The organism is Rhodothalassium salexigens DSM 2132 (genome assembly GCF_004341375.1).
GTDB lineage: Bacteria > Pseudomonadota > Alphaproteobacteria > Sphingomonadales > Rhodothalassiaceae > Rhodothalassium > Rhodothalassium salexigens.
The window spans coordinates 226,842-284,512 of the sequence record NZ_SLXO01000004.1 but is presented as its reverse complement, the minus strand read 5'-3'; the positions used below and the strand labels follow the sequence as shown (position 1 = coordinate 284,512).

Genomic DNA, 57,671 nt, shown 5'->3' with positions numbered 1-57,671 from the left:
GATGATCTCGGCGTCGATCTGGTGGAATTGCCGATAGCGGCCCTTTTGCGGGCGCTCGTGGCGGAACATCGGGCCGTGGCCATAGAGCCGCACGGTGCCTTGGGCGGCCATGCCGTTGGACAGATAGGCGCGCGCCACCCCGGCGGTCATCTCCGGGCGCAGGGTGATCTCGTCGCCCGAGCGGTCCTCGAAGGTGTACATCTCCTTGGTGACCACGTCGGAGGTGTCGCCAAGGGTGCGCTTGAACACCTCGGTGAACTCGAACACCGGGGTCGCGATCTCGTCGAAGCCGTAGGTTTCGGCGACGCGAGCGAAGGTGCGGCGCACATGGGCCATGCGCCGGGCGTCTTCGCCGAAGATGTCCCGGGTGCCGCGCACGGGTTGCAGTTTGGACATGGGCCTACTCGGATACGGGAGAAACGGTCGGGGCTGTGCTAACCGATCCGCCCGGCGGTGTCGAGACGAGGGACGCCCCGATGCAAAGGCCACCCGCCGATCAGAATTCGAGCCGGAAGGTGATGCCCGAGGTATGGGCGGTGAAGTCGTCGGCATATTCGATGTCATAGTCGATCGACAGCGAGCCGTAGCCCGACTGGAACACCACGCTGGCCCCGCCGAGCAGGGTGGTCTCGTCACCGATCCGGCCTTCGAGCGTGAACGGGTCGCCGCCATTGAAGCGCGCCACCGTGCGCACCGGGTCGTCTTCCAACTCGGTCAGGATACCGCCGCGCAGCACCGGGATCACCTTGGTGGTGCGCGACCATTGGAACTCGGCATCGAGCACCGCCCGCGCGCCGACCCGGAACGAGGTGGTGTCGCGCCCGTCGACGGTCAACACGGTGAGATTGTCGGGGTCGTTGTCGTTGCCGTCGACGCTCAGGCGCTCGGTATAGCCGTCCTCGTCGAGCTTGGTGTAGAAGGCGTCGCCGCTCAGGGTCAGGCCGAACCGGCCCAGTTGCGCGCGGTAGCCGATGCGGCCGCTGCCGAGCAACTGGGTGGCGTTCCAGTCGCTGTCATAGACCCGGTTGAGGTTGCCCGCGGTCACCTCGCGGCTGTTCTCATAGTCGTTGAGGCCGATGCCGCCCATGGCGTCGATGAAGAAGCCGCCGAGCGAATAGCTGCCATAGAGGGTGAACTGGCTGCTCGACCCGAACAGGTCGCCGTCGGCGGTCACGTCCTCCTTGGTCTCGGAGAAGATCTGCGTGAAGCTGACCCCCAACGCGTCGAGGCCGAAGAACGGGAAGTCGACGCCGACCGCGAAACCCAGGGCATAGCCGTCATAGCCCGGCCGGTTGTCGAGCCCGTCGCGGTCCATCAATTGCAGCAATTGCTGGCCCCACAGGCCGAAGCGTCGCTCGCGGTCGCGGCGCAGCACGCGCTCGTCGGCGGACATCGGCTGGTCGGTGTCGAACTGCGCGGCGGCGTAGCGGTCGAAACCGCGCACCGCATCCAACCGGCGGGCCACCGCGCCATAGCCCATGGCCTGGCCCATCAGCGCCGCCGTCCGCACCGCGCCGGTGTATTGCGGCGACAGCTGGTCGAGCGCGGTGCCCAGCCCGGCGGCGTCCTCGATCCCGCCGATAGCGAGCCCCAAGGCCGCGTCGTCGGCGGTCGCCGGCAACACCGCGTCCAGCACCAGCCCTTGGGAGGGATTGATATCCAGATCGGCGTTGCTGCGCCGGTTGACCGAGACCAACAACGCGTCGCGCGTACCTTCGGCCAGGGACAGGCTGGTCTCGAACAACAGGTCGGTGACGTTGGAACTGAAATCGACCGCGGCCAGATCGCCGGTGAAATCGATGGTGTCGGCGGTGGACAGCACATACTGCGCGCCGTCGACGGGCAGATTGTCGAACGCCACCGACACGTCGAGCGCGTCGCTGGTGGTCAACCGGCGCCCGGCATCAAGCGTCGCGGCGGTGCCGTCCTCGGTGAACACGGCCACCGACAGGCGCGACTCGCCCAACAATTGCGCCTCGGCCACCTGCGCGCCGGTGCGCCCGGTAAGCCCGAGCGATGCCCCGTCAACCAGCAGGGAGGTGTCGGTGCCGCCCACCAGCGTGCCGCTGAACACCGCGTCGTCGGTCAGGGCGACGCTGTTCTGGCCGCTGCCCAGGTCGACGCTTCCCAACAGGGTCGAACCGCTGACGCGCACCGTGTCGTTGCCGGCGCCGAAGGTGAACCGGCCGCTGGCCTGCGAGCCGCGCACCTCGCCCTCGGCGTCGCCGGTGCCGGCCAGGGTGGTCAGGGTGAAGCTGTTATCGCCAGCGCCGAAGTCGATCCGCCCAACGGACGTGGCGCCGGTAAAGGTCACCTCGTCGCCGCCCGAGCCCAGCACCACGTCGCCGCGGATCTGGGCGGCGCCGAAGGTGAACGCGCCATCTTCATCGTCGTCGTCGGTCCCGAAGAAGCGCCCGGTGTTGGCCACGGTCACGCCGGTGGTATTGGCCGACAGGTCGATGGCCACCGGGCGGGTGTCGCCGGCGCCGGTCAACTCGGCCCGGATCGTGCCGCGGTTGACCAGTTCGCTCAGCGTGCCGCTGCGGTCGACGATGGCGACCGCCTCGGTGGCCGCACCGGTGGCGGCGACCGCCAATTGGCCGTTGTTCTCCAGACGGGGCAGCACGCCGCCTTCCAGCACCTCGACGCCCACGGCACGGCCGGCCGTCTCGCCGCTATTGGCGATCTCGACCAGCATGTCGCCATTGTTGAGCAGTCGGTTCATGGCGCCATTGTCGTCGATCTGCACGGCGGTGGCGCTACCATCGGCCGCCGCCGCCGTGGTGCGGCCCACATTGGTATAGCCACGACCGAGGTCGGCGGCAGCGCGAACCGCGATGCTGCCGTCGCCCGACGCACTGACGGTGCCCTCGTTGCGGAATGCGCCGTCGATGTCGGCGGCCACATCGATGGCGACGCTGCCCGCCCCCGACACGGCAATGGTGCCGGCGCCGCCATTGGTCAGGTCGCCGGTGAACCCGCCGTCGCCGTGGATGGCGATGCCCCGGTTGGCGCCGCTGACCGGATTGTCCTGGGTGGCGACCACCCGGATCGTGCCGGTGTTCTTGATGCCGCTGGTGATGCCGTCAGCGCCGGTATCCACGTCGATCACCACCGCGTCGGGGAAGCCCGAGCTTTCGATGGTGCCGGCATTGCTGAGCAGATTGTCGGAATCCAGGAACACCGCCGTTGCCGTGTCCACGGTGATCCGACCGCTGCTGAGCACGCTCAAATCGCCCGGGCCGGTGCCGTCCAGGTCGGAGGTGCGCACCGGCTCTTCACGCGCGCCGTCGACCTCCAGGTCATCGGCGGCGGCGGGGTGCAAGGCGGCCCCGGCAGCGACACAAACGGCAAGAACGGAGACGGCGCGGCGGCGGGCGACACCGCAGCGAGAGAAGACGGCAGCCATGCGGCGGGTCCTTTCGCAGATCAAAACCGCCGTCTTCGCTAAACGATCCGAGCCCGCGGCGAAACCCCCAAAGCCATCGACCCCGGGGGCGCCGCCCAACGGGTTTCGCCACAGAATCCGGCGTCGGACCGAAAGACCCGGCCCCGGTTCGCGCTTGCGCCCGCGCCGGAACCCACCGGAGGCCGCGCGCTTGGGCCCGCACTTGAGCTGGCGCTTGCGCTGGTGCTTGCGCTTGAGCTGGTGCTTGGGCGCCGGGTCGAGAGTGCCGGTTACTCGGCCGCCTCGACGCCGCCCTGGGCTTCGGCGCGCGCCGCCTCGATCTCGGCGGCCTTTTTCTCGACCAAATCGACGATATGGTCGACCAGCTTGTCGTCCTTCACCTTATGGTCGGTGACGCCCGACAGATAAACCATATGGTTGCCGTTGCCGCCACCGGTCAGGCCGATATCGGTCTCGCGCGCTTCGCCCGGCCCGTTGACCACACAGCCGATGATCGACAGCGACATGGGCGTGGCGATGTGCGACAGCCGCTCTTCCAGCACCTCCACCGTCTGGATCACCGGGAATGCCTGGCGCGCGCAACTGGGGCACGAAACGATGCGCACGCCCCGGTGGCGCAGCCCCAGGGACTTGAGCATCGAATAGCCGACCTTGATCTCTTCGACCGGGTCGGCCGACAGCGACACCCGGATGGTGTCGCCGATGCCCGACCACAGCAGCATCCCGAGCCCGATCGACGACTTGACCGTGCCGTCGCGCAGCGCGCCCGCCTCGGTGATGCCCAGATGCAGGGGATAGTCGCAAGCATCGGCCAGTTGCGTATAAGCCGCCACGCCCAGGAACACGTCGGACGCCTTGCAACTGATCTTGGTCTCGAAGAAATCGGCGTCTTCCAGCACCTTGATATGTTCGAGCGCGCTTTCGACCATCGCTTCGGGGCACGGCTCGCCATACTTCTCCAGCAAGTGCCGCTCCAGCGACCCGGCGTTGACGCCGATGCGGATCGAACAGCCATTGGCCTTGGCCGCACGCACCACTTCCTGCACCCGGTCGTGGCTGCCGATATTGCCCGGATTGATGCGCAGGCACGCCGCACCATTGTCGGCGGCTTCCAGCGCGCGCTTGTAGTGGAAGTGGATGTCGGCGACGATCGGCACCTTGGCCTGGGCGGTGATCTCCTTGAGCGCGGCGGTCGACTCCTTGTCCGGGCACGACACCCGCACGATGTCGGCGCCGGCCTCTTCCAACCGCCGGATCTGCTCCATGGTCGCCTTGACGTCATGGGTCAGGGAGGTGGTCATCGACTGCACGGTGATCGGCGCATCGCCGCCGACGGGCACGTCGCCCACATAAATCTTGCGGCAGTCGCGGCGATGGATATCGCGATAGGGCCGAACCGACATGGTCTGATCAACTCCCGTATTCCAGACGAAGAAGGTCTCGATTACCACTCGCGGTAACACGCCACCATGACGGTTTCAAGAAGACCGTCCGGAGCTTGGGCACCGGCGAGCAGGCGGTGGGCGCACACATGAGCCGTTCGGCCCGGGCGGTCAAGCGCGCTGTTGCGAGCGCACCGCACCAACGGCCACACGGCGCGCCCGGTGCGAGCGCCCTTTGGTCATCGGTCCAGCCCTGGCCCATGACCGAGCCCACCCAAAAAACCCCACCCTTGCCAATGAGTTGCGAGAGGCTGACACTGGATTGATCGCCACAAGACCGCCGACCGAACCGCCCAACGCGCTGGCAAGCCCGCGACCCCCGACACCCCGGCCCGGCCGCTCAGCTTGCCGGCTCGCCGTGCCGAGAGCCGACACCATGGCGATGTGCGGTCGGTCAGCGCAGGGCGATCTGGGCCAATGATTGCAGGGAGTCGCGGTCGAGCGCCACGTCTTCAAGCACCTTGCCGTAGCCGCCGAGCTCCCGATAGACCTCGTCGCCGCGTCGCACGACCAACGCCTGAGCGTTGGATACGGTCAGCGCGCGGCCGTCCTCCACCGGCACAAGCCGGCGCTGGCCGGGCTTGAGAAGGCCGGAGAACAGATCGGCCTGTTCGGTGCCGGTCACCTGGACCCAGACCGCATCGGTCGCTTCGAGCAGCCAAACATCGTCGCCGGGCGTCAGGGACACAGCCGGACGATCCGCGGTCGCAGCCGACAACGGCCGGGCCGCCGACGCCGCGGCGCCGCGATCCGCACCCGACGCCCCCGGCGCGACGACCGCGCCCCGGTCAGCGCGCGCCGCCATGGCGCTGTCCCGGGTGAACGCCGAACGGGGCGGGGCGAGCACGCGCTGCACCGCCGGCGTCGCCATAGGCTCCGCCGCCGCAGTGGCGTGCGCCGGTTGCACGGTCGCCCGGTCGCGTCGTCCGGCGGTCTGGAGATCGGCCGGACGCGGCTCGACCGGACGGCGATCGACGGCGGGTTCGAAGCCGGCCGAGGACGCCACCGTCACCTCGCCGCCGCCGGCGGTGCGCGCCTGAGCGCCGTCGCCATCGTCCTTGACGACGCCGAAGTAAAGCATCACCGCGGCCGCCATGCTGCTGGCCAGCACCGCGAAGCCCGGCATCGGCCGGCGCGGTGCTTCCGGCTCTTTGAAGGTGAGTTGGGTCGGCATGGTCGCCATGGCCCGTTCCGCCTTGTACTGGTCGGCCAGGGCGGTCACGTCGAGGCCGAGCCAGCCGGCATAGGCGCGCACGAAGCCAAGCGCGAAGGCGGCGGCCGGCAAGTCGTCGCAGCGACCGTCTTCAAGGGCGGATAGCTGACCGCGGCGAATGTTCAGGGCCGCGGCCACCTGCTCAAGGCTTAGACCGGCCCCAAGCCGGGCGCGACGAAGCTGATCGCCCACGGACGGCATATCAGCGGCTGACGGCTGGCTTGTCCAATCCGATTGATCTTGTGTCATCCGTCTTGCACACCCTTCTGTTCCCGACAGTCAATGCCGATCCGCCCGATTTTATTGTTATCCAGCACAACCGCGACGTTCAGCATCGAACCCGATCTCGCGGTGTGTAGTTAAGCGGCAACTTCGCAACATTAACACCGGACACGAGCATTAGAAAGGAGAGATTATCCCACGAATTCGTTAACAATCCGGCACTAACCCGACTTGACCGGCCGGCTCTACAGTGTCGGCAACGCCACATCGTGGTCATGGGCGTAGGCGCGCAACACCGGGCGGAGACTATGGTCGGTGGTGTCGCCGAGACTGGCGAGGAAGGTACTCACCTGGCCCAGATCGACCGAGCGGATCATCCGCTTGATCGGCCCGATGGCCGCCGCCGACACCGACAAGCGCCGCACGCCGACGCCGAGCAGCGCCAGCGCTTCGAGCGGCCGCCCGCCCATCTCGCCGCACACGGTGACCGGCACGCCGACCGCGTCGCAAGCATGGACGATCTCGCGCAAGAAATTCAACACCGCCGGGCACAACAGATCGTAGCGATCGGCAAGTCGACCGTTGGACCGGTCGCAGGCGTAAAAGAACTGCAACAAATCATTGGTGCCGATGGAGATGAAATCGGTCTCGCGCAACAATGCCGGCAATTGCCAGGCGAGCGCCGGCACCTCCAGCATCGAGCCCACCTCCACGCGCACCGGCTGCGGCCGGCCGCGCGCTTCCAGGCGCCGCACTTCCTTGTCGACGATGGCGCGCGCGGCGCGAAACTCGGCCACGTCCGAGACCATCGGGAACATCAACCGCACCACCCGGCCCTCGCCGGCGGCAAGCAGCGCGCGCACCTGGTGGCGCAACAGCGCCGGCCGGTCGAGCGCGATGCGGATCGCGCGCCAGCCCATCACCGGGTTCTCTTCTTCGAAGCGCGGCAGGAACGGCACCGGCTTGTCGCCGCCGATGTCGAGGGTGCGGAACACCACCGGCCGGTCGCCGGCGGTGTCCAGCACCTTGGCATAGAGGTCGCGCTGGGCGGTGTGGCGCGGCAGCGTCGAGCCGACCATGAACTGAAACTCGGTGCGGAACAGGCCGATGCCGGCGGCGTTGGTCTCTTCCAGGTGCGGCAGGTCGATCAGCAGGCCGGCGTTCATCAGCAATTCGATCGGCACGCCGTCGCGGGTCACCGCCGGCAGGTCGCGCTCGGCGGTGTATTCGGCGAGCCGCCGGCGGCGGGTGTCGAGCGCCTGCTGGAAGGTCTCGCGCACCTCGTCGCTGGGGCGCAGATAGGCGTGGCCCTCGGCGGCGTCCAGGATCACCCGTTCGCCCGCCTCCACATGGCCGAGCGCACCCTCCACATTGCCGAGCACCGGCAGCCCCATGGCACGCGCGACGATGCTCATATGGGCGGTCGGCGCGCCGTCCTCCAGGATCACCCCGGCCAGACGGTCGCGGTCATAGTCCATCAACTCGGCCGGGCCGAGCGTGCGCGCCACCAACACCGCCGCCTCGGGCAACAGGTCATAGGCCGCGGTGCGCTGGCGCCCGGTCAGGATGCGGATCAGCCGGTGCGAGATGTCGTCCAGATCCTGGATGCGCTGGCGCAGATAGGGGTCTTCGGACTGGCTCAGCCGGCTGCGGTTTTGCTGCTGCACCCGTTCGACCGCCGCCTCGGCCGACAGGCCGGACAGGATCGCGTCCTCGATGCGCCGCTGCCAGCCCTTGTCATGAGCGAACATGCGAAAGGTTTCGAGGATCTCGCGGTGCGCGCCGCCGCCGGGGTCCATGGCCCGGATCATCGCGTCGAAGTCCTGCTTCAACTGGTCGAGCCCGGCCGACAGCCGGTCGCGTTCGGCCTCCACGTCGTCGGCCAAGAGCCGGGTGATCTGCACCCGGGGTTCGTGCAGCACCGCCGTGCCGATGGCGATGCCGGCCGACAGCACCCGGCCGTCGAGGGTCACCGGCGCGCCGAGCGCGGCAGCGGCGTCGTCCTGCAATTCCGACGGCTCCACCAGGTCGCCCGAGCCGAGCAGTTCGGCGAGCACCATGGAGACGGTCTGCAACGCCTCCACCTCCTCGTCGGCATAGCGCCGGCGGGCGATGTTCTGCACCACCAGGACGCCGTGCACCCGGCCCGAGCGGATGATCGGCACGCCCAACAGCGAATGATAGAGCTCCTCGCCGGTCTCGGGGCGATAGGCGAAGCGCGGATGCTCGGACGCCTCCGACAGCTTCAAGGGCGCCGCCTGCTGGGCGATCAGACCGACCAGCCCCTCGCCGACGCGCAGCCGGGTGTTGTGCACCGCTTCGGCCTTGAGCCCCTCGGTGGCGAACAGTTCGAGGATGTTGCCGGCGCGCGTCAGATAGACCGAGCACACCTCGGCGACCATGTTGCGCGCGATCACGCCGACCAGCTTGTCGAGCCGCTCCTGCGCCGAGCCCTGCCCCGCCATCACCTGGTGGAGTTGGCGCAGCAACAAACGCGGACGGCTCGGCAGATCTGTCAAGGCGTCGGTTCCTCTTGCCGGGTGGACAGGCCGGCCGCGGCCGGCGCGGATGCCGCGCGCCCGCGCGGCGGGACCCTGGGGCGTCGTCAGGCCGCCGGCTCACGGGAAGCCGGCCGCCCGCGGGCCCGGTTTACGACAGATTGGCCGCCTGCACCAAATGGGCACAAGCCTGGTCGACCAAATCGGCCATGATCTCGGCCATCGGCTGCTCGGCCTTGACCAGCCCCACGGACTGGCCGGCCATCAGCGAGCCGGTTTCCACATCGCCGTCGACCACCGCGCGGCGCAGCGCCCCGGCCCAGAAATGCTCGATCTCCAACTGCCCCGCCGCCTGGTCCATCTCGCCGGCCTCGACCTTGGCCGCCACGTCGCGCTGCACGGCCATGAACCGCTCGGTGCCGGCGTTCTTGAGCGCCCGCACCGGAATGACGGGGAAGCGCGGGTCCAGTTGCACCGACGCCACCGCGTCGCGCGCCGAGCCGCGGATGAACGCCTTCTTGAACGCCGGATGGGCGGTGCTTTCGGTGGCGCAGACGAACCGCGTGCCCAACTGGCAGCCGGCCGCCCCCATCTCCAGATAGCCGGCGATCGCCTCGCCCCGGCCGATGCCGCCGGCGACGAACACCGGCACGTCGCGCACATGGGGCAGGATCTCCTGGGCCAGCACGCTGGTCGACACCGGGCCCACATGGCCGCCGGCCTCGGTGCCCTCGATCACCAGCGCGTCGACGCCCGAGCGCACCAGCTTCTTGGCCAGCGCCAGCGCCGGCGCGAAGCAGATCAGCTTGGCGCCGCCCTGCTTGATCCGTTCGATGGCGCCGCCCGACGGCAGCCCGCCGGCGAGCACGATGTGGCTCACGTCGCGCGCGTTGCACACGTCGATCAACGCGTCGAGCTGGGGGTGCAGGGTGATCAGATTGACCCCGAACGGCCGATCGGTCAGCGCCCGGGTGGCGTCGATTTCCTCGGCCAGCCGCTCGGGCTCCATGCCGCCACAGGCCAGCACGCCGAAGCCACCGGCGTTCGAGATCGCCGACACCAAATGGCGCTCCGACAGCCAGGTCATGGCACCGCCGAGGATCGCATAGCGGGTGCCCAGAAATTCGGTCCCGGTCCGCCACAGGGCATCGAGCCGGGCGCGCGCACCCGCACCGGCCCGGTCGTCCGCCATCACCGCCACGTCGCTGTCAACTGCCGCCATAGGGTTCCTCCTTCGCATCCAGGCCATAGGCGGCGTGCAACGCCCGCAACGCCAGTTCCAGATAATCCGCCTTGATCAAGACCGACAGCTTGATTTCCGAGGTCGAGATCACATCCACATTGATCGCCCGTTCGGACAGCGTCTTGAACATGGTCTCGGCGACGCCCGAGTGGGATTTCATACCCAGGCCGATGGCCGAGATCTTGACCACGCCACGGTCGGCGATCAGGTCCTTGTAACCGATCTCGTCGCGCGCCGCTTCCAGCAGCGACACCGCGCGGTCCAGGTCGGTCTCGGGCACGGTGAAGGTGACATTGGCCACCTCGCCCACCTTGGCCGAGGTCTGGACGATCATGTCCACATTGATGCCGGCTTGCGACAGGGGCGAGAAGATCGCCGCCACCACACCGGGGCGGTCGGGCGCGTGCATGACGCTGATGCGCGATTCATTCAACGAATAGGCCAGCCCGCTGACCACTTCCTGTTCCATGATGTCCCCCTCGGGCACCACCAGCGTGCCCGGCCGATCGTTGAAGCTGGACAGCACCTGAAGCCGGACCCCGTGCTGCATCGCCATGGCGACCGACCGGGTCTGCAACACCTTGGCGCCCTGGCTGGCCATTTCCAGCATTTCCTCGAACGAGATCCGGTCGAGCTTGCGTGCCTTGGCGACGATCCGCGGGTCGGTGGTGAACACCCCGTCCACGTCGGTGTAGATGTCGCAACGGTCGGCGCCCAACGCCGCCGCCAGCGCCACCGCCGAGGTGTCCGAGCCGCCGCGCCCCAGGGTGGCGATCCGGCCGTTGGCATCGACGCCCTGAAAGCCCGCCACCACCGGCACCACGCCGGCGTCGATCGACGCGAGCAGGGCCGCGGGGTCGATGGTGTCGACGCGCGCCGAGCCGTGATGGCCGAGCGTGCGCACCGGCACCTGCCAGCCGGTCCACGACCGCGCCGGCACGCCCAGGCGTTGCAGGGTCAGCGCCAGCAGCCCGGTCGAGATCTGCTCGCCCGCCGCGACCACGCTGTCATATTCGCACATCTCGGCCGGGTCGCCATCGCCGGCGGCGGCCGCCCGGCACAAGCCCACCAACCGGTCGGTTTCGCCGGCCATGGCCGACGCCACCACGGCGACCCGGTCGCCGGCATCGACCGAGCGCTTCACCCGTTCGGCAACCGCGGCGATGCGCTCCAGGTCCGCAACCGATGTCCCACCGAATTTCTTTACCACCAACGCCATAGAGCCGTCCTTGCAGGCTGTCGCGACCACAACGCGGACAGGATGCGCCCTTGCCGAGCATGACCGTCGCACGTCATAAAGCCAGACTAGGGCACACACAAGGCCGGACCCGGCAGAACCAAGACACGAGGCGCCGGACGCCCGAACAGCAGCCGACCGCCCGCCGGCACCGACACCGGGCGTCAGCGACCACCAGACCGTCAGCGAAAAGAAGGATCAGCGACCATGGGCAGCACCGTCGAACGCCGCGAAGTGGAGGCCTTCGGCCGCATCGCCGGGCAATGGTGGGACCCGGACGGGCCGATGGCGCCGCTGCACAAGCTCAACCCGGCGCGCCTGACGTTCATCCGCGACCGGGTCGGCGACCATTGCGCCTGCCCGCGCGGCACCACCGCGCCGTTCGAGGGCCTGCGCATCCTTGACGTGGGCTGCGGCGGCGGCATCGTCACCGAGCCGATGGCCCGGCTCGGCGCCCGGGTCACCGGGCTCGACGCCTCAAGCGAGGTGATCGGCGCGGCGCGCGCCCACGCCCAGGCCATGGGGCTGAAGATCGACTATCGCAACATGACCGCCGAGGCGCTGGCCGAGGCGGGCGAACAGTTCGACGTGGTGCTAGCGCTCGAAATCCTTGAGCATGTGGCCGATGTGGACGCCTTCGTGGCGGCGCTGCGCGCGCTCACCCGGCCCGGCGGCGCGGTCGTCGTATCGACGCTGAACCGCACCGCCAAGGCGTTCGCGCTCGGCATCGTGGCGGCGGAGTATGTGCTCGGCTGGGTCGACCGCGGCACCCACGACTGGCGCAAGTTCATCCGCCCCGACGACCTGGCCGCCGCGCTGACCGACGCCGGCTTCTGCCACCCCGAATGGCGCGGCCTCAGCTATGACCCGCTCGGCGACCGGTGGCGGCTCAGCAACGATCTCAGCGTCAACTATATGGGCATCGCCGCCGGCTGAGCGGCCGCTCTAGCCGCCCGCCGCAACGACGGCCGGCACGGCATACGGACACCTGATGCAACCGCCGGGCGGCCGGCGGCGCCGCAGCCGGGGCCGCACCACACGCGTCGCTGTGCGGTTGACGGGCGCTTTGCCCACCAAGGCGCCGGCGCCCCGGCGTCGGTGGTCCACCCAGGCATCCACGCCCGGCATCCCCCTGGCATCGACGGTGCCCATCACAGGCCAGAGGGCTAAGGCCGGCGATCCGGCGGTCAGACGATCAGGCGTCGGCCTTGCGGCGCGGCGGCGTCGGCAGCGGCGTCAGTTCAATGCCTTCGTCCATCAGGTCGGCGGCTTCCGCGGTGGTCGCTTCGCCATAGATGCCGCGCGGCGTCGTCTCGCCATAGTGCATGGCGCGCGCTTCCTCGGCGAACCGGTCGCCCACATAGTCGCAATGGGCCTCCACATGGGCGCGCACACGGTTGAGCACCTGGTCGAGCTCGCGGCGCAGCGGGTCCGGCAACTCGGGCGCGCCGGCGGCCATGTCGCAGATCTCGCCGGCGGCCGCCATGGCGGCATCGGCCGACACCGGGCGCGAGCGGGCGATGTTCGGCGCGGTCAATGCCTTCTCCACATGGGTATCGCCGCATTCCGGGCAGACGATCTGTCCGGCCTTGTGCTGTTCGTCATGGGCGGCCGCCGAGCGGAACCAGGCTTCGAACCGATGGCCGGATCGGCAGACCAAATCAAAAACGATCATCTTTCTCGTCCTTCATGCCTCCGAAGAGGCTTTTCGTCGGGCGTCTCATCGGCCGCCGCCGGGCCGCCGGCCGCCGGCGTGCCGGGCGCAGCCTGTCCCGCGACACCTTCTACACGCACCGCGCGCGCATGGGTCAAGGCCGGTATGCGTCCGCGGGCCTGGTCCACCGCCGCCAGATCGAGCGCAACCAGATGCACCCCCGGCGTGGTCTCGGGCTCGGCAGGGCCGGCGTCCAGCAGCACCGTGCCCCAAGGGTCGACCACCAGGCTGTGACCGTAAGTGGCGCGGCCGTCGGCGTGGCGCCCGGCCTGGGCCGGGGCGACCACAAAGCAACCGGTCTCGATCGCCCGGGCGCGCAGCAACACATGCCAATGGGCCCGCCCCGTGGGCACCGTGAACGCCGCCGGCACGGTCAAGATCCGCGCCCCCGCCTCGGCCAGCCCCCGATAGAGCGCCGGAAAGCGCAGGTCATAGCAAACCGACAGCCCCAGGGTGGCAAACCCTGCGTCGGCCACCACCGCCCGGTCCCCCGGCCGGTACAGGCGCGACTCGGCATACCGTTCGCCATCGCTTAGGCTAACGTCGAAAAGATGAACCTTGTCATAACGGGCCCGGATCGTGCCGTCGGGACCGACCAAGAACGACCGGTTGGCGAGCCGCTGCCGACCATCGTCGCCGGTGCCCGCGCGCACCGCCATGCTGCCGATCAGCAGCGTCACCCCCAAGGCCGCCGCGTGCCGGCACAGCCGCGCCAGATGCGGATCCTCGTCCTCGTCATGGGTGTGGGCCAGCAGCCGCTTGGGGTCGCTGTCCAGACACACGGTCATCTCAGGGGTGGCGATCCACTGGGCGCCGCGCGCCGCCGCCTCGCCCATCAAGCGGCAAACCAGCGCCGTATTGGCTTCGGGCTCGATGCCGGCGGTCATCTGGATCAGCGCCACAGTCACCGAGCTGGCCGCCCGGTCGTCGCCGCCCGCCGGGCTCAACGCCGCCCTCCCGACACCGGCTGAGGCCAAACCGTCCGCCGCCGCGGCTCAAGCTTCAAGCAAGGCATCCAGCTTGCCCGCCCGGTCGAGCGCCACCAACTCGTCGCACCCGCCCACATGCTCGCCACCGATGAAGATCTGCGGCACCGTGGTCTTGCCCCCCGCCCGCTCGATCATTTCCGGGCGCCGACGCGGCTCCATATCGATGGGGATTTCCTTGAAGCCGACATTCTTGGCCCGCAGCAGCTTCTTGGCGCGCGCACAAAAACCGCAGAATTCCTTGGTATAGATCTCGACATCCGCCATCACGGTCCTCCTGACAACTGAAGCCGGCGGCCGCTCGCCCCCACGCGCCGGCCGCCCCAGACCGCTCTATATGTCCGGCGCGCGCGGCAAAACAACCCGTGCCACCGTTACCACGTCCACAGCCGCAGCGCCCGCGCGACACAGGCAGCGCGCGCATGCCTCCGCCGTCGCCCCGGTGGTCAGCACATCGTCGACCAGCAAGACCCGCAGCCCGGCGACCACCTCGGCACCGTCGCGCGGGTGCAGCGCGAACGCCCCGGCCACATTGCGCCGCCGCTGCCCGGCGTTCAGCCCGCCTTGGCTCGGCGTCGCCCGGCGCCGCACCAGAAGGTCGCCCCGCCACGCCCGGCCGGTGCGCCGCGCCAGCGCTCCGGCCAGCAAGGCCGCCTGATTGTACCGGCGCCGAAACAGCCGCCGGTGATGGAGCGGAACCGGCACGATCAACCCGGCGTCGTCGAGCAAGTCGCCCCCAGCGCGCGCCAGGTGCGCGGCCAGCACCGGCCCCAGATCGGTCCGGTCGCCATGCTTGAATGCCAACAACAGGCCGCGACTCGCGTCGTCATAAACCAGCGCCGCACGCGCCCGATCAAAGGTCGGCGGCCGGGCGTGGCAGGCGGCACACCAGGCGTCGGCCGGCTGGGCCAGTTCGAACGGCCACCCACAACGCGCACACACCGACCCGGCGATGGGACTAAGCGCCTGAAAACAAACTCCGCACAGCCCCGGCGCCACGGTCTCGGCCCCGCACGCGGCGCACCGGTGTGGCAACACCATATCCAGCAACCGCGCCGACCACGTCCCGGCCACGATCTTGGTTGGCTTCGTCCAGCGGCTCATTGGCACAGTCTAACCCAGATCGGCGCAGCCTGTGGGACAGCTATGACGGAACCGTCACCAAGCGCCGGCGTGCGCGCCTGCAACGCAGACAAGCGCGCCCGGCAGCGTCGGGATCGTTTCGCGCTCGGATGCGTTCCCGGTCCGCCCCTGGCTTTTCCCGGCCCTATCTTTATGGCCATTCGCGTTGTTTTCTTGCTGGTTAAGCAAATTTTATATATTCTCTAACCATGTAGCGTCACGGGGTCGACTCCGCCACGGCCCCGGTTCGGAGTAGGAGCCCCCTCGTGGCCGACGACAGCACGCCAAAGCCCGGGAACGCCTCGGCAACCCCCATTGATCCCATCCTGTTCGTCGAACGCAATCCGGCCCCCGATCGGGAGCAGAGCGTCATTCTCGACGACAGTCTCGAAACCGCGACCGACGATCCGCTCGACTATGTGAACCTGCATCTCGGCGCCGACATCTCCCTTCCCGGTTCGAATGACGACGGCGGTGCGGGGCGTCCGCTATTGGATGCCGATGGCGCGGCCGCTGGCGCGGTGGCGTCCGGGTCGGTGGGCGATGGCCCCGGTGCCGCCGACATCGGCTTGGTGGGTGATCCGTTCCGCGGCGCGGGCGACCTGTTCGGACCGGGCAGCGGCGGCGGCGGCTTCAGTGCCGAGGACGGCACCGTGTTCGCCACCGCCGGGTCTTTCGAAACGGCGGTGCGTGGCGCCACTGATCGCGGCGGCGTGGTCTTGCCGGCTCTCGGCGACGACGTCCCGCTCGCCGGGCTCGACGGCGGCGATGCGGCAGACACCGACGCCGGCACGCCGGACACGACCGTGCCGGACGGCGAACCGTCCCTATCCGAGATCATCGTCGCTGAACAAGGCGACGACGGCGGCCCGGACGGCACCAGCGGCGATGACGGCGGCGACCCAACGAACCAGGCGCCGACGGCCGGGCCCCTGTCACTGACGGCGACCGAAGACGGCGACCCGGTGAGCGCGGCCCTGCCGGTCACCGACCCCGACGCCGACGACACGCTCGGCTACGAGATCGTCACCGACCCGGCCGAGGGCAGCGCCAGCGTTGACCCCGACGGCACGGTGCGCTTCGACCCCGGCGACGGCTTCCAGGACCTGGCCGAGGGCGACAGTCGCGACGTCGCCTTCACCTATCGGGTCACCGACAGCGCCGGCAACACCGCCACCGAGACGGTCACGGTCACCGTCACCGGCACCAACGACGCGCCCCTTGCGGCGGCCGACACCGGCACCACGGGCGAGAACATCCCGCTGACCCTCGACGTGCTGACCAATGACCGCGACCCGGACGCCGGCGACACCCTGACCCTCACCGGCGCGTCCCTAGCGCCGGGTGCCGGCGGCAGCGTCTCGATCACCGACGACGGGCGGCTCGCCTTCGACCCCGGCAGCGCCTATGACCATCTGGCGCCGGGCGACACCGCCACCGCCACGGTCACCTACACGGTCACCGACGAGGCGAGTGCGACCGACACCGCCACCGCCACCATCACCGTCACCGGCACCAACGACGCGCCGGTCGCCACCTTCACCGGCCCGGTGGCCGCCGAAGAGGACGGCCCCACCGTCTCCGGCCAGTTGACCGCCACCGACGTGGACGCCGAGCCCGGCGAGCTTCGCTACGCGCTGGTCGAGGGCCCGGCCGAGGGCTCGGTCACCGTCGACCCCGACGGCGGCTTCGCCTTCGACGCCGGCGATGACTTCCAGGACCTGGCCGAGGGCCAAACCCGCGACGTCAGCTTCACCTACAAGGTCACCGACGGCCACGGCGGCAGCGACACCGAGACCGTCACCATCACGGTCACCGGCACCAACGACGCGCCCATCGCGGTCGCCGACACCGCCACCACGGGCGAGAACGCCCCGCTGACCCTCGACGTGCTGACCAATGACCGCGACCCCGACGCCGACGACACCCTGACGCTCACCGGCGCGACCCTGGCGCCGGGTGCCGGCGGCAGCGTCTCGATCACCGACGACGGGCGGCTCGCCTTCGACCCCGGCAGCGCCTATGACCATCTGGCGCCGGGCGACACCGCCACCGCCACGGTCACCTACACGGTCACCGACGACACCGGTGCGACCGACACCGCCACCGCCACCATCACCGTCACCGGCACCAACGACGCGCCGCTCGCCACCTTCACCGGCCCGGTGGCCGCCGAAGAGGACGGCCCCACCGTCTCCGGCCAGTTGACCGCCACCGACGTGGACGCCGAGACCGGCGAGCTTCGCTACGCGCTGGTCGAGGGCCCGGCCGAGGGCTCGGTCACCGTCGACGCCGACGGCGGCTTCGCCTTCGACGCCGGCGAGGACTTCCAGGACCTGGCCGAGGGCCAAACCCGCGACGTCAGCTTCACCTACAAGGTCACCGACGGCCACGGCGGCAGCGACACCGAGACCGTCACCATCACGGTCACCGGCACCAACGACGCGCCGATTGCGGCGGCCGACACCGGGACCACGGGTGAGAACAGCCCGCTGACCCTCGACGTGCTCGCCAACGACCGCGACCCCGACGCCGACGACACCCTGACGCTCACCGGCGCGACCCTGGCGCCGGGTGCCGGCAGCAGCGTCTCGATCACCGACGACGGGCGGCTCGCCTTCGACCCCGGCAGCGCCTATGACCATCTGGCGCCGGGCGACACCGCCACCGCCACGGTCACCTACACGGTCACCGACGACGCGGGCGCGACCGACACGGCGACCGCCACCATCACCATCACCGGCACCAACGACGCGCCGGTCGCCATGGCCGACACCGGGGCGACCGACGAAGACAGCGCTGTCGACGTGGACGTGCTGGCCAATGACCGCGATGCCGACGCCGGCGACGGCGCGACGCTGACCGACGTGGCATGGGTCGACGGCCAGGCGGGCCGCGACGGCAGTTCGATCGACATCGTCGACGGCGCACTGCGCTTCGACCCCGGCGACGCGTATAATGACCTGTCGGTGGGCGACAGCGAGACCGTGCAGGTGCGCTACACCGTCACCGACGACCATGGCGCCAGCGATACGGCCACCGCCACCATCACCATCGCCGGCCGCAACGACGCACCGGCGATCACCGCCGTGACGCAGGACGGCGGCGCAGTCGACGGGGCGCTGTTGCTCAACGAGACCGGCCGGCTCGACGGCGTGGCGATGATCGCCGACGTGGACAATTTCCCCACCAACGCGCTGACCGTGTCGATGACCTTCGCGTCCGACACGCCGCCGGGCCATGACGGACTCAACACCAATGGCAACGCGCTGTTTTCCTACAATGGCTCCGACGGCGACGATAACGAGTTCATGGTCTTCGCCCGGCCCAACGGCCGGTTCAGCGTCTATGTCAATGGCCAGGAATGCGATCTGGGGCGCGGCATCGACAACGCTTTCGGCGACCTGTTCGACGGCCAACCCCATGACCTGACCGTCAGTTGGGACAGCACCGACGGCTCGCTCCGGGTCTATCTGGACGGCCAATTGGCGGGCGAAGGCACGGTATCGACGGGCCAGCCGATCTCGGCTGGCGGCACGGTCACCCTGGGCCAGGAGCAAACCGATCTGGGCGCCGGCTTCGACCGCGAGCAGGACTTCAATGGCCGGATGTACGGCCTTACCGTTCGTGACGGCGCGCTGACACCCGACCAGATCGCCGGCGGCGACGACCGCCAGGGCCGGGTGCTCGACTTCGACTTCACCCGCGGCGAGGCGGTCGGCCTCACCAACCAAGTCACCGGCGAGACTAAGATGACCATCGCCCAGGATGCGCTGTTCGTGGGCGGGCAGATATTCTCCGCGGTGGAGGACGGCGATGCCATCGCCATCCAGGTGACCGCCCAGGACCCCGACCGGGCCGACACGCTCCGCTATCGTCTGAACGAACGCGGCGCCGACGCCGAGGGCGTCGCCACCATAGACCCGGCGACCGGGCGCATCGTTTTCGACCCGGCGGACGATTTCCAGTATTTGGCCGAGGGCGAGACCACCACGGTGACCTTGACGGTCACCGTCGACGACGGCCGGGACCTGCCCAACAGCACCGATACCGAGACCGTCACGATCACCGTCACCGGCACCAACGACGCGCCCATCGTGGACGTGGGCCCAGGCGCGGCCAGCGAGGACGGCGCCCCGGTGACCATCGCGGTCGACGCACGCGACGTGGACAATGACGACAGCGTCAGCCTCGCGGTGCTCGACCAGCCCGAGGCGGGCCAGGTGACCCTCGACGCCGATGGCCAGTTCGTCTTCGACCCCGGCCACGCGTTCCAGGACTTGGACACGGGCGACACCCGCCAGGTGTCGTTCCGCTACCGCGCCACCGACGCCATGGGCGAGACCACCACCGGCACCGCCACGGTGACGGTGACCGGCGCCGACGACCAACCGGTGATCGGCCCGATCGTCGACGTGACCAACAGCCTCGACGCTCAGCCGGTGCTCCCCGGCCAAGCGCTGACCCTCGACGGCGCGGCGGGCGACGCGGCCCTGGCCGCTGACCTCGCTGGCTGGCCCGGCGACGCGCTCACCGTGTCGATGACCTTCGCCAGCGCCGCGGCCCCCGGCAGCGGGGGCCGCGGCGACGTGGCGTTGCTGTCCTATGCGGTCGAGGGCTCGGACAACGCCTTCACCGTGCTGGCCAATGACCATGGCGGGCTCGACGTCTATGTGAACAATCAATTGGTCCGGGTGCCGGTCGACGGCGGCACAGGGGCGCTGTTCGATGGCACCTATAAGACCCTGAGCTTGAGTTGGGACGGTGACACCGGCGCGCTGCGCGTCTATGTGGACAGTGAGTTCAAGGGCGAGGGTCTGGCCGCCGCCGGCCAGACCGTGCCCAGCGGCGGCACCCTGGCGCTGGGCCAGGACCAGGACAGCGTCGGCGGTGGCTTCGACCCCGATCAGGCGTTCACCGGCCGCATCGCCGATTTGCAACTGTTCGACCATGTGCGCGGTGCGGCGACGCTGGCGGCCGACGCGGGCCAGGCCGGCGTCGACGGCGCGACGGGCGGCAGCGTGCTGGCCTATGACTTCACCGACGGCGGGCTCGACGACCGCTCGGGCGGCGCCGATCTCAGCCTCGACGGCGGTGCGGCGCTCACCGGCGACGCGGCACTGGACCGACCGGGCGAAACGCCGCTGCGGATCGGCGAGGACGCGAATGCGCTCCGGGCCATCGGCGGCCGGATTACCGCCAGCGACATCGACGGCGACGATCTGAGCTTCTCGCTGGTCGAAGGGCCGGCGCAGGGCGCGTTGACGCTGGCCAGCGACGGCCAGTTCACCTACCACCCCGACGGCGCGTTCGAGAGCCTGGGGCTCGGCGACACCGCCACCGTTCGCTTCACCGTGGCGGTGAGCGACGGCGACGGCCCGGCCGTCACCCGCGAGGTCTCCTTGATCATCGAGGGCGAGAACGACGCCCCGACCGACATCACGCTGAGCCCCGACGCAGGCCAGACCGGCACCGATCCGGCGCAGGACCGCGCCACGGTGGCGGAAAACGCCGCTGCGGGTACGGTGGTCGCCACCCTCGGCAGCGTCGACGTGGACGCGGGCGACAGCCACACCTATGCGCTGGTCGAGCAGACCAGGCCGCTCGACGAGGCGCTCGCCGCCGACCCCGACGGCGTGTTCTCGCTGCCCACCGGCGCCGACGGGCTGCGCCTGACCGCCATGGGCCGGCTCGAAGACGGCGACGGCCAGGCGACCCACTCGGTCTGGCGCTTGCGCAACGGCACCGACGAGGCGGTCGAGGTGACGCTATCGCCCTATGGCGGCGGCGAGCCGATCACCGTCACCCTGCCCCCCAACACCGACACCTTCGTGGCCAGCGAGGCGGCGGGCGCCACCCACAAGATGAGCTGGGACGGCGGCGCGCAGACCAAGGCACCCGGCGGCGGCGGCTTTTCCTACGACGCCCCTGTGACGGTCGGCGCCGGCGATCTGCCGTTCGAGGTGGTCGGCGACCAATTGCGCGTGCGCGACGGCGCCAACCTCGATTACGAAACCCAGTCGAGCTATCAGGTGACGCTGCGCACCACCGACGAGGCCGGCGCCACCCACACCGAGACCATCACCGTCGACCTGACCGACCGGCCCGAGGCGCCGACGGCCGGGCCCCTGTCACTGACGGCGACCGAAGACGGCGACCCGGTGAGCGCGGCCCTGCCGGTCACCGACCCCGACGCCGACGACACGCTCGGCTACGAGATCGTCACCGACCCGGCCGAGGGCAGCGCCAGCGTCGACCCCGACGGCACGGTGCGCTTCGACCCCAGCGACGGCTTCCAGGACCTGGCCGAGGGCGACAGTCGCGACGTCACCTTCACCTATCGGGTCACCGACAGCGCCGGCAACGCCGCCACCGAGACCGTCACGGTCACCGTCACCGGCACCAACGACGCGCCCCTTGCGGCGGCCGACACCGGCACCACGGGCGAGAACATCCCGCTGACCCTCGACGTGCTCGCCAACGACCGCGACCCCGACGCCGACGACACCCTGACCCTCACTGGCGCGACCCTGGCGCCGGGTGCCGGCGGCAGCGTCTCGATCACCGACGACGGGCGGCTCGCCTTCGACCCCGGCAACGCCTATGACCATCTGGCGCCGGGCGACACCGCCACCGCCACGGTCACCTACACGGTCACCGACGACGCGGGCGCCACCGACACCGCCACCGCCACCATCACCGTCACCGGCACCAACGACGCGCCGGTCGCCACCTTCACCGGCCCGGTGGCCGCCGAAGAGGACGGCCCCACCGTCTCCGGCCAGTTGACCGCCACCGACGTGGACGCCGAGACCGGCGAGCTTCGCTACGCGCTGGTCGAGGGCCCGGGCGAGGGCTCGGTCACCGTCGACCCCGACGGCGGCTTCGCCTTCGACGCCGGCGACGACTTCCAGGACCTGGCCGAAGGCCAAACCCGCGACGTCAGCTTCACCTACAAGGTCACCGACGGCCACGGCGGCACCGACACCGAGACCGTCACCATCACCGTCACCGGCACCAACGACGCGCCGGTCGGCACCTATAGCGGGACGCTTGAAGCCGACGAAGACGGAAGCCTTGTCGACGGCCAGTTGACCGCCACCGATGTGGATGGCCCCGACGACAAGATCGTCTTCGACCTGGTCAGCGACCCCGAGGCCGGTGGCGGTTGGGTGACCGTGCTGCCCGACGGCCGGTTCGGTTTCGACCCCGGCGAGGACTTCCAGGAGCTGGCCGAGGGCGAAACCCGCGACGTCACCTTCACCTACAAGGTCACCGACGAACACGGCGCCACCTCGACGGCAACCGCCACCATCACCGTCACCGGTCGCAACGACGCCCCCATCGCCACCTTCAAAGGCCCGGTGACGGCGGAAGAAGACGGTCCGGTGGTCAGCGGCCAGTTGACCGCCTATGATGTGGACGCCGACCCGGGCGACCTGAGCTTCGCGCTGGTCGACGAACCGGCCGAAGGCTCGGTCAGCGTCGACCCCGACGGCACCTTCCGCTTCGACCCCGGCAACGACTTCCAGGATCTGGCCGAGGGCGAAACCCGCGACGTCAGCTTCACCTACAAGGTCACCGACGAGCAGGGCGCCACCTCGACCGCCAGCGTCACGGTCACCGTGACCGGCACGGCCGACGCGCCGGCGGCGATCTTCACCACCGGCGACGATACCGTCGACCTGACCGCCTACAGTGCCAGCGTCGCCGCGGCCGCCACCCAACGCGACGCGCTGTCGGGCAACGACACCGTGATCCTGCACGGCGGCGTCGACTATGGCGCCGACAGCGCCTTCGACGCCGGCACCGGCGACGACCGGGTCACCGGCACGGCCCGGGCCGACCATATTCACGGCGGCGCCGGCCATGACACGCTGATCGGGGCCGGCGGCGGCGACGTGCTGACCGGCGGGGCGGGCAATGACCGCTTCGAGGTGGCGCCGGGCGACGGCGCGGTGGTGATCACCGATTTCACGCCCGTGGGCAGCGGCGGCACGCTGCAAAACGCCGGCTTTGACACCATCCGCTTCGGCGCCGGGCTGCGCCCCGAGGCCATGCAGATGGTCCAGGACGGTGCCGACACGGTGATCACCTTCGACAATGCGCCCGGCCTGTCGGTGCGCCTCGAAGGCGTCGACGTCACCCTGCTCGACGACCTGCCCGGCGGCCACGCCAATTTCCTGTTCGACGGCAGCACCGCCGCCGGCGACGCCGGCCCCGACGCGGTAGACGTGTTCAACCCTTATGATGACGCCCGCGGCGGTCTGTTCAGCGGCGACACCGTCACCTTCCTGACCCCTGAAGACAATGACGTGACCGGCACCCGTTCGGCCGACGTGATCAAGGGCATGGGCGGCGACGACCGGATCGACGGCGGCGGCGGCGACGATACGCTCGAAGGCAATGCCGGCGACGACACGCTGATCGGCGGCGCCGGCGACGACATGCTGCGCGGCGGCCTGGGCGACGATACCCTGACCGGCAGCGGCTCGGGCGGCGGCGGCGGCGACCGCAATGTGTTCGCCCTGGGCGACGTGTCGGCCCGCCACGAAGGCGACGACGTGATCACCGACTTCGACGTCAACGGCGGCGGCGAGACCGGGTTCGACACGCTGACGTTCCGCTTCGACGGCCAGGATTACGCGCTGCAGACCAGCGAGCAGTTCCTGGATTTCATCAACGAAATCACCACGGACGGGCGCGACGATACCAGCGCACGCGTGGACGGCGCCGACCTGGTGTTCGACTTCGGCGCCACGGTGGGCAGCGTGCGCCTGGAAGGCGTCGTGGGCCCCGACGGCCTCGACCCCGACGACATCGACGCCATCCTGACCCCCGACCAGCCCGACCCCGGCGACGACACCGAAGACGACGGCCCGTGCGGCGAAACCCGGCCGGGTGATATGCTGGGCACCGAGGGGACTGATACGCTGACCGGAACGCCGGGCAGCGACCGCATCTTCGGCCTGGGTGGCGATGACGTCATCAGGGACAGCGGTAACGGCGATGACGTCATCTGCGGCGGCGACGGCCGCGACATCATCCAGGTGAGCGGGCGTGGCGACGACCGGATCGGCGGCGGCGACGGCGACGACATCATCGACAATGCCGGAAGCGGTCACGACCAGATCTGGGGCGGGGCCGGCGACGACATCATTCGCAACAGTGGTAACGGTAACGACCAGATACGGGGCGGCGCTGGGAACGACGAAATCACCAGCAGCGGCAATGGCGACGACCAATTCTGGGGCGGCGACGGCGACGATGTCATCACCCGCAAAGGCGCCGGCGACGACCAGTTCTGGGGTGGCGCCGGCAACGACACCATGACCGGTGGCGCCGGCGACGACACCTTCCACATCGACGACTATACCGGCACCGCCCCGGGCCACGACACCGTTACAGACTTCCGCCCCGGTACCGACACCATCGACATCGCCGGCTACGGCAAGGTGTCGAGCGGTGTCCAATTGCTCGGCTTCATCGCCAGCCTGGCGGTCAGCGGTCGCGCCGGCGCCGGGGCCCGGGTGGACGGCGACGATCTGGTCATCGACTATGGCGACGGCGCGGGCTCGCTGACGCTCGCGGGGGTCGTCGGCCAGGACGGCTTGACCGCAGCGGCGATCGACGACGCAGCCATGCCCGCCGGCACCAGCACCGCCAACGGGGCAGCGGCCGACGGCTTGAGCGCGCGAGGCGCCGGTCCTGTGCCGGACGGCCAGTCCGCCGAGGCCGCAACCGGCGGCGGGTCGACCGCCTCCGGGGCGACCGACGGGACCGAGGGCAACGCCGAGGGTCCAGCCGAAGCGATCCAACCGGACGCCCCGGCCGACGCCAGCGACCCGATGCAACCGGCCAATGCAACCGAGAACGCCGCCCCCAGCGATGCCGAAGCCGGTCCAGAGGCAGCCGAGGCGGCGGCGGGAACCGGCGACGACCAGACGGCCACGGCGCCCGAAGCGACACCAGCGGACGAGCCGGCCACCGACGAGCCGGCCGCCAACGCGGGGCCGTCCGGTGACGCCGCCGGGACCGGGCCGCTGGACGATCTCTCGGCCGACGCCGCCGACGCCGGAACCGATCCCGGGGCCGACCCCATGGCCGGCGCTGACGGCGACGACCAAGCCGAACCGCAAGGCGCCGGCGACCTGTCGGGCGACGACGACACGCCTTTGAGCGATGTCGGCGACGCCGCGGGCGAGACGACCGACGGGGCGGCGGACATCGGCGCGCCCACCGTCATCACGGTCGCGGGCCAGGCCAGCGTCGCCGGCACCGGCGACGATGAATTGTTCCAGGTCGGCGCCGACGCGGCCTTTAATGGCGTGTCCTATCTGGACGGCGGCGGCGGCGAGGACACCATGGACATCTCCGCCTTTGCCGGCAGCAACTGGGTGATCTCGCTCGACAATGGCGCCACGTTCAGCGCCGACGGCGGCACCAGCCTGACCGACATCGACAGCCCAGGCGAAATCCAGGTGGACGGCGAAACGGTGATCGACTTTTCGAACATCGACCACATCACCTGGTAGCATCCCGCAACGCCCGAGCCCCGCATGTGCCGCCCCCGGAGACGTGCGGGGCTCGCCTTTGACGAGCCGCGGTGCTAAGCTCACGGCGCGAACCGACCGGCCGCCCCCGAAACGGGCACAACGCAGGCCGGCGATCGATCTGTTTGGGGAGGCGTGAGGCGTGAACGCGGTCTGGGCGATCGCGGCGGCGGCGGCCTATGCGGCCGCTCTGTTCGGCTTGGCCAGTTGGACCGACCGACGCACGGCGCGCGCGACGGCCGGGACGGCCGGCCCGCTGCGCGGCACCGGGCTCGTCTATGCCCTGTCGCTGGCGGTCTATTGCACCTCCTGGACGTTCTTTGGCGCGGTCGGCACGGCGGCGCGCGACGGCTGGGACTATCTGCCGATCTATCTGGGGCCGTTGCTGCTGTTCACCCTCGGCCTGCCGCTGGTGCGCCGGCTGGTGCGCGCGGCCAAGGCGCAGAACGCCAGTTCCATCGCCGACTTCCTGTCGGCGCGCTACGGCAAGAGCCAAGGCGTCGCCACCGCGGTGACCGTGTCGGCGGTGATCGCCGCCCTGCCCTATATCGCCTTGCAACTGAAGTCGGTGGCGATGAGCTTCGCGGTGCTGACCGACGGCCCCGGCGTCGCCGGACCCGATGCCGGCGACGCCAGCCTGATGGTCGCGCTGGCGCTGGCCGCCTTCGCGATCCTGTTCGGCACCCGCAATCCCGACATGACCGCGTCCAACCGCGGCATGATCTGGGCGATCGCGGCTGAATCGGCGTTCAAACTGGCGGCCCTGGTCGCGGTCGCGGGCTTCGCCTGGGCCTGGCTCGCCATGCCAGAGGGCGCCGCCCAACAGGCCCCGATCCCCCCCCCGGACGACCCGTTCGGGCTGACCGCGCTCGGCCCGCCGCGCCTCGACCTGGACTTTATCACCCTGACCCTGCTGGCGGTCGGCGCCATGCTGTGCCTGCCGCGCCAGTTCCACGTCATGGTGGTGGAATCCGACCCACCCGGCGACCGGCGCCCGACCGCCGGGCTGCGCACCGCACGCTGGCTGGTGCCGATCTATATGGCGCTGACCGCATTGGTGGTGCCGCCGATCGCCGCCGCCGGCATGGCGCTCGGGCCTACCGGCGGGCCGGCCGATCTGTTCGTGCTGTCTTTGCCGGTCGCCCAGGGCCAAGACCTGCTGGCGTTGATCGCCTTTCTGGGCGGTTTTTCCGCCGCCACCGGCATGGTGGTGGTGTCGTCGGTGGCGCTGTCGAACATGATCACCAGCGATCTGGTCGCGCCCATGATCCTGCGCGACCGCCGCTATCGCCAGCCGACCGACCCCGCCGCGTCCGACCGACCCGGACCGCCGCTGGCGCGCACCCTGCTAGCCAGCCGGCGCCTGGCGATCCTGGGCATCCTGGTCGCCGCGCACCTGTTCCAGCAGGGTATGCAGGCGGGCGAGAGCCTGGCCCAGCAGGGGCTGTTGGCGTTCGCCGCCGTGGCCCAGTTCACCCCGGCGCTGATCGGCGGGCTGTTCTGGCGCCGCGGCAACCGGGTCGGCGTGCTGGTGGGGCTCGGGCTCGGCATGGCGCTGTGGTTCGTCATGCTGATGCTGCCGGCCTATACCGGCGCGGCGGCACCGCTCGGGCCGTGGCCCGGGCTCGACCCGCTGACGCTCGGCGTCGCGGTGGCGCTGGCGGCCAATACGGCGGGCTATGTGGCCGGCTCGCTCCTGGCCCGGCCGCGCCTGGTCGACCGGGTGCAGGCGGCCGCCGTCCTGGCGGCCGAGGGCGGCGGCCGGCCGCGGCTTGAAGGCCCGCGCGGCTACACCCGGGCCGAGGATCTGATCACCCTGATGGAGCGCTGTTTGGGCGAGGCGCGCGCGCGCGAGGCGATCGGCGCCTTCGAGTTGGTCGCCGGGCGCCCCTATGCCGCCGACGACCCCGTCGACGGCCCGCTGATGGCGTTCGCCGAGGGCCAGTTGGCGCGCCTGCTCGGCGCGTCGTCGGCGCGGCTGCTGATCGGCTCGGCGCTCGAAGGCCGGTCGGTGCCGCTCGAAGACGTGGTGGCGCTGATCGACGAGACCTCGCAGAAGCTGCAATTCAACCGCGAACTGTTGCAGGCGACGCTGGAGCATCTGAGCCAGGGCGTGTCGGTGGTCGACCAGGACATGCGGCTGGTGGCTTGGAACACGACCTATAAGACCATGTTCGCGCTGCCCGACCATCTGGTCACGGTGGGTCGGCCGATCGCCGACATCATCCGCTACAATGTGCTGCGCAGCGGCGTCGAGGTGGGCGAGCTTGACGCCCATGTGGCGCGCCGGCTCGACCATATGCGCGCCGGCAACGCCCACGCCCAGGAGCGCCCCCTGCCCGACGGCCGGGTGATCCGCCTGCAAGGCAACCCGATGCCCGGCGGCGGCTATGTGACCAGCTTCAGCGACGTGACCGCCGACAAGCACACCCAAAACGCCCTCCAGGACGCCAAGGCGACCCTGGAACAGCGGGTCGCCGCGCGCACCGCCGAGGCCGAGGCGGCCCGCATCCAGGCCGAACGCGCCACCCAGTCCAAGACCCGCTTCCTCGCCGCGGCCAGCCACGACCTGTTGCAACCGCTCAACGCCGCGCGGCTGTTCACCAGCGCCCTTGAAGAGGAAGTGCGCGGGCGCATCCCGGCGGCCGAGCGGCTCGCCGCGTCCATCGACCAGTCGATTGCCTCGGCCGACCGGCTGCTCAAGGCGCTGCTCGACATCTCCAAACTCGACGCCGGCGGCCTGCAACCGAGCGTCTCGGCGGTGCCGCTGTCGGCGGTGCTCGACGGCCTGACCAACGAGTTCTCGGCACTCGCCCACCACAAAGGGCTGACCTTCCGCACCGTGCCGACGCGCGCCTGGGTGACCACCGACCGCGACCTGTTGCAGTCGGTGCTGCAGAACCTGATCTCCAACGCGGTGCGCTATACCCCGCGCGGCAAGGTGCTGGTCGGCTGCCGGCGGCGCGGCGACACGGTGGCGATCCAGGTGCTGGACACCGGCCCGGGTATCCCCGCCGACAAACGCGACGAGATTTTCGAGGAGTTCCGCCGCCTCGACGACCCGGGCGACGGCACCGGCGAGGGCAGCGAAAAGGGCCTGGGCCTCGGCCTCGCGATCACCCGGCGCATCGCCAGCCTGCTCGGCCACGGGCTCGCCCTGGCCTCGACGCCCGGCCGGGGCACCTGCTTCACGGTCAGCGTGCCGGTGGCCCAGGCCGCCGAGCCGCGCCCGCTTCCCATCCGCCGGGCCGGCGGCCAGGCGCTGCGCGGCCTGCGGGTGCTGTGCCTGGACAACGACCCCGACGTGCTCGACGGGCTCGCCGCCCTGCTCGACCGCTGGCAGGCGACGCCGCTGCTCGCCGCCGACGAGGCCGCAGCGCTCGCCGCCTGCGCCAAGACCGGGCCGCCCGACCTGATGCTGCTCGACTATCGCCTCGACGGCGGGCTGTCGGGACCGGTGGTCTATGACCGGCTGGCCGCCGCCTGGGGCCACGGCCCGCCGGCCGCCCTGGTCAGCGCCGAACACAGCGCCGAAGTCACCGACGCGGCGGCGGCGCGCGGCCTGCCGGTGTTGGGCAAACCGGTACCGCCGGCGTCGTTGCGCGCGCTGCTCGTGCAGTTGACCAGAACGGCGGCCGAGTGACCTCGGCGGCGTGCCCCCGGCGCAGTAACCCCTAAGGAGAGACCCCGGCGGCGAGCCCCCCGGCGGCGAGCCCCTGGCGGCCGGAGGGCTCAGCCCTTCGCCGGCGCCGGCGGCGGTGCGGTGCGCTTGGCCAGCGCCTTGGCGGCGGCGGGCGGCGACGGGATCGCGCGCGCCTCGCGACACAGTGCGGTCAGCTTTTCCGCCAGGCCGCGCGCTTCATCCAGGCTCATGCGCCCGGCGCGCGCGCCCCGCCGCACCTCGACCCGATCGGCCGCGCGCACCACATAGATGCGCTCCTGCCGGCACGAGGCGGCGACGGTGTTGACCGGCAACGCCGGCGGCTTGCGCAACAGGGCGCACAGCTTGTCGGCCTCGCCCGAATCGATCTCGAACACCTCGTCGCGGCGCTGCCAAAGTCGGATGCCGCTGTCGGCCAACGCCACGTTCCAGGCTCGTTTTCCGCTCCAGAAGTTGCTCAACGCCATCATGCTGATCCCTTGGCCGAGTACCGGCCCAACAGGATACCCCCACGGGGCTCCCGCTTCAATCGACCGCCGCGCCGATCTCCCGGTAGGGCGGCGTCACGCGTCCCGGGGCGGCGTGGGCAGAACCATCACCTCGTGCACGTCGACGGTCGCCGGCTGCGACAGGGCGTAGAGCACCGAACGCGCCACATCCTCGGGGCGCAGGCCGTCGGGCTTGGGCTCGTCGAAGAACGCCGTGTCGACCACGCCCGGCTCGATCAGCGTCACGCGCACACCGGTGCCGCGCACTTCCTCGCGCAGGCCATAGCCGATCGCCGACACCGCCCATTTGGTCGCGGCATAGAACGAGCCGGCGATAGTCCGCCGCCCGGCCACCGAACCGGTGATCAGCACATGGCCCCGACGTTCCTTGATCGCCGGCAGACAGGCGCGCAGCGTATAGGCGCAGCCGAGGATGTTCACGTCGACCATGCGTCGCCAGCCGTCGACCGGCGCAGCGGCAAAGCCGCCCGGCCCGCCGCCGGTGCCGGCATTGGCGAACACCGCGTCGATGGCGCCGAAATGGGCCACCACCGTTTCGACCATGCGGGTCTGGTCGTCCAGATCGGTCACGTCGACGGCCACCGCCAACGCCCGGTCGGCCCCCAACTCGGCGACCAGGGCGTCGAGCTTGTCGCGCCGCCGGGCGGCCAGGGCGACCCGCCAGCCGGCGGCCACGGCGGCACGCGCGGTCGCCGCGCCGATGCCCGACGACGCGCCGGTGATCAAGAGCACCCGACCGTTGCCGGCCTCGGGCGCGGTTGTCGCATCGGCACCGGCGGTATGGGAAGGCGTGGCCATGGGCTCGGTCTCCTTGTTGCACTGGCGTCTCTGGTCACGCGGCGTCTATGCCGCGCCCGGTTGAGGTGGGCGCCGCGCCCGGCCCGGTCAAGCCGCCGCCCCCCCCGAACAGCGTTGCCCCACGCTCCCATTGCCCCTTCACCCCTTATGGACCGAGCGCAGCGACGCAATCGGACCGCCGCCGCGGTCCAAGGACGCTTGAGCCCCGGTGCTGCGACGGCTATGCCTGGGGTCAGCGCGACACCATGACGCCAACGCCCGCGACAGCGACGACCGATCACGAAAGGACAGCCATGCCCGCCTACCGCTTCTCCGGTCCCGAGACCGCCACCGACCGGGACGACACGCGCTCCTGGGCGCGCCATCTGCACTTCAGCACCCAGGGCTGGACCCGCATGCACTGGATCATCGCGGTCGGCGTGACGGTGTTGTTGTGGTTCGTGTTCGGCTGGGCGTTCGGCCTGTTGTTCGGCGCCGTGGCCGGCATCGCCACCTTCCTCGGCTGGGTCGCCGGGGTGGTGCTGGCCGGCGCACTGGTGGTCGCCGCCTTCTTCCTGATGGTGCTGGTGGCCACCCGGATGATCGTCGACTTCTTCAGTTAACCCAAGCGCAAACCCCGGAGCACACCCCATGGGATTGATCGGCGCCATCGTCATCGGCCTGTTGGCAGGCTTCCTCGCCGGCCGGCTGTTCCGCGGCCGCGGCTTCGGCCTGCTGGGCAATATCGTTATCGGCCTGGTGGGCGCGATGATCGGCAGCTTCCTGTTCGGACTCGTGGGCCTGGCCGCCTATGGGCTGATCGCCAAGCTGGTGATGGCCACCCTGGGCGCGGTGGTGCTGCTGTTTATCGCCAGCCGGCTGCGCTGACCGCCGCGTGTCAATCGGCGGGCACGGCCGACAGCGCCCAACCCGGTCCTGACAGCAGGGGGTCGGCCGCCCGCGTCTCCTCGGCTTGCGGGACGTCGAGCCGTACCGAAGCGAGGCGATCCAGCGCGCCGGTGCGCACCGCCTCGGCCAGCCGCGCCTGGGCAAGGCGGTCGCGCTGGCCCACGCAGCCGACAAACGCCACCGGGTCGGCGAGCCGGGCGGCATAGACGCCGCTCGCCGCGCTGTGGGCGCGGGCCTCGACCACCAGCACCCGACCCCAACGCGGGATCGTGCCCGCCAGATCGGGCTCCAGCGTCAACGGCATGACCAGCCGCCTGCCGGGCTTGAGCGCGGCCACCCAATCGGGCACCAGGCCGGCAAGGCCGGCGTTCACATAGACCCCGTCGGCCGCATCGACGCCCAGATCCGCGCCGGCGCCCAACGACGCCCCGCCCCCATGGCCATCGCCATGGCGCACACCGGCCCAGCCGAGCCCGGCCCGGACAAGGGCTGCCTGGGCCGCTTGCGCCAGGTCCTTGACGATCTCGATGCCCAGGACGGCACCGCCGGGCCCCACCAGGTGGGCCAGGATCGCCGTGTAATAGCCGCGCCCGGCGCCGATATGGACGACCGTGCCGCCGACCGGCGGCGCCAGCGCGTGGAGCATGCGCGCGTGCAGCGACGGCTGGCCATTGTTGAGCCCGCGCCCCGCATCGATGGCCACCAGACAGTCGGCGTAGAGGGCCGCAACGTCGGCGGTGGGGGCGAAACCGCCGCCGGCGACACTGATCGACCACGGGCCCGGTGGCAGAAACGCCTCGCGCGGGACGGCGGCGAAGGCGGCGCCAAGGCGGGCGTCGTCGACGCCCGCGACGCGCAGGACACGCGCGGCAAAGCGCTGCCGCACCCCGGCCAAGTCATCGGCGGACGACGGATTGGCCGCCCCGTCGTCCTGTTCGCCCATCGCCATGGTCGTGTCACCCGCGCCGCCGGTCAAGCGGCCTCGGCGAACCGGCGCGGCGTGTAGGCGTCGGCGCGCACACCGAATGCCGCCAACGCGTCCGACACCGCGCCGGTGAGGACCAGGTCGGCGACCAGGCGCCCCCAGGCCGGCGCGGTCTGGATGCCCCAGCCGGCCTGGCCCACCGACCAGAAGAAGCCGGGCCGGTCGGGGTCGAAACCGATCACCGGGGCGCGGTCGGGCGCAAAGGTACGCAGGCCCGCCCAGCGCTGGCGGATCGACGGCACGTCGAGCGTGGTGGCGCGCTGGATGCGGTCGGCGATGATCGCCACGTCCAGTTCCTCGGGCTGCACGTCGCCCGCCGGCATCGCCGTTTCGTCCGCCGGCGACGCCAGAACGCCGCCCGATTCGGGGCGGAAATAGAAGCTCTCGGCCAGGTCGAAGACCAGCGGCCAATGGGGCTCGACGGTGGCCTTGGCCGGGTTGAAGACGATGATCGTGCGCCGGCACGGGATCAGCCCCACCGGCCGCACGCCGGCCAATTCGGCGACCCGGTCGCCCCAGGCGCCCGCCGCGTTGACCACCGTGGCGGCCTCGATGGTCTCGCCGCCGACCCGCGCCCGCCACACGCCGTCGACCCGGTCGAGTGCCTCGACCGGCGCCTTGACCCGCACCGCGCCGCCGCGCGCCCGCAAGCCGCCCAGAAAGCCCTGGTGCAGCGCGGCCACGTCCATGTCCCAGCAATCGGGGTCGTCGATGGCGCCGGCGAGGCCGTCGAGCGCCACCACCGGCACGCGCCGGCGCACCTCGGCCGCGTCGATCATGTCGACGCCCGACACCGCGCCCGCCAGGTCGGCCAGTTGGGCCTGGGCACGGTCGACCTGATCCTCGGTGAACACATGCAGCGCGCCCCGGTCGTGGACCAGCGGCGCGTCGGAAAAGCCCGCCGGCGGCTGCTCGAAAAAACCGCGCGAGGCGGAGGTCAGCGGCAGCACCGAGGGCCCGCCATAGGATTCGGCAAAGAACGCCGCCGAGCGGCCGGTGGTGTGAAACCCGAGCAGCGCCTCGCTTTCGACCACGGTCACCCGGGCACCCGCATCGGCCAAATAATAGGCTGCCGAGGCCCCGGCGATGCCACCGCCGATCACCAGGATATCGGTCTTGTCCGCCATGACTTGCTCTCCTTTTCCGGCCATGTGATGACAGCCGCGCCGGGACGCAAGCGCCCGCAAGCTTTCAGCGCGCCGAGGAGCCACCCCATGACCGATACGATCGACTGGACGGGTTTGGAAAAATTTGCCCGGCGTCTTGCCGAAGCGGCCGGGGCGGCCATCCTGCCCCATTTTCGCGCGCCAATCCATGTGGACGATAAGCCCGGTATGCGCGATTTCGACCCGGTCACCGAAGCCGACCGCGCCGGCGAGGCGGCGATGCGCGCGTTGATCGCCGCAAACTATCCCGACCATGGCATCATCGGCGAGGAATATGGCACCGAGCGCCCCGACGCCGAGTTCGTCTGGGTGCTCGACCCCATCGACGGCACGCGCGGCTTCGTCGCCGGCCTGCCCACCTGGACCGTGCTGGTGGCGCTGCACTATCGCGGCCAGCCGGTGATCGGCCTGATCGCCCAGCCCTATATCGGCGAGCTGTTCGCCGGCCGGCTGATCCCCGGCACGCCGCCCGCCGCCCACTGGGCCAAGGGGGCGCTCGGCGTGCGCGCCTGCCCCGGCCTTGCCCAGGCGACGCTGACCAGCACCGGCACGTCCTGGTTCAGCGCCGACCAACTCAGCCGCTTCCAGGCGCTGCAAGACGCCGTGCGCCTGCCGCGCTTCGGCTATGACGCCTATGGCTATGCCATGCTCGCCATGGGGTTCATCGACGTGGTCGCCGAATGCGGCCTCAAGGCCTATGACATCGCCGCCTTGATCCCGGTGGTGGAGGGCGCCGGCGGGCGCTTCACCGACTGGCAGGGCGGCCGCGACTTCACGCGCGGCGAAGTGCTGGCCACCGGCGACCCGCGTGTCCATGACGCCGCCCTCACGCTGCTGGCCAAGGCGTAACCGACAGCCGGGCCGCGGCCCGGCGCGCCGCCAATCCGACCCATGGCGATCGTCAGAGCGCGCGGTCGCTCAGAAACTCGTCAATGGCCGCCCACATCCGCGCCCGCACCGGCGGCAATTCGCGCCAGATCTCGTGGCGGGCGCCGGCGATGGTCACCAGGCGATGGTCGGCCAGCCGCCGGATCAGCCGCTCGGCCGCCCGGTTGTCGACCACCCGCTCCTCGGCGCCCAACAGGCCCAGCACCGGCAGATGGATCGCCGACACGCCGCCGGGCGCCATCAGCCGGTCGGTGGACGCCAGCACCGCGCGCAGCCAGCCGATGGTCACACCGCCAAGCGCGTAGGCCGGATGCGCGTCGAGAAACGCCGCTTCGGCGTCCAGGTCGGCGGTGTCGTGGGTCAGGGCCGCCGCGGCGCGCGGCGCCCGGCGATCCTGCGGGTCGGCCGGCCCCTGCCCCGGCGCATAGCGCGCGCCCAACCCCAGCCGCCCGGCCACACCGACAATGGCGCGCACCAGCCCCTTGGGCAGGCCATAGCGAATGTCGACCATGGGCGCGCTCAAGATCGCCCCATCAAGCCTGCCGAGCCTGTTGCCGGCCGCCAACCAGCGCAACAGCACATGGCCGCCCATGGAATGGGCGAACGCCAGACGCGGCGCCGGCACGCGGCCCGGGTCGGCGGCGGCGGCGTCGGCATCGATGCGCGCCATGAGCCGGTCCAGATCGTCCACCAGCGTGTCGACGCTGGCCAGATGGTGTTTGTGCGGATCGTCCAGCGGCCGGGTCGACAGCCCCTGATTGCGCCAGTCGAACGCGTACACGGTAAAGCCGCGCTCCCCCCAGGCAGCGATGACATCGGCATACTTTTCGATATACTCGGTCCGGCCGGTCAGCAGCACCAGCGTACCGCGCGGCGCCCTGGCCCCAAACCGCGCATACCGCAACTGCGCGCCGTCGCCGGCGGTCAGCCAGCCGGTCCGCTCGGCGTCCAGAGGCACATAGGGCACCGGGGCATCAAAAACCGCGCAATTGCTCATGTGCCAAGGTCATAGCCTGGGTGCGCCGTCGGGTCCAGCGGCCAAAGCCCACTGAATCATTGACCTTAGATGACGGAAATGCGTACTGTTGTAGTGAGGGTTTGATGGTCCGGCACTGGGTGCTCGGGTCTTCTCCTCCGTGATTGCTGCGCAATCACGTTATCCTCGCTGTCGTGACTCGGGCCGGGTGGTGTTACCGCTCGGTCCTTTTTTTGCCTTGGAGCGAGTGACGGCGTCACAGCCTACCCGCGCAGCCTCGTAGCCATTACAGGGCGCCTTGACAGACTTTTATTTAGAATCAAAGCGTTACCCCAGGCGCACCGGGACGGCACAAAAAGCGCCGCGCCCGGGAGAGGCGCGGCGCCGTCGGCGGGGCGACGGGTTGGCGGGGGCCTGCGGAAGCGGTCAGGCGGACAGGGCCGACTCGCCGTCTAGCGTCTGGGCAACGCCGTGGGTGACCGCGGCGATGCGCACGGCGGCCTGGATCTGTTCGGGCTTGAGGCCGGCCTTGCGCACCACGGCCTCGTGGCTGTCGACGCACATGCCGCAGCCGTTCACCGCCGAGACGGCGAGCGAATAAAGCTCGAAATCCACCTTCTCGATGCCCGGCTTGCCGATCACGTTCATGCGCAGCTTGGCCGGCAGCGACTTGTAGTCGCCCGACGAGGTCAGGTGCAGGAAGCGATAATAGATATTGTTCATGCCCATGATCGCGGCGGCGGCCTTGGCGGCCTCGATCGCTTCGGCGGACAGGTGCGCCTCGGCCTCGGCCCGGGCGGCGGCGATCACCGTGGCATTGCGCGCGGCCAGCGCCGAGGCCAGGAAGACGCCGTAACGCTGCTGCTCGGTCAACAGGTCCTCGTCCATCACGCTGGAGATGTTGAGCCGCAAATCCTTGGCGTAATCGGGGATCGCCTGCTTGAGATCCTTGATCGACATCGGGGCCTCGCTGTGTATGGGGGGTAACTAGACGGTCAGAAAGAAGGGCCGAAGCGCGCACGCCCCGGCCCGTCGGGCGCCGCCCGCCCCGGCCGCCCGGAGAGGACGGCGGCCGGGACCGACGGTGAGGAGAAGATGGCCGGACGATCAGGCCGCGGGCTTCAGGACCTCGTCGCCCTGCTGCCAATTACACGGGCACAGCTCGTCGGTTTGCAGGGCGTCGAGGATGCGCATGACTTCCTTCGGGTTCCGGCCGACGCTCAGGTCATTGACGCTGACGTGGCGGATGATGCCGTCGGGATCGACCAGGAAGGTGGCCCGCAGCGCCACGCCTTCTTCCTTGTCCAGGATGCCCAGGGCCGAGGCCAGCTCCTTCTTGTTGTCGGCCAGCCAGGGGATGGTCACCTTTTGCAGATCCTCATGCGATTCGCGCCAGGCGCGGTGCACGAAATCGGTGTCGGTGGACGCCCCCAGGACCACCGCGTCGCGGTCCTTGAAATCGTCGGCCAGGTCGTCGAACGCGACGATCTCGGTCGGGCAGACGAAGGTGAAATCCTTGGGCCAGTAGAACAGCACCAGCCACTTGCCGGCCAATTCGTCGCTGCTGCTGGCCAGCGTCTTGAAATCGGGTTCGGGGATCGACGTGTCGTAGACGGCCTTGAGGGAAAAGGCGGGAAGCTTGTCACCAACGGTCAGCATGACGCGTCTCCTTCTGTTCGTTGCGTTGCCTGTTGCAAGACCCCTTATGCCGTGGCACGATCCATCGAGCAAATTAATAATGGCAATCGTGGTGATCGGTTTTGTCGATAAACCTTCCGACCCTGAAGCAGCTTCGCTACCTGGTGACGCTGCGTGACACCGAACATTTCTCGCGCGCGGCCGAACAGTGCCATGTCACCCAGTCGACCCTGTCGGCGGGCTTGGCCGAGTTGGAGAATGTGCTGGACGTGAAACTGGTGGAGCGCAGCCGGCGCGGCGTGTTCTTCACCCCCTTGGGCGAGGAGGTGGTGCGCCGGGCGCGCGACCTGCTGGCCGACGCCGAGGCGATGGTGGAGGTGACGCTGGCCGCCCAACGCCCGCTGACCGGCACCGTGCGCATGGGCGTGATCCCGACCATCGCACCGTTCTTTCTGCCGGCCGCCCTGCCGCCGCTGCGCGACGCCTATCCCGAGCTCAAGCTGCGCCTGACCGAGGCAACCAGTCAGACGCTGTGCGACCGGCTGCACGCCGGCACCCTCGACGTGGTGCTTTACGCCCTGCCCTATCGCTGCGGCGAGGTCGAGGAGGCGGTGTTGTTCGACGACCCGTTCGTCGCCGCCTTCCCCGGCGCCGACAAGCGCGACGGCGCGCCGCTGCCCGCCAGCGTCGACCCCGACGCCATGGACAGCCGCACGCTGCTGTTGCTGGAGGAAGGCCATTGCCTGCGCGACCATGCGCTGGCCGCCTGTTCGCTGCCCGATGTGGATCACAGCCGGTCGATCCTGGCGACCAGCCTGCACACCCTGGTGCAGATGGTCGACAATGGCTTAGGGGTCACGCTGTTGCCGCAACTGGCGATCGACGGCGGCATCCTGAACGGTACGGCGATCGAGACGGTGCCGCTGGCCCGCACGGCGCCACCGCGTCTCATCGGCCTGGTCTGGCGCAAGGCAAGCCCGCGGTCGGACGAGTTCCGCCTGCTGGCCCGCGCGCTTCAGGCTTGCCACGAGGGCCAGCCGATCGCCGCCGAGGTGCCGGCGGCCTGAGCCCACACCAAACAGAAAGGCGCCCCGAAACGACGGTCCGGGGCGCCCTCAGCGGAAAACAGGCTGGCTCGCCCGGTGCCGGCGTGCCGGCTGCACGGCCGAGCCTGAACGACCGGCCTACAGGCGCAGACGCGGATCAGGCGGAGACGTCCACCTGGACGCCGTCGAAGGCGGAGGCGTCGCCGCTGCCGTCATTATTGGTGGTGAAGCCCGCCTGCCCCACATCGTCGCGACCGCGTTCCTCACGCTCGGCGCGGGCATCGATTTGTGCCTGCTCTTGCGCCTCGCGCGCGCCCGGCGCCCCGGCGCTCAGGTCGACGTCTTCGAAAAACGGCTCGCGGCCATCGTCTTCGCGGCCGGTCAGAGCCGGGTTGGCGGTTTCGCGGTTGTTGGATGTGTCGGCCCCGGCGCCCTGCTCGCCCGGGGTCACCGCCACATTGCGCGCCTCGGCCAACGAGGCCGACGCCGCCGCCGACAAAGACAGGTCCACGCCGCCGTCGCGGGTGTTGCCGGACGCCGCTCCGGGCGCGTCTTCGCCGCGGTCGTTGGGCTGACCCGGCTGCATCGCCGCGGCCCCGGCTTGCGCCGCCGCCGCCGCATCGGCCATCGGATTGATAATCGCCATCTTTGCCTCACTCGTCTCTCGCCCCGTGCGCCTTTCGGCCCATGGGGCGGGGTGGCTGCCGATCCCCACCGTGCCGCGCACAGCGCCGGATATCGACCCTCGCTTTTAAAATACTGAGCAGGAATGGTTAATTCAAGGGACTTACGCCGATCCGCGCGACAAGGCGATCAAGCCGCCGGACACTAAGCGACATTCCCCGAAAATCGGCCATTTGCCACCGACGCCAGCCCCGCCGCACGACCCATTGCGGACAATTTTAACCAAAAATCCGCCTTTGGGTTAACCCGTGCTGCCGCGGTGGCTCAACGCTCATCCGACTCGTCGGCATCGTCGCCATCGTCGTCGCGCGCCTGCGCCTCAAGCGCCGCCACCGCTTCCGGGCTCAGGGTCAAATGCACACCGGCATCGGTGTGGCCCTTCGGCGCATCGTCCTGGCGCTTCTTCTTGCGCTTCGAGCCGTCCGACTCGCTGGCCTGGTGTCCACCCGACGAGACCGGGTTGACGGGTCCGGTCCGACTGACCGCCATGGCCGCCTCCTTTCCGGCCGGCCCATGCGACCGCCCGCTTTTTAGATTACACTAAATCGGCCGGAAAGGCACGCCCACAGGCGCGGCGCCGCCGGTGCGGTGCAGGGCGCAGGCCGGGCAAGCCAGCCAAGGCCTGCCAAGACCTGCCAGGGCTGGTCTGGGTCGGTCTGGGCTACCGTGGCGCGGCGGGTTTCGGCGTGTGCAGCGGCGGGGACAATCGGCTGCCGCCCGGCTTAGGCGGTGCCGCCGACGGTCAGGCTGTCCACCTTGAGGGTCGGCTGGCCGACGCCCGCAGGCACGCTTTGGCCGGCCTTGCCGCAGGTGCCGACGCCCTCGTCGAGGCGCAGATCGTTGCCGATCATCGACACCCGGGTCAGCACGTCGGGGCCGTTGCCGATCAGCGTCGCGCCCTTGACCGGTTCGGCCACCTTGCCGCCGCGGATGCGATAGGCCTCGGTGCAGGTGAACACGAACTTGCCCGAGGTGATATCCACCTGCCCGCCGCCGAAATTGACCGCGAACAGGCCGTCGTCGACGCTGGCGACGATCTCGGCGGGGTCCTTGTCGCCGGCCAGCATGAAGGTGTTGGTCATCCGCGGCATCGGCATGTGGGCGTAGGATTCGCGCCGGCCGTTGCCGGTCGCCTCGACGCCCATCAGGCGCGCGTTCATGCGATCCTGCATGTAGCCGGTGAGAATGCCGTCCTCGATCAGCACGTTGCGCCGCGAGGGCGTGCCCTCGTCGTCGATGGTCAAGGAGCCGCGCCGCCCCTCCATGGTGCCGTCGTCGACCACGGTGACGCCGGGCGCGGCGACCCGCTGCCCCATCAGGCCGCTGAACGCCGAGGTCTTCTTGCGGTTGAAATCGCCTTCGAGGCCGTGGCCGACCGCCTCGTGCAACAGCACGCCCGGCCAGCCGGGGCCGAGCACCACCGGCATTTCGCCCGCCGGGGCGTCGACGCTGTCCAGATTGACCCCGGCGATGCGCAACGCCTCGTCCACCTTGGCCTGCCAGACCGCATCGTCGAACATGTCGGCATAGTCGCGCCGGCCGCCGAAGCCGACCGACCCGGTCTCGCGCCGGCCGTCCTTCTCCAGCACCAGTTGGATGTTGAAGCGCACCAGCGGGCGCACGTCTTGAACGCGCTCGTGGCCGGCGCGGCGGATCTCCACATGGCGCCAACTGCCCACCAGGCTGGCGCTGACCTGGACCACGCGCGGGTCGCGGCCGCGCGCATAGGCGTCGACCGCTTGCAGAAGCGCCACCTTGTCGGCGAAGTCGCGGCCGATGATCGGATTGACGGCGGGGTAGAGGCGCCGGTTGGGGCGCGTCGGCGGCAGCGCCAGATGGCCGCCCTGGCCGGTCTTGACCGCACGCACGGTCTCGGCCGCCCGCGCGATCGCCTGTTCGCTGATCTCGTTGGCGTGGGCGAAGCCGGTGGTCTCGCCGGTCACCGCGCGCAGGCCGAAGCCCTGATCGGCGTTGAAATTGGCCGCCTTCAAGCGCCCGTCGTCGAACATCAGGCTCTCGGTCTGGGCCGATTCGAGGAACAATTCGCCATCGTCCATGCCGTCGAGCGCGTCGTCCACGGTGCGCTGCACCCGGTTGTCGTCAAGGGCGAACGGGTCGGCGTCGTATGGGGTCATGGCTGTGGTCCTCGGGCTGGTCTGATGCCCCTCACAAATATGGACCCAAGGGCGCGGACGCAAGCGACGCGGCCGCCGCACGCCGGCGCAGCGCGCGGCACGAGCGGTCCTTTTGGCACCCGCCCGCCCGATCCTTCACCCCTAAAGGACTTGCCCGGATCGGCCTCATATACTATTTCCGCGAACAATCCCGTTGCGGCCGCGAGCCCGAATGATAACCAGAAACCATAAGGGAACGCGCGGCTTGCGAGCATATGCCCCATGGACCATCCAAGGCACGACGCCTTAGCTGGCAGACAGGGCAACCAGACCGACACGCATGGGCCAGCGGTTCGCGGACCGTGCAAAGGAAGAGGCACAGATGGGGTTCACCGCGTTATCGAGAACGATCGTCACCGCCGCTGGCCTGGCCATGGCTGCCGGCGTCCCGGCGGCCGCGCAAGCGGCGGCCGACGCGCCGGTCGGCCGGGCCGTCGACGGACAGTTGGGCCTGCAGCCGGCCGCCTCGCCGGTGATGGAGAAGCTGACCGGGTTTCACGACAGCCTGCTGGTCATCATCACGCTGATCACCCTTCTGGTGTTCGTGTTGCTGGGCATCTGCATCGTCCGCTTCCGCAAGAGCGCCAACCCGACGCCCGCCAAGACCTCGCACAACACCTGGCTGGAGGTCGCCTGGACCGCCATACCGGTGGCGATCCTGGTGTTCATCATGTTCCCGAGCTTTAACCTGCTGTATTTCCAGGATCAGACGCCCAAGGCCGAACTGGTGATCAAGGCCACCGGATACCAATGGTATTGGGGCTATGAGTATCCCGAGCAGGACAATGGCGCCGACGGCGTGACCATCGAGGAACCGTTCGGCTTCGACGCGTTCATGATCGACGACGATCTGTTCGGCGCCAATGCCGACAGCGCGGCGCGCGCCGACGCGGTGGCCGACCTGCAAACCTTCCTCAACACCGACCAAACGCCCGAAATCCACCGGCTTTTGGACACCAACACCCGCATCGTGGTGCCCGTGGACACCACGGTGAAATTCCTGGTCACGTCCGCCGACGTGCTGCACAGCTTCACCGTGCCGTCGTTCGGCTTCAAGATCGACGCCATCCCCGGCCGCTTCAACGAGACCTGGTTCCGCGCCAACCGCGTGGGCACCTATTACGGCCAGTGCTCGGAACTGTGCGGCATCAAGCACGCCTTCATGCCGATCGCCGTCGAGGTGGTCTCCAAGCAGCAATTCGCCGCCTGGAAGGAACGCACGACCCGCGAATACGCCCTGCGTGACGCCGACACGCGCTTCGCCCTGGTCTCAACGGGTCCGGGGTCCGCGCCGGGTAACGAGTAGGAAAACCGATCATGGCCAACGCAAGCGCTGCCGACACCGCCGCCACCGCGCACGACGACCATCCCCGCGGGCTGAAACGCTATCTGTTCTCCACCAACCACAAGGACATCGGCGTGATGTACCTGTGGTTCGCGGTGATCGCCGGCATCATCGGCTTCGTCATGTCGCTGTTGATGCGCATCGAACTCGCCGAGCCCGGCGTGCAGTTTTTGACCGCGTTCACCAGCGGCAATGAGGACGCCGCCTATCACCTGTATAACGTGCTGGTGACCGGCCACGGGCTGGTGATGATCTTCTTCATGGTCATGCCGGCGATGATCGGCGGCTTCGGCAACTTCTTCGTCCCGATCATGATCGGCGCGCCCGACATGGCGTTTCCGCGCATGAACAATATCAGCTTCTGGCTGCTGCCGCCGGCGCTGATCCTGCTGGTCTTGTCGCTGTTCGTCGAAGGCGGACCGGGGCTCAACGGCTTCGGCGGCGGCTGGACGATCTATCCGCCGCTGTCCACCAAGCTCGGCCACCCCGGACCGTCCATGGACCTGGCGATCCTGGCCCTGCACATCGCCGGCGCCAGCTCGATCCTGGGCGCGATCAATTTCATCACCACGATCTTGAACATGCGCGCGCCGGGCATGACCCTGCACAAGATGCCGCTGTTCGCCTGGTCGGTGCTGGTGACCGCGTTTTTGCTGCTGTTGTCGCTGCCGGTGCTGGCCGGGGCGATCACCATGCTGCTGACCGACCGCAATTTCGGCACCGCCTTCTTCAACCCCGCCGAGGGCGGCGACCCGGTCCTGTTCCAGCACCTGTTCTGGTTCTTCGGCCACCCCGAGGTCTATATCCTGATCCTGCCCGGCTTCGGCATGATCAGCCACATCATCTCCACCTTCGCGCGCAAGCCGATCTTCGGCTATCTGGGCATGGCCTATGCCATGGTGGCGATCGGCTTCATCGGCTTCATCGTCTGGGCCCACCACATGTACACGGTCGGCCTGGACGTCGACACCAAGGCCTATTTCCTGTTCGCCACCATGGTCATCGCGGTGCCCACGGGCATCAAGGTGTTCAGTTGGATCGCCACCATGTGGGGCGGATCGATCGACTTCAAGACGCCGATGCTGTTCGCCGTGGCGTTCATCGCGCTGTTCACCGTCGGCGGCGTCACCGGCGTGGTGCTGGCCAATGCCGGCATCGACCAGGCCATGCACGACACCTATTATGTGGTCGCCCACTTCCACTATGTGCTGTCCATGGGCGCGGTGTTCGCCATCTTCGCCGGCTTCTACTACTGGGTCGGCAAGATGAGCGGCCGGCAATACCCCGAATGGGCCGGCCAGGTGCACTTCTGGATCACCTTCGTGGGCGTCAACATCATCTTCTTCCCGCAGCATTTTCTGGGCGCTGCGGGCATGCCCCGGCGCTATGTGGACTATCCCGACGCCTATGCGCTTTGGCACCAGGTGTCGTCCTGGGGGACCTATATCACGGCCATCGGCCTGGTCTGGTTTCTGGGCGTCTGCGTTTACACTCTGACCCGTGGCCGACGCTGCGGCGACAATCCGTGGGGACAAGGAGCGACCACGCTCGAATGGACCCTGGCCTCGCCGCCGCCGTTCCACCAGTTCAACCAACTGCCACGGATCAAGTGAGCCCCGGCCGCCGCCTCGGTCGTGCAGGACCGGGCGGCGGCTTCCCGCGCCCCATCCCCCTGGAGCGCGGCGGCCCGGACGGCTCGATGCCGCCGGTCCGCCGCTGCGGAGACAACCATGAGCGACGCTGCCCAGACCCTGCCCCGCCCGGCGACCGCGCCGGCCAGCCTTGGCGCCCCGGACGCGACCGCCGACCCGACCGCGCACCCCGGCGAGGTGGGCGACTTCATCGTGCTGATGAAACCCCGGGTGATGCGGCTGGTGGTGTTCACCGGGCTGGTGGGCCTGCTGGCGGCTCCGGGAGGGCTGCACCCGGTGATCGCGTTCACCGCCGTCTTGTGCATCGCCATCGGCGCGGGCGCCGCCGGGGCGCTCAACATGTGGTACGACGCCGACATCGACGCCGAGATGAACCGCACCGCCCGGCGGCCGCTGCCCGCCGGCTCGGTCAGCCCGTCCGACGCGCTCGGCTTCGGGCTGGTCTTGTCGATGGGGTCGGTCAGCGTCATGGGGCTGTGGGTCAACTGGACGGCGGCCAGCCTGCTGGCCCTGACCATCGCCTTTTATGTGGCCGTCTACACCATGTGGCTGAAACGCCGGACGCCGCAGAACATCGTCATCGGCGGCGCCGCCGGAGCGTTCCCGCCGATGATCGGCTGGGCCGCCGTCACCGGGTCGGTCAGCGTCGACGCCATGGTGCTGTTCGGCATCATCTTCTTCTGGACCCCGCCGCACTTCTGGGCGCTGTCGCTGTTCGTGGGCCAGGACTATGACCGGGCCTCGGTGCCCATGCTGCCGGTGGTCGCCGGGCGCCGTGCGACCCGTGCGCAGATCCTGGCCTATTCGGTGCTGCTCGCGCCCTTGGGCGTGGTGCCGTTCCTGCTTGGCACCGCCGGCGCGCTCTATGGGCTGGTGGCGGCGATCCTCGGCCTGGTGTTCGTCGCCCGCGCCTGGGCGGTCTGGCGCGCCGACGACGCGACCGACGTGGCGCCGGCCAAGAAACTGTTCGGATTTTCCATCGTCTATCTGTTCGCCCTGTTCCTGGTGTTGGGGCTGGACGTGGCGGTGACCCGTGCCCTGGAGGCTTGGACATGACCCATCGATCCCCGATGACCACCGATCCCGACGCCGACGGCCCTGCCGCCCCCGATGCCGATGCCGATGCCGATGCCGATGCCGATGCCGATGCCGATGCCCGGCTGGCGCGCGCGCGCCAGGGCCGCAACACGGTGCTGGCGGCATCGCTGGCCGCGCTCGCCATTCTGACCTTCGTGGTCACCATGGTGAAGATGCAGGGCATGGTGCCATGACCGACGACGACGCCGATCCCGGCCCGAAGCCAGTGCCAGCGCAGGCCGGCAATACGCGCCTGGCGCTGGTCCTGGCGCTGGCGGTGCCGGCCATGGTCGCCCTGTCGTTCGCTGCCGTGCCGCTCTATCAGGCCTTCTGTCAGGTGACCGGCTTCGGCGGCACCACCCAGCGCGGCGAGGCGGCCAGCCGCCCGGTGCTCGACCGCACCATCAAGGTGCGCTTCGCCGCCAACACCGACCGCGCCATGCCGTGGGACTTTCAGCCCATCCAAGGCAGCCAGACGATCCGCATCGGCGCCAATGGTCTGGCCTTCTACGAGGCCCACAACCCCACGGGCCAGGCGATCACCGGCACCGCCACCTACAACGTCACGCCGTTCAAGGCCGGGCAGTATTTCGCCAAGGTGGATTGCTTCTGCTTCACCGAACAGACGCTGACCGCCGGCCAGCGCATGGACATGCCGGTGAGCTACTATATCGACCCGGCGATCGCCCGCGACCCGAACCTGGACGGGGTCGAGGAAATCACCCTGTCCTACACCTTTTTCGTCGACGAACGGGCCACCGAGCGCCTGAGGAGCCAGGACGCGAACGACGCGGCGGACTGATCGCGCCGCCGCGCCCGCAGCAAGACCGAACCCGAAGCAAGACTGAACCCGCAGCACGACCCCCGGGGCGCCGACCGCCCCCCAGCGCCCTTCCAAGGGCAGGAGCGAAGACAATGTCTGGCAAGGCCCAACACGATTATCATCTGGTCGAACCGAGCCCGTGGCCGTTCGTGGGCTCCATGTCGGCGCTGGTCATGGCCATCGGCGCGGTGTTCTGGATGCACGGCACGGCCTGGGGGCCGTTCGTGTTCTGGGCCGGGCTCGCCGGCGTGCTCTACACCATGTACGAATGGTTCGGCGACGTGGTGCGCGAAAGCCGCAAGGGCGAGCACACGCCGGTGGTCCAGATCGGCCTGCGCTACGGCATGATCCTGTTCATCGCGTCGGAGGTGATGTTCTTCGTCGCCTGGTTCTGGGCCTATTTCAACGCCAGCCTGTTCCCCACCGAACAGATGGGCGCGGTCTGGCCGCCCGAGGGCATCGAGACCTTCGACCCCTGGCACATCCCGTTCATCAACACGCTGATCCTGCTGTTGTCCGGCACCACGGTGACCTGGGCGCACCACGCGCTGATCCACGGCGACCGCGACGGCCTGAAGAAGGGGCTGGCGGTGACCGTGGGGCTGGGCGTGATCTTCACCGGCTTCCAGGCCTATGAATACGCCCACGCCGCCTTCGGCATGTCGAGCGGCATCTATGGCTCGACCTTCTTCATGGCCACCGGCTTCCACGGCTTCCATGTGATCGTCGGCACCATCTTCCTGGCCGTGTGCCTGCTGCGTGCCGACCGCGGCCATTTCAGCGAGACCAAGCATTTCGGCTTCGAGGCAGCGGCCTGGTACTGGCACTTCGTCGACGTGGTGTGGATCTTCCTGTTCATGTCGATCTATGTCTGGGGCGCTGGCGCGGTCGCCCATTGATGGCCGGGCCCGACCGCCCGGGCACGCCGCCGCCGGGCGAGGCGTCCCGCCGCCCGCCGGTGTCGCCGCTGCGCGCCGGCCTCGCCGGGCGCTGCCCGGCCTGCGGGCGGGGTGCGCTGTTCGACGGTCTGCTGGCGCTCAAGCCCGCCTGCGGCCACTGCGGCCACGATCTGAGCGCGGCCGACCCCGGCGACGGCCCGGCGGTGTTCGTGGTGTTGATCCTGGGCATCCTGGCCGGCGGGCTCGGGCTGATCGTCGAGATGCGCGCCCACCCGCCGCTGTGGGTGCACGCGCTCATTCTGCTGCCGGTGATCGGCGGCGGCACGGTCGCCTTGTTGCGGGTGATCAAGGGCCTGCTGGTGTGCTACGAGTATCACCATGACGCCCGCGAGGCGCGCCTGGACCGCGACCCTGAGCCCTGACGCACCACCCCAAGGCCACGCGCGCCCTCGCCGAGCCACGCGCGCGCCACGCCCCTGCCTTTCCGACGACGAGGACCGTCCCCGGCCCATGCCCGCCCCCCTTGTGTCCCGCTTTCGCCCCGGCCCCGGCCCGACGCTGTTGACCCTGGCAGCGCTTGCGATCCTGATCGGCCTGGGGCTTTGGCAGCTCCAGCGCCTGGACTGGAAGACCGCCCTGCTGGATGAGATCGACGCGCGCATGGACCAGCCCGCCGTGGCCCTGCCGGCGCGCATCGACGACCCGGCGCGCTGGCGCTATCGCCCGGTGCGTCTGACCGGCCGCTTCGACCACGCCCGCGAGCAATATGTGTTCTCGGGCCGGCGCGGCGGCGGTTGGATGGTCTACACGCCGCTGATCCGCGACGCGGGCCCGCCGGTGCTGGTCAATCGCGGCCTGGTGCCCGACGACCGGCGCGCGCCCGAAACCAGGCCGCAAAGCCAGCCCGAAGGGCCGGTGTCGGTGACCGGCATCGCCCGGCTGTCGCGCCCCGGCGGCTGGCTGGTGCCGGCGCCCGAGCCGGCCACGCGCAGCTTCTACGCCGCCGACCGCGACGCCCTGGCCGCCGCCATGGGGCTGGCCCCGGTCGCCCCGGTGATGGTCGACGCGGAAACGCGTGTGGACGTGGATATGGCGGCGGATGGGGAGGCGGGCGGACCCGACCCCCTGCCCCGGGGTGGACAGACGCGGGTCGACATCCCCAACGATCATCTGGAATATGCGCTGACATGGTTTGCCTTGGCGCTGGTCTTGCTGGGCGTATATATCGCCTACGGGTTCAGCCGGCGCGCGCCGGGGCAACCCTAGGCTCCAGCCCCGGCCAGCCCGTTCCCCGGAGTGAGTATCGGCGATGACCCCAGCCCCCGTTTACGACAGCACGCGCGGCGAGACCGGCGCGAATTTCGAGCACGCGACCCTGCGCGGCCTGGCCGGCGACGGTGGGCTTTATGTGCCGCGCGCCTGGCCCGCGGCCCCGGCTGAGCTGTGGACCGCGCCGATGACCTATCCGATGCGCGCCGCCCAGACCCTGGCGCCGTTCGCCGCCGGCACCATCGACAGCCCAGCCCTGGCCGACATGGCCGCCCACGCCTATGCGGGCTTCGACGAGGCCGAGGTGACGCCGGTCAGCGATCTCGACCAGGGGCTGCACCTGCTCGAACTCTATCACGGCCCGACCCTGGCGTTTAAGGACCTGGCGCTGCAATTGCTGGGCCGGGTGTTCGACTTTTTGCTGGCCGAGCGCGACGAACGCCGGATCATCCTTGGCGCCACCTCGGGCGACACCGGGGCGGCGGCCATCGAGGCGTGCCGGCGTTCGGCGCACCTGTCGGTGGTGATGCTGCACCCCCGGGGTCGGGTCAGCGCGGTGCAACGCCGGCTGATGACCACGGTGGACGCGCCCAACATCCACAATCTGGCCGTCGACGGCAGCTTCGACGACTGCCAGCGCATGGTCAAAACGCTGCTGCGCCAGGGCCGGCTGGACGGCGACGAGCGCGCCTTCGCCGCCATCAACTCGATCAATCTGGTGCGCGTGCTGGCCCAGAGCGTCTATTACATGAGTGCGATCGCGGCCTTGGGCGGCGGGCCGGTCAATATCTGCGTGCCGACCGGCAATTTCGGCAACGCCTTCGCAGCCTATGCCGCCGCCCAAATGGGCGCGCCGGTGGGCCGCATTGCACTGGCCACCAACCGCAACGATATCCTGCATCGGGTGGTGACCACCGGGCGCTACGAACCCGCCCAGGCGGTCGAGACCCTGAGCCCGGCCATGGACATCCAGAAGGCGAGCAATTTCGAGCGCCTGGTCTATGACCTCAAGGACCGCGACCCGGCGGCCACCGCCCGCGCCATGGCCGGCGTCGACGACGGCCGCGGTCTGGTGCTGTCGGACACCGAACACGCCCGCCTGGCCGGGCGGTTCACCTCGGTGCGCGTGGACGACGCCGAGACCGTCGAGACCCTGCGCCAGGTCCACAGCGACACCGGCCGGGTGATCGACCCGCACACCGCCGTGGGCGTGGCCGCCGCGCGCCGGGCGTTCGCCGACGACGGCGTGCCGACCCTGATCGCCGCGACCGCCCACCCGGCCAAGTTTCCCGAGACCGTGGCCGACGCCATCGGCGCCCATCCAGCGCTGCCGTCGCGCCTCGCCGACCTGATGGAGCGGGCCGAGCACGTCGAAACGCTGCCCGCCGACGCCGCGGCCCTCGCCCGGTATATGAAGGAGCATGTATGACCATCCGCGTCACCACCCTGGCCAACGGCGTCCGCGTCGTCACCGATGAGATGCCGCACCTGGAGACCGTCTCCATCGGCGTCTGGATTGATGCCGGCTCGCGCTATGAGACGCCGCACAACAACGGCATCGCGCACCTGCTCGAACATATGCTGTTCAAGGGCACCGAACGCCGCACGGCGCGCCAGATCGCCGAACAGATCGAGGATGTGGGCGGCGTGCTCAACGCCTTCACCAGCCGCGACCACACCACCTTCTATGCCCGGGTGCTGAAGGAGGATATGGGTCTGGCGGTCGATCTGCTGGCCGACCTGTTGCGCCGGTCGCGCTTCGACGCCGACGAATTGGAGCGCGAGCGCGAGGTGGTCCTGCAAGAGATCGGCCAGGCCCAGGACACCCCCGACGACATCGTCTTCGACATGCTCCAGGAGCGCGCCTTCCCCGACCAGGCGCTCGGCCGCTCGATCCTCGGGTCGGCCGACACCATGTGTTCGGTGACCCGCGACCAGTTGATCGCCTTCCAGCAGGCCCACTATCGCGGCGAGACGCTGGTGGTGGCGGCCGCCGGCCATGTGGACCACGACATCCTGGTGCGCCTGGTCGACGACGCGTTCGGCGACCTGCCGGCAAGCCGTGCCGGCGGCTTCGAGCCCGGTCGCTACGAAGGCGGCATGGTGCGCGCCGACCGCGCGCTCGAACAGATCCACCTGACCGTGGGCTTCCCGTCGCTGCCGTTCAGCGACCCGGATTTCTACGCGCTCAATGTGTTCTCGACCCTGCTCGGCGGCGGCATGTCGTCGCGCCTGTTCCAGGAGGTGCGCGAGGAGCGCGGGCTCGCCTATGCCATCTACAGCTTCACCTCGCCGCATGTGGATACCGGCCTGTTCGGCATCTATGTGGGCACCGACCCCGAGACCGTGGGCGACGCGGTGCCGGTGATGGGCGCACAGATGCGCGACCTGTGCGCGACCCTCGACGACCGCGAGATCGCCCGCGCCCGCGCCCAGCTCAAGGCCGGCTTGCTGATGTCGATGGAAAGCACCTCGGCGCGGGTCGAACAGATGGGCCGGCAGATGCTGATCTTCGGCCGCGTGGTGCCGGTGGAAGAGATGACCGCCAAGGTGGAGGCGGTGGACGCCGAGGCGATCGAGCGGGTGTGCCGGCGCACGCTGGCCGACCACCGGCTGACCGTGGCAACCGTCGGCCCGCAAGCCGCCCTGCCCGACGAAGACGCGATCCGCGCCGCCTTCCTGGACTGACCGGCCGCCGCCGGCCACGCCCCGGCGGCAGCGCCAGCCCGGCCTGCGCGATGGGCGCGGCCGGTGGGCCAGGGGGATTGCCGCGCTGTCGCCCGCAAAGGCGGAGAGGGGCACCGCTCGTGCGCGATGGCGGAGGGCCGTGGGCGCGCGTTGACGCGCCCGCAACGGTCAGGCGTGGCCGGCCTCGCCCGACAGAACCGACAGGTCGACGCCCAGGCGGCCGAGCGCGCCGGTGTACTTGGCATCCAGATTGGTGCGAAACAGCAGGTCGTCATCCGCCGGCAGGGTCAACCAGGCGTTTTGCTGGATTTCCGATTCCAACTGCCCCGGCGCCCAACTGGCGTAGCCGAGGGCGAGCAAGCTGTGGCGCGGGCCGGTGCCGCCGGCGATCGCCTTGAGGATATCCACCGTCGCGGTGAGCGCCCGGCTGCGGCCGATCTCCAGCGTCGAATCCTGGAGAAAATCGGCGGTGTGCAGCACGAAGCCGCGCCCGGTCTCCACCGGCCCGCCGGCGTGGATAGGAAGGTCCGGCACCTCGCCGTCGACCGCGATCGACAGTTGATCGAGCAATTCGGCAAAGGTGATCCAGTCCATCGGCTTGTTGACCACCAAGCCCATGGCGCCATCGGAGGAATGGCTGCACATGTAGATCACCGTGCGTTCGAACCGGCTGTCGCCCATGGACGGCATGGCCAGCAGGAACTGATCCTCCAAGAATCCCTCGGATGTCATCGCTCTTTCGGCCTGTTGACGACTTCGCATGCCCCAAGCCTGCCTTTGAACGTGTGCCCGGTAAAGGATTTTTCGCCCAACCCGCCAAGCACCCGGCTGCGCCGCGGGTGCCGGGAAAGGCGACGGGCATTGTCTCTTTTCAAACCCGAAACATCGGGTTAAGACCGCGACACGGACCGGCCGAGCCGGTCGGCCGGCCGCCTGCCTCGACCCCTTTTCATATGGAGACAGCGCCATGACGATCCAAGTCGGTGACACCCTGCCCGACGCCACGCTGATGGAAATGACCGCCGACGGCCCGCAGCCGCTGAGCGTCAAGGATCTGGTCGCCGGCAAGACGGTGGCCCTGTTCGCCGTGCCCGGCGCGTTCACGCCCACCTGTTCGGCCCAGCACCTGCCGGGATTCGTCACCCAGGCCGACGCGCTGAGGGCCAAGGGCATCGACGAGATCGCCTGCCTGTCGGTCAATGACGTGTTCGTCATGGACGCCTGGGGCAAGGCCAGCCATGTGGGCGATGCGGTGCGCATGCTCGCCGACGGCAATGGCGATTTCGCCAAGGCGCTCGGCCTCGACCTCGACGCCAGCGGCTTCGGCATGGGCGTGCGCAGCCAGCGCTTCTCGCTGGTCGCCAAAGACGGCCAGGTCACCCAGTTGAACGTGGACGAAGGCGGCGGCTTCGAGGTGTCGTCGGCCGAGTATATGCTCGACCGGCTGTGACACCCGGCCTTTGGCGTCCGGCAGCACGCCTTGCCGGACGCCAAGGCGCTCAGCGCGCTGCACAATACGCCATTGCGAGAGTGGCACCGGCGGTCCGCGCGTGCTATGCGCAGACCATGTCCGAAAACCCGGTCGAGGTCCGCCCATGCTTCATCCGCTTCTGAAGACCGTCTCCTTGGCCGGTCTGTGCACCCTGGCGGCCGGTTGTGCCGACACAGCCAATGCGCCCGACGCATCGGTCACGGCCAGTTTGAGCGCCCCCCAAGCCCAGACCGATGCCGCCCCGGCGGACCCAGCCGGCGCTCAACCCGCCCCGTCGGCGGCCGACGAGCCGCGCGCGGTGCCCGAGACGGCGGCGGCCATGGGTCAGACCAAGGACCCCTGGCGCGGCGCCAATCGCGGCCTTTTCGTCGCCAACCGATGGATCGACCGCAATCTGCTCGACCCGGTGGCCGGCGCCTACAACACCGTGCTGCCCGAACTGGTGCGCAACCGCATCGCCAATGTCTTCGACCTGCTGACCGAGCCGCTGAACCTGGCCCACAACATCCTGCAAGGCGAGCCCGAACGCGCCGGCCGGGTGCTCGGCCGCATCGTGCTCAACGCCACCGTGGGCCTCGGCGGCATGTTCGACGTGGCGAGCCAGAACGGCGTGCCCGAGGCGGACGAGGATTTCGGCCAGACGCTGGCGGTCTGGGGCGTGCCGAGCGGGCCTTATGTGGTGCTGCCGTTCTTCGGCCCGTCGACCCTGCGCGGCGCCTTCGGGCTCGGCAGCGACATCCTGCTCGACCCCGTACAGATCGGCATCGACAGCCGATTCGGTATCCGCGGCGCCGACCTGCGCTGGGTCAATACCGGGCTTGGCATCGGCAATGCCATCGACACCCGGGCGCGCTATGACGAGCAGGTGGACCAGATCTTCGAGATCGACGACATCGACCGCGGCTATACGCTGATGCGCTCGGGCTATCTGCAAAGCCGCTGCTTCGCGATCACCAACAATGCGCTCGACGCCGGCTGCGACCCCGAGGGCGAGGACCTGTTCGACCAGACCCTCGACGAGATGCGCCAGCGCCCCAACGGCCTGCGCTGATCCGCCCGCCCGGCGGCGCCGGCGCCCCGGTCACACGGTGTGCAAGGCGTGCGCCTTGAGGGTGGCGAGCGCGCAGACATCGAGCGCGCGTTCGTGGGTCGCCGCCAGGTCCACCGGCGGCGCCAGGCCGACCCGGCGGGCCTCCTCCCAGCGCGCCGCGCAGACGCACCAGCGGTCGCCGGTGGTCAGGCCGGGGAACCCGAATTCGGGGCGCGGCTGCGACAGGTCGTTACCCTTGGAGCGGGTATAGGCCAGGAATGGCTCGGTCATCACCGCGCACACGGTGTGCGAGCCGGCGTCTTCCGGGCCGGTATTGCAACAGCCGTCACGATAGAAGCCGGTCACCGGGTCAAGCCCACAGGGCTGCAAGGCGGTGCCCAGCACGTTCTTGGGACCATGGGTCATAGCGCCTCCTTTCGGCATTGGGTCGCTCCCATGGGCCGATACGCAACCACCCCCTCGCCCGGACCGCCTGAACAGACCCCACCCCGTCATGGCGAGGCGCGTCAGCGCCGAAGCAATCCAACCGCCGCCGGCGTCTTGACCGAAACGCCCGTGGATTGCGTCGCCCTCACGGGCTCGCAATGACCGTAGCGGGTTTCGGGGGAACCCCGAGGGGCCGGGGACTTTCGGCCGCTCCGCTGCCCCCGTGCCCCAGGCTCAGCGTTCGAACTTGCGGTACTTGATGCGCTTGGGGATCGTGCTGTCGGCGCCCAGGCGGCGCTTCTTGTCTTCTTCGTAATCCTCGAAATTGCCCTCGAACCAGACCACCTCGCTGTCGCCCTCGAAGGCCAGGATATGGGTCGCCAGGCGATCGAGGAAAAAGCGGTCGTGGCTGGTGATCACCGCACACCCGGCGAAGTCTTCGAGCGCCTCTTCAAGGGCGCGCAGGGTCTCCACGTCCAAATCGTTGGTCGGTTCGTCGAGCAGCAACACATTGCCGCCCTGCTTGAGCATCTTGGCCAGGTGGACGCGGTTGCGCTCGCCGCCCGACAGGTGGCCGACCTTCTTCTGCTGGTCCGAGCCCTTGAAGTTGAACGCGCCCACATAAGCCCGGGTCGGGATTTCGGTCTTGCCGAAATAGAACACGTCGTCGCCGCCGGAAATCTCTTCCCAGACATTCTTGTTGGGGTCGAGCGCGTCGCGCGACTGGTCCACATAGCCGAGTTCCACCGTGTCGCCCACGCGCAGCTCGCCGCCATCGGGTTGTTCCTGGCCGGTAATGATCCGGAACAGGGTCGTCTTGCCCGCCCCGTTGGGGCCGATCACGCCGACGATACCGCCCGGCGGCAGGGTGAAATTCAGCCCCTTGTAGAGCAGCTTGTCGCCATAAGCCTTGGTCAGCCCCTCGGCCTCGATGACCAGATTGCCGAGCCGCTTGGGCGGCTGGATCTTGATCTGCGCCGAGCCCGCGACGCGTTCTTCCTGGCGCTCCAGCATCTCGTTGTAGGACTTGATCCGCGCCTTCGACTTGGCCTGGCGCGCCTTGGGGCTTTGCGCCATCCACTCGCGTTCGCGTTCCAGCGCCTTCTTGCGCGCCTCGTCGGCGCGTTCTTCTTGCGACAGACGCTTTTGCTTGGCTTCGAGCCACTGCGAATAATTGCCCTCGAACGGGATGCCGCGGCCACGGTCGAGTTCGAGCACCCAGCCGACCACATTGTCGAGGAAGTAACGGTCGTGGGTGACCAGCACGACGGTGCCGGCATAGTCCTGGAGATAGCCTTCGAGCCACGCCACGGATTCGGCGTCCAGGTGGTTGGTGGGCTCGTCGAGCATCAACATGTCGGGCTTTTCCAGCAGCAGCCGGGTCAGCGCCACCCGGCGCCGCTCGCCGCCCGACAGGCTGTCCACGGCCCAGTCGCCGGGCGGGCAGCGCAGCGCCTCCATGGCGATCTCGACCCGGTTGTCGAGTTCCCAACCGTCGACCGCCTCGATCTGTTCCTGCAACTCGCCCTGTTCGGCGATCAGGGCGTCGAAATCGGCGTCGGGCTCGGCGAACTTCTCGGCGATGGCGTTATAGCGGTCGATCAGGTCCTGAACGCCGCGCACGCCGTCCATGACGTTCTCTTTGACCGTCTTGTCGGGGTCGAGATGGGGCTCCTGGGGCAGATACCCGACCCGCACGCCCTCATTGGCCCACGCCTCGCCCTGGAACTCGGTCTCGATGCCGGCCATGATGCGCATGAGCGTCGATTTCCCCGCGCCGTTGACGCCGATGATGGCGATCTTGGCGCCGGGCAGGAAGTTGAGCGTGATGTCCTTCAGAACCTGCTTGCCGCCCGGATAGGTCTTGGACAGGTTGCGCATCTGAAACACATACTGCGGGTTGGCCATAAAGGGGTCCTCGTCGCTTGGAAGGGCGGGCGCCGGACGGCACCGCGGCTGGCCGCCTGTCTAAACCATCACCGCGACCAACACAATGTGCGACCCGGGGCGAGACCGGGGCGGAGATCCGGGGTGCGACCGGGGCTGAAGCCGTGGGAAAACCGGCGGCGGAGCCGGCGGTTCGCCCCGGCCTGCGCCGCCGGCCTCGACAGCGCGCGCGCGCCCGCCTAAGCGTGACCTCCGCCACCCCGCCGGCCTGGCCCGACGCCCCAGCAATCGCCCCAACCGGAGCCCGCCGCCCGATGACCGACACCCCCGGCCGACGCGCCGACACCGCCCCCCTGTCCGCCCGCCGCCGCACCGCACCGGCCACGGACACCGCCAGCGCAACCGCCGACACCGCCGCACCGGCGCGCCCGGCCTATCGCGCCTGGGTGCTGGGCATGTTGATCCTGGTCTACACGTTCAATTTCGTCGACCGGCAGATCGTCGGCATCCTGGCGCCGGCGATCAAGGCCGACCTGGGGCTCAGCGACACCCAGTTGGCGTGGATGGGCGGGGTCGCGTTCGCGCTGTTCTACACCACGCTGGGGCTGCCGGTGGCGCGGCTGGCCGATCGCTGGTCGCGCACCGGGGTGATGACCATCGCCCTCGCGCTGTGGAGCGCCATGACCGCGCTCAGCGGCCTGGCGCAGTCTTTCTGGCAGTTGTTCCTGGCGCGCATGGGCGTCGGCATCGGCGAGGCCGGCGGCGTCGCCCCGGCCTATGCCCTGATCGCCGATTATTTCCCCAGCCACCAGCGCGCCCGGGCGCTGGCCATCTATTCCCTGGGCATTCCGCTCGGCGGCGGGCTGGCGGTCGGGGTCGGCGGCGTGCTCGCCGAAACCCTCGATTGGCGCGCGGCATTTCTGATCGTCGGTCTGGCCGGCGTCGCCATCGCGCCGCTGTTTCGGCTGACCGTGCGCGAACCCGCCCGCCGCGCCGCAAAGCCCCCCAAGCCCCCGGCGGCAGCGCCGGCGTCCGGCTCCGCTTCGGCCCCTGCTTCGGCCTCCAATCCGGTACAGAACGGGCCGGTGCAAGGCGGGCCGGCCCGGGCCGACCCGTCCGAGGCCCGGGCGGCCGGCGCCGACGGTGGCTTCGGCGCGGTGTTGGCGCTGTTGCGCACCAAGCCCAGCTTCTGGCTGTTGTCGCTGGGGGCGGCCAGCGCCTCGATGGTCGGCTATGGCTTGATGTTCTGGCTGCCATCCTTCTTCGTGCGCAGCTTCGCCGATACGCTGCCGGCGTTCTTCGCCTGGGCGCCGGCGGTCCTGGTGCCGGCGGACGCCGGGCCGGTGCGTCTGGCCGGTTTTTTCTATGCCACCATCTTGCTGGTCGGCGGCACCGTAGGCGTGCTGGCCGGCGGCATCCTGGCCGACCGGCTCGGGCGCACCGACCGCGCGGCCTATGCCCGGGTGCCGGCGGTGGCGTTCCTGGCGATCCTGCCGGCCCTGGTGATCGGCCTGTTGACCCACACGCCGGCGGCGGCCTTCGCCGCCTTTCTGGTCCTCCAGGCGCTCAGCCTGACCTGGCTCGGGCCGCTTTTGTCGGCGTTCCAGCACCTGGTGCCGGCGACCATGCGCGCCACCGCCTCGGCGCTGTTTTTGTTGATCAACAATCTGATCGGCCTGGCGCTGGGCAATCTGTTGATCGGCGCGCTGTCGGACGCACTGGCCGCGCGCTTCGGCGCCGAATCGCTGCGCTATGCCATGCTGTCGGGGGCAGGGCTCTATCTCGTCGCCGCCCTGCTGTTGCTATGGGCAGCGCGCCACCTGTCTCGCGATTGGCACGACCCGGCAAATTGACCCTGGCCGAGAAGGGTTTTTTAACGCAAATTTGTGATAAGCAAGGCCGCTCCTTCCGTCCCCGCATGTTGCAGTGGAGATTCCGGCCGTGACCGTTCCCGACCGTTTCCTGGGCGTTGCCTTTGCCGCCGGCGACATCGTTCTGGAATTGGATTCC

General features: G+C 69.7%; 45 protein-coding genes (2 of these 45 cut by a window edge). 21 read left to right on the top strand and 24 right to left on the bottom strand.

Annotated features, from left to right (window positions below; translation table 11 throughout):
* The 7 genes from hisS to EV659_RS07705 form a co-directional block, all read right to left on the bottom strand.
* A protein-coding gene (hisS, locus tag EV659_RS07735; RefSeq protein WP_132708291.1) for a histidine--tRNA ligase crosses the window boundary here: on the bottom strand, positions 1 to 396 show its beginning. It extends 867 nt beyond the left edge of the window; 396 of the gene's 1,263 nt are visible here — the first part of the coding sequence; it begins with the start codon at positions 394 to 396; its stop codon lies beyond the left edge, outside the window.
* Between the two features lie 100 nt (positions 397 to 496).
* Positions 497 to 3,409 carry an autotransporter outer membrane beta-barrel domain-containing protein gene (locus EV659_RS07730; protein ID WP_132708290.1) on the bottom strand — a complete coding sequence of 971 codons (2,913 nt, stop codon included), beginning with the start codon at positions 3,407 to 3,409 and terminating at the stop codon, positions 497 to 499.
* A 269-nt stretch (positions 3,410 to 3,678) separates the two neighbouring features.
* Positions 3,679 to 4,812, bottom strand: coding sequence for a flavodoxin-dependent (E)-4-hydroxy-3-methylbut-2-enyl-diphosphate synthase (gene ispG / locus EV659_RS07725; RefSeq protein ID WP_132708289.1), 1,134 nt, complete (start codon positions 4,810 to 4,812; stop codon positions 3,679 to 3,681).
* A 433-nt stretch (positions 4,813 to 5,245) separates the two neighbouring features.
* Entirely contained in the window at positions 5,246 to 6,265 is a 1,020-nt protein-coding gene (locus EV659_RS07720; protein ID WP_242463678.1) for a helix-turn-helix domain-containing protein, read from the bottom strand.
* A gap of 266 nt (positions 6,266 to 6,531) precedes the next feature.
* Positions 6,532 to 8,805, bottom strand: a complete 2,274-nt coding sequence (ptsP, locus tag EV659_RS07715) for a phosphoenolpyruvate--protein phosphotransferase (RefSeq protein ID WP_200288076.1) — start codon at positions 8,803 to 8,805, stop codon at positions 6,532 to 6,534.
* Positions 8,806 to 8,935: 130 nt separating this feature from the next.
* Positions 8,936 to 10,006, bottom strand: coding sequence for an NAD(P)H-dependent flavin oxidoreductase (locus tag EV659_RS07710; protein ID WP_200288074.1), 1,071 nt, complete (start codon positions 10,004 to 10,006; stop codon positions 8,936 to 8,938).
* A complete protein-coding gene (locus EV659_RS07705; protein ID WP_132708287.1) occupies positions 9,993 to 11,246 on the bottom strand; it encodes an aspartate kinase in 1,254 nt (417 codons plus the stop codon). The genes EV659_RS07710 and EV659_RS07705 overlap by 14 nt, the downstream gene beginning before the upstream one ends.
* 225 nt (positions 11,247 to 11,471) lie before the next feature.
* Here EV659_RS07705 and ubiG point away from each other — a divergent pair, with 225 nt between their 5' ends.
* Entirely contained in the window at positions 11,472 to 12,200 is a 729-nt protein-coding gene (gene ubiG, locus EV659_RS07700) for a bifunctional 2-polyprenyl-6-hydroxyphenol methylase/3-demethylubiquinol 3-O-methyltransferase UbiG (RefSeq protein ID WP_132708286.1), read from the top strand.
* Positions 12,201 to 12,459: 259 nt separating this feature from the next.
* On the opposite strand, the gene EV659_RS07695 is transcribed toward ubiG, so the two are convergent.
* The 4 genes from EV659_RS07695 to EV659_RS07680 all read right to left on the bottom strand — a co-directional run bounded on the left by EV659_RS07695 (position 12,460) and on the right by EV659_RS07680 (position 15,068).
* The gene (locus EV659_RS07695) at positions 12,460 to 12,939 is read right to left on the bottom strand and encodes a DUF1178 family protein (protein WP_132708285.1); all 480 of its coding nucleotides are present in this window, start codon (positions 12,937 to 12,939) and stop codon (positions 12,460 to 12,462) included.
* Complete coding sequence (locus tag EV659_RS07690) at positions 12,936 to 13,925, bottom strand: carbon-nitrogen hydrolase family protein (protein ID WP_200288072.1); 990 nt, start codon at positions 13,923 to 13,925, stop codon at positions 12,936 to 12,938. The genes EV659_RS07695 and EV659_RS07690 overlap by 4 nt, the downstream gene beginning before the upstream one ends.
* A 48-nt stretch (positions 13,926 to 13,973) precedes the next feature.
* Entirely contained in the window at positions 13,974 to 14,231 is a 258-nt protein-coding gene (grxC, locus tag EV659_RS07685; protein WP_132708284.1) for a glutaredoxin 3, read from the bottom strand.
* A 66-nt stretch (positions 14,232 to 14,297) separates the two neighbouring features.
* Complete coding sequence (locus tag EV659_RS07680; protein WP_132708283.1) at positions 14,298 to 15,068, bottom strand: ComF family protein; 771 nt, start codon at positions 15,066 to 15,068, stop codon at positions 14,298 to 14,300.
* A gap of 284 nt (positions 15,069 to 15,352) precedes the next feature.
* On the opposite strand from EV659_RS07680, the gene EV659_RS07675 reads away from it, so the two are divergent.
* Positions 15,353 to 25,621, top strand: a complete 10,269-nt coding sequence (locus tag EV659_RS07675; RefSeq protein ID WP_132708282.1) for an Ig-like domain-containing protein — start codon at positions 15,353 to 15,355, stop codon at positions 25,619 to 25,621.
* Between the two features lie 160 nt (positions 25,622 to 25,781).
* Entirely contained in the window at positions 25,782 to 29,282 is a 3,501-nt protein-coding gene (locus EV659_RS07670; protein WP_132708281.1) for a hybrid sensor histidine kinase/response regulator, read from the top strand.
* Between the two features lie 89 nt (positions 29,283 to 29,371).
* Here the strand turns inward: EV659_RS07670 and EV659_RS07665 are convergent, their stop codons facing one another.
* Both EV659_RS07665 and EV659_RS07660 read right to left on the bottom strand, forming a co-directional pair.
* Positions 29,372 to 29,767, bottom strand: coding sequence for a hypothetical protein (locus EV659_RS07665; RefSeq protein ID WP_132708280.1), 396 nt, complete (start codon positions 29,765 to 29,767; stop codon positions 29,372 to 29,374).
* Positions 29,768 to 29,863: 96 nt separating this feature from the next.
* Positions 29,864 to 30,607: an SDR family oxidoreductase gene (locus EV659_RS07660; protein WP_132708279.1), complete on the bottom strand. Its 744-nt coding sequence runs from the start codon at positions 30,605 to 30,607 to the stop codon at positions 29,864 to 29,866.
* A 293-nt stretch (positions 30,608 to 30,900) separates the two neighbouring features.
* Here EV659_RS07660 and EV659_RS07655 point away from each other — a divergent pair, with 293 nt between their 5' ends.
* Together EV659_RS07655 and EV659_RS07650 are read left to right on the top strand one after the other, a co-directional pair.
* On the top strand, positions 30,901 to 31,209 hold the full coding sequence (locus EV659_RS07655; protein WP_132708278.1) for a hypothetical protein: 309 nt from the start codon (positions 30,901 to 30,903) through the stop codon (positions 31,207 to 31,209).
* A gap of 28 nt (positions 31,210 to 31,237) precedes the next feature.
* Complete coding sequence (locus EV659_RS07650; RefSeq protein WP_132708277.1) at positions 31,238 to 31,474, top strand: GlsB/YeaQ/YmgE family stress response membrane protein; 237 nt, start codon at positions 31,238 to 31,240, stop codon at positions 31,472 to 31,474.
* 10 nt (positions 31,475 to 31,484) lie between these two features.
* On the opposite strand, the gene EV659_RS07645 is transcribed toward EV659_RS07650, so the two are convergent.
* Both EV659_RS07645 and EV659_RS07640 read right to left on the bottom strand, forming a co-directional pair.
* Positions 31,485 to 32,444 (bottom strand): protein-L-isoaspartate O-methyltransferase family protein, encoded by a 960-nt coding sequence (locus EV659_RS07645; RefSeq protein WP_132708276.1) that lies wholly within the window; start codon positions 32,442 to 32,444, stop codon positions 31,485 to 31,487.
* A 23-nt stretch (positions 32,445 to 32,467) separates the two neighbouring features.
* Complete coding sequence (locus tag EV659_RS07640; protein WP_165878783.1) at positions 32,468 to 33,607, bottom strand: NAD(P)/FAD-dependent oxidoreductase; 1,140 nt, start codon at positions 33,605 to 33,607, stop codon at positions 32,468 to 32,470.
* Positions 33,608 to 33,694: 87 nt separating this feature from the next.
* On the opposite strand from EV659_RS07640, the gene hisN reads away from it, so the two are divergent.
* Positions 33,695 to 34,495, top strand: a complete 801-nt coding sequence (gene hisN, locus EV659_RS07635) for a histidinol-phosphatase (protein WP_132708274.1) — start codon at positions 33,695 to 33,697, stop codon at positions 34,493 to 34,495.
* Positions 34,496 to 34,547: 52 nt separating this feature from the next.
* On the opposite strand, the gene EV659_RS07630 is transcribed toward hisN, so the two are convergent.
* The 3 genes from EV659_RS07630 to EV659_RS07620 all read right to left on the bottom strand — a co-directional run bounded on the left by EV659_RS07630 (position 34,548) and on the right by EV659_RS07620 (position 37,169).
* On the bottom strand, positions 34,548 to 35,531 hold the full coding sequence (locus tag EV659_RS07630) for an alpha/beta fold hydrolase (protein WP_132708273.1): 984 nt from the start codon (positions 35,529 to 35,531) through the stop codon (positions 34,548 to 34,550).
* A gap of 405 nt (positions 35,532 to 35,936) precedes the next feature.
* Positions 35,937 to 36,470, bottom strand: a complete 534-nt coding sequence (gene ahpD, locus EV659_RS07625) for an alkylhydroperoxidase, AhpD family (RefSeq protein ID WP_132708272.1) — start codon at positions 36,468 to 36,470, stop codon at positions 35,937 to 35,939.
* 147 nt (positions 36,471 to 36,617) lie between these two features.
* Entirely contained in the window at positions 36,618 to 37,169 is a 552-nt protein-coding gene (locus tag EV659_RS07620; protein ID WP_132708271.1) for a peroxiredoxin, read from the bottom strand.
* A gap of 101 nt (positions 37,170 to 37,270) precedes the next feature.
* Between EV659_RS07620 and EV659_RS07615 the strand changes: the two genes are divergently transcribed.
* Positions 37,271 to 38,215, top strand: a complete 945-nt coding sequence (locus EV659_RS07615; protein ID WP_132708270.1) for a hydrogen peroxide-inducible genes activator — start codon at positions 37,271 to 37,273, stop codon at positions 38,213 to 38,215.
* A 136-nt stretch (positions 38,216 to 38,351) separates the two neighbouring features.
* Here EV659_RS07615 and EV659_RS07610 read toward each other — a convergent pair whose 3' ends face one another.
* The 3 genes from EV659_RS07610 to tldD form a co-directional block, all read right to left on the bottom strand.
* A complete protein-coding gene (locus EV659_RS07610) occupies positions 38,352 to 38,840 on the bottom strand; it encodes a hypothetical protein (protein WP_132708269.1) in 489 nt (162 codons plus the stop codon).
* Between the two features lie 302 nt (positions 38,841 to 39,142).
* Positions 39,143 to 39,367 carry a hypothetical protein gene (locus tag EV659_RS07605; protein WP_132708268.1) on the bottom strand — a complete coding sequence of 75 codons (225 nt, stop codon included), beginning with the start codon at positions 39,365 to 39,367 and terminating at the stop codon, positions 39,143 to 39,145.
* Positions 39,368 to 39,600: 233 nt separating this feature from the next.
* Complete coding sequence (tldD, locus tag EV659_RS07600) at positions 39,601 to 41,013, bottom strand: metalloprotease TldD (protein WP_132708267.1); 1,413 nt, start codon at positions 41,011 to 41,013, stop codon at positions 39,601 to 39,603.
* Between the two features lie 361 nt (positions 41,014 to 41,374).
* Between tldD and coxB the strand changes: the two genes are divergently transcribed.
* The 10 genes from coxB to EV659_RS07550 all read left to right on the top strand — a co-directional run bounded on the left by coxB (position 41,375) and on the right by EV659_RS07550 (position 50,805).
* Positions 41,375 to 42,358 (top strand): cytochrome c oxidase subunit II, encoded by a 984-nt coding sequence (coxB, locus tag EV659_RS07595; RefSeq protein WP_132708266.1) that lies wholly within the window; start codon positions 41,375 to 41,377, stop codon positions 42,356 to 42,358.
* An 11-nt stretch (positions 42,359 to 42,369) separates the two neighbouring features.
* Positions 42,370 to 44,010 carry a cytochrome c oxidase subunit I gene (ctaD, locus tag EV659_RS07590; RefSeq protein WP_132708265.1) on the top strand — a complete coding sequence of 547 codons (1,641 nt, stop codon included), beginning with the start codon at positions 42,370 to 42,372 and terminating at the stop codon, positions 44,008 to 44,010.
* A gap of 117 nt (positions 44,011 to 44,127) precedes the next feature.
* Positions 44,128 to 45,105 (top strand): heme o synthase, encoded by a 978-nt coding sequence (locus EV659_RS07585; RefSeq protein WP_132708264.1) that lies wholly within the window; start codon positions 44,128 to 44,130, stop codon positions 45,103 to 45,105.
* Entirely contained in the window at positions 45,102 to 45,320 is a 219-nt protein-coding gene (locus tag EV659_RS07580; protein WP_132708263.1) for a hypothetical protein, read from the top strand. The genes EV659_RS07585 and EV659_RS07580 overlap by 4 nt, the downstream gene beginning before the upstream one ends.
* 92 nt (positions 45,321 to 45,412) lie before the next feature.
* Positions 45,413 to 45,928, top strand: coding sequence for a cytochrome c oxidase assembly protein (locus EV659_RS07575; RefSeq protein WP_420877602.1), 516 nt, complete (start codon positions 45,413 to 45,415; stop codon positions 45,926 to 45,928).
* Between the two features lie 113 nt (positions 45,929 to 46,041).
* Positions 46,042 to 46,848, top strand: coding sequence for a cytochrome c oxidase subunit 3 (locus EV659_RS07570; RefSeq protein ID WP_132708261.1), 807 nt, complete (start codon positions 46,042 to 46,044; stop codon positions 46,846 to 46,848).
* Positions 46,848 to 47,270 (top strand): DUF983 domain-containing protein, encoded by a 423-nt coding sequence (locus tag EV659_RS07565; RefSeq protein WP_132708260.1) that lies wholly within the window; start codon positions 46,848 to 46,850, stop codon positions 47,268 to 47,270. The genes EV659_RS07570 and EV659_RS07565 overlap by 1 nt, the downstream gene beginning before the upstream one ends.
* Positions 47,271 to 47,358: 88 nt before the next feature.
* Entirely contained in the window at positions 47,359 to 48,114 is a 756-nt protein-coding gene (locus EV659_RS07560; protein WP_165878782.1) for an SURF1 family protein, read from the top strand.
* 43 nt (positions 48,115 to 48,157) lie between these two features.
* Positions 48,158 to 49,546 carry a threonine synthase gene (gene thrC, locus EV659_RS07555; protein WP_132708258.1) on the top strand — a complete coding sequence of 463 codons (1,389 nt, stop codon included), beginning with the start codon at positions 48,158 to 48,160 and terminating at the stop codon, positions 49,544 to 49,546.
* The gene (locus EV659_RS07550; RefSeq protein WP_132708257.1) at positions 49,543 to 50,805 is read left to right on the top strand and encodes a M16 family metallopeptidase; all 1,263 of its coding nucleotides are present in this window, start codon (positions 49,543 to 49,545) and stop codon (positions 50,803 to 50,805) included. Before thrC ends, EV659_RS07550 begins: the two co-directional genes overlap by 4 nt.
* A 168-nt stretch (positions 50,806 to 50,973) precedes the next feature.
* On the opposite strand, the gene EV659_RS07545 is transcribed toward EV659_RS07550, so the two are convergent.
* A complete protein-coding gene (locus EV659_RS07545) occupies positions 50,974 to 51,537 on the bottom strand; it encodes a YqgE/AlgH family protein (protein WP_132708256.1) in 564 nt (187 codons plus the stop codon).
* A 235-nt stretch (positions 51,538 to 51,772) separates the two neighbouring features.
* On the opposite strand from EV659_RS07545, the gene EV659_RS07540 reads away from it, so the two are divergent.
* On the top strand, positions 51,773 to 52,255 hold the full coding sequence (locus tag EV659_RS07540; RefSeq protein ID WP_132708255.1) for a peroxiredoxin: 483 nt from the start codon (positions 51,773 to 51,775) through the stop codon (positions 52,253 to 52,255).
* 145 nt (positions 52,256 to 52,400) lie between these two features.
* Complete coding sequence (locus EV659_RS07535) at positions 52,401 to 53,348, top strand: MlaA family lipoprotein (protein ID WP_132708254.1); 948 nt, start codon at positions 52,401 to 52,403, stop codon at positions 53,346 to 53,348.
* A 30-nt stretch (positions 53,349 to 53,378) separates the two neighbouring features.
* Here EV659_RS07535 and EV659_RS07530 read toward each other — a convergent pair whose 3' ends face one another.
* Together EV659_RS07530 and ettA are read right to left on the bottom strand one after the other, a co-directional pair.
* Positions 53,379 to 53,753, bottom strand: coding sequence for a DUF2237 family protein (locus EV659_RS07530; protein WP_132708253.1), 375 nt, complete (start codon positions 53,751 to 53,753; stop codon positions 53,379 to 53,381).
* Between the two features lie 255 nt (positions 53,754 to 54,008).
* Complete coding sequence (gene ettA, locus EV659_RS07525; RefSeq protein WP_132708252.1) at positions 54,009 to 55,682, bottom strand: energy-dependent translational throttle protein EttA; 1,674 nt, start codon at positions 55,680 to 55,682, stop codon at positions 54,009 to 54,011.
* A gap of 434 nt (positions 55,683 to 56,116) precedes the next feature.
* Here ettA and EV659_RS07520 point away from each other — a divergent pair, with 434 nt between their 5' ends.
* Both EV659_RS07520 and EV659_RS07515 read left to right on the top strand, forming a co-directional pair.
* On the top strand, positions 56,117 to 57,514 hold the full coding sequence (locus EV659_RS07520) for a spinster family MFS transporter (RefSeq protein ID WP_420877579.1): 1,398 nt from the start codon (positions 56,117 to 56,119) through the stop codon (positions 57,512 to 57,514).
* 88 nt (positions 57,515 to 57,602) lie between these two features.
* Positions 57,603 to 57,671: the beginning of an EAL domain-containing protein gene (locus EV659_RS07515; protein WP_132708250.1), read on the top strand. It continues 1,560 nt past the right edge of the window; only the first 69 of its 1,629 coding nucleotides appear in the window; it begins with the start codon at positions 57,603 to 57,605; the stop codon falls past the right edge of the window.

Excerpts from the sequence above, each read along its gene's own strand:
- EV659_RS07550 (WP_132708257.1), top strand. The coding sequence starts at position 49,543 with ATGACCATCCGCGTCACCACCCTGGCCAACGGCGTCCGCGTCGTCACC.
- EV659_RS07560 (WP_165878782.1), top strand. The coding sequence starts at position 47,359 with ATGCCCGCCCCCCTTGTGTCCCGCTTTCGCCCCGGCCCCGGCCCGACG.
- EV659_RS07705 (WP_132708287.1), bottom strand. The coding sequence starts at position 11,246 with ATGGCGTTGGTGGTAAAGAAATTCGGTGGGACATCGGTTGCGGACCTG.
- EV659_RS07610 (WP_132708269.1), bottom strand. The coding sequence starts at position 38,840 with ATGGCGATTATCAATCCGATGGCCGATGCGGCGGCGGCGGCGCAAGCC.
- EV659_RS07695 (WP_132708285.1), bottom strand. The coding sequence starts at position 12,939 with ATGATCGTTTTTGATTTGGTCTGCCGATCCGGCCATCGGTTCGAAGCC.
- EV659_RS07650 (WP_132708277.1), top strand. The coding sequence starts at position 31,238 with ATGGGATTGATCGGCGCCATCGTCATCGGCCTGTTGGCAGGCTTCCTC.
- EV659_RS07585 (WP_132708264.1), top strand. The coding sequence starts at position 44,128 with ATGAGCGACGCTGCCCAGACCCTGCCCCGCCCGGCGACCGCGCCGGCC.
- ctaD (WP_132708265.1), top strand. The coding sequence starts at position 42,370 with ATGGCCAACGCAAGCGCTGCCGACACCGCCGCCACCGCGCACGACGAC.
- hisN (WP_132708274.1), top strand. The coding sequence starts at position 33,695 with ATGACCGATACGATCGACTGGACGGGTTTGGAAAAATTTGCCCGGCGT.
- EV659_RS07630 (WP_132708273.1), bottom strand. The coding sequence starts at position 35,531 with ATGAGCAATTGCGCGGTTTTTGATGCCCCGGTGCCCTATGTGCCTCTG.
- EV659_RS07545 (WP_132708256.1), bottom strand. The coding sequence starts at position 51,537 with ATGACATCCGAGGGATTCTTGGAGGATCAGTTCCTGCTGGCCATGCCG.
- EV659_RS07660 (WP_132708279.1), bottom strand. The coding sequence starts at position 30,607 with ATGGCCACGCCTTCCCATACCGCCGGTGCCGATGCGACAACCGCGCCC.
- EV659_RS07655 (WP_132708278.1), top strand. The coding sequence starts at position 30,901 with ATGCCCGCCTACCGCTTCTCCGGTCCCGAGACCGCCACCGACCGGGAC.
- EV659_RS07665 (WP_132708280.1), bottom strand. The coding sequence starts at position 29,767 with ATGGCGTTGAGCAACTTCTGGAGCGGAAAACGAGCCTGGAACGTGGCG.
- coxB (WP_132708266.1), top strand. The coding sequence starts at position 41,375 with ATGGGGTTCACCGCGTTATCGAGAACGATCGTCACCGCCGCTGGCCTG.
- grxC (WP_132708284.1), bottom strand. The coding sequence starts at position 14,231 with ATGGCGGATGTCGAGATCTATACCAAGGAATTCTGCGGTTTTTGTGCG.
- EV659_RS07680 (WP_132708283.1), bottom strand. The coding sequence starts at position 15,068 with ATGAGCCGCTGGACGAAGCCAACCAAGATCGTGGCCGGGACGTGGTCG.
- ispG (WP_132708289.1), bottom strand. The coding sequence starts at position 4,812 with ATGTCGGTTCGGCCCTATCGCGATATCCATCGCCGCGACTGCCGCAAG.
- thrC (WP_132708258.1), top strand. The coding sequence starts at position 48,158 with ATGACCCCAGCCCCCGTTTACGACAGCACGCGCGGCGAGACCGGCGCG.
- EV659_RS07540 (WP_132708255.1), top strand. The coding sequence starts at position 51,773 with ATGACGATCCAAGTCGGTGACACCCTGCCCGACGCCACGCTGATGGAA.
- EV659_RS07580 (WP_132708263.1), top strand. The coding sequence starts at position 45,102 with ATGACCCATCGATCCCCGATGACCACCGATCCCGACGCCGACGGCCCT.
- EV659_RS07520 (WP_420877579.1), top strand. The coding sequence starts at position 56,117 with ATGTTGATCCTGGTCTACACGTTCAATTTCGTCGACCGGCAGATCGTC.
- EV659_RS07620 (WP_132708271.1), bottom strand. The coding sequence starts at position 37,169 with ATGCTGACCGTTGGTGACAAGCTTCCCGCCTTTTCCCTCAAGGCCGTC.
- EV659_RS07640 (WP_165878783.1), bottom strand. The coding sequence starts at position 33,607 with ATGGCGGACAAGACCGATATCCTGGTGATCGGCGGTGGCATCGCCGGG.
- EV659_RS07730 (WP_132708290.1), bottom strand. The coding sequence starts at position 3,409 with ATGGCTGCCGTCTTCTCTCGCTGCGGTGTCGCCCGCCGCCGCGCCGTC.
- EV659_RS07535 (WP_132708254.1), top strand. The coding sequence starts at position 52,401 with ATGCTTCATCCGCTTCTGAAGACCGTCTCCTTGGCCGGTCTGTGCACC.
- ahpD (WP_132708272.1), bottom strand. The coding sequence starts at position 36,470 with ATGTCGATCAAGGATCTCAAGCAGGCGATCCCCGATTACGCCAAGGAT.
- EV659_RS07575 (WP_420877602.1), top strand. The coding sequence starts at position 45,413 with ATGGTCGCCCTGTCGTTCGCTGCCGTGCCGCTCTATCAGGCCTTCTGT.
- EV659_RS07605 (WP_132708268.1), bottom strand. The coding sequence starts at position 39,367 with ATGGCGGTCAGTCGGACCGGACCCGTCAACCCGGTCTCGTCGGGTGGA.
- EV659_RS07530 (WP_132708253.1), bottom strand. The coding sequence starts at position 53,753 with ATGACCCATGGTCCCAAGAACGTGCTGGGCACCGCCTTGCAGCCCTGT.
- EV659_RS07710 (WP_200288074.1), bottom strand. The coding sequence starts at position 10,006 with ATGGCGGCAGTTGACAGCGACGTGGCGGTGATGGCGGACGACCGGGCC.
- EV659_RS07645 (WP_132708276.1), bottom strand. The coding sequence starts at position 32,444 with ATGGCGATGGGCGAACAGGACGACGGGGCGGCCAATCCGTCGTCCGCC.
- EV659_RS07565 (WP_132708260.1), top strand. The coding sequence starts at position 46,848 with ATGGCCGGGCCCGACCGCCCGGGCACGCCGCCGCCGGGCGAGGCGTCC.
- tldD (WP_132708267.1), bottom strand. The coding sequence starts at position 41,013 with ATGACCCCATACGACGCCGACCCGTTCGCCCTTGACGACAACCGGGTG.
- ubiG (WP_132708286.1), top strand. The coding sequence starts at position 11,472 with ATGGGCAGCACCGTCGAACGCCGCGAAGTGGAGGCCTTCGGCCGCATC.
- EV659_RS07720 (WP_242463678.1), bottom strand. The coding sequence starts at position 6,265 with ATGCCGTCCGTGGGCGATCAGCTTCGTCGCGCCCGGCTTGGGGCCGGT.
- ettA (WP_132708252.1), bottom strand. The coding sequence starts at position 55,682 with ATGGCCAACCCGCAGTATGTGTTTCAGATGCGCAACCTGTCCAAGACC.
- EV659_RS07570 (WP_132708261.1), top strand. The coding sequence starts at position 46,042 with ATGTCTGGCAAGGCCCAACACGATTATCATCTGGTCGAACCGAGCCCG.